The 56,418-nt window shown below is 65.1% G+C and carries 50 protein-coding genes; 25 read left to right on the top strand and 25 right to left on the bottom strand.

Annotated elements, in window-relative coordinates:
- Window positions 1-529 precede the first annotated feature (529 nt).
- Entirely contained in the window at window positions 530-1,393 is an 864-nt protein-coding gene (locus tag JQ632_RS23380) for a hypothetical protein (RefSeq protein WP_212404937.1), read from the top strand.
- Between the two features lie 42 nt (window positions 1,394-1,435).
- Here the strand turns inward: JQ632_RS23380 and JQ632_RS23375 are convergent, their stop codons facing one another.
- From JQ632_RS23375 to JQ632_RS23365, 3 genes are all read right to left on the bottom strand, one after another.
- Window positions 1,436-1,681: a DUF3551 domain-containing protein gene (locus JQ632_RS23375; protein WP_212404936.1), complete on the bottom strand. Its 246-nt coding sequence runs from the start codon at window positions 1,679-1,681 to the stop codon at window positions 1,436-1,438.
- Window positions 1,682-1,697: 16 nt separating this feature from the next.
- Complete coding sequence (locus JQ632_RS23370; RefSeq protein WP_212404935.1) at window positions 1,698-2,846, bottom strand: SGNH/GDSL hydrolase family protein; 1,149 nt, start codon at window positions 2,844-2,846, stop codon at window positions 1,698-1,700.
- A 173-nt stretch (window positions 2,847-3,019) separates the two neighbouring features.
- Window positions 3,020-5,116, bottom strand: a complete 2,097-nt coding sequence (locus JQ632_RS23365; protein ID WP_212404934.1) for an adenylate/guanylate cyclase domain-containing protein — start codon at window positions 5,114-5,116, stop codon at window positions 3,020-3,022.
- A gap of 301 nt (window positions 5,117-5,417) precedes the next feature.
- Here JQ632_RS23365 and JQ632_RS23360 point away from each other — a divergent pair, with 301 nt between their 5' ends.
- From JQ632_RS23360 to JQ632_RS23340, 5 genes are all read left to right on the top strand, one after another.
- Window positions 5,418-5,723 (top strand): DUF2282 domain-containing protein, encoded by a 306-nt coding sequence (locus JQ632_RS23360; protein ID WP_212404933.1) that lies wholly within the window; start codon window positions 5,418-5,420, stop codon window positions 5,721-5,723.
- Window positions 5,724-5,763: 40 nt separating this feature from the next.
- Window positions 5,764-6,669, top strand: a complete 906-nt coding sequence (locus JQ632_RS23355; protein ID WP_212404932.1) for a DUF692 domain-containing protein — start codon at window positions 5,764-5,766, stop codon at window positions 6,667-6,669.
- The gene (locus JQ632_RS23350; RefSeq protein ID WP_212404931.1) at window positions 6,659-7,441 is read left to right on the top strand and encodes a DNA-binding domain-containing protein; all 783 of its coding nucleotides are present in this window, start codon (window positions 6,659-6,661) and stop codon (window positions 7,439-7,441) included. The genes JQ632_RS23355 and JQ632_RS23350 overlap by 11 nt, the downstream gene beginning before the upstream one ends.
- Window positions 7,438-7,950 carry a DoxX family protein gene (locus JQ632_RS23345; RefSeq protein ID WP_212404930.1) on the top strand — a complete coding sequence of 171 codons (513 nt, stop codon included), beginning with the start codon at window positions 7,438-7,440 and terminating at the stop codon, window positions 7,948-7,950. Before JQ632_RS23350 ends, JQ632_RS23345 begins: the two co-directional genes overlap by 4 nt.
- Before the next feature lie 76 nt (window positions 7,951-8,026).
- Window positions 8,027-9,055 carry a methyltransferase gene (locus JQ632_RS23340; protein ID WP_212404929.1) on the top strand — a complete coding sequence of 343 codons (1,029 nt, stop codon included), beginning with the start codon at window positions 8,027-8,029 and terminating at the stop codon, window positions 9,053-9,055.
- A gap of 40 nt (window positions 9,056-9,095) precedes the next feature.
- Here the strand turns inward: JQ632_RS23340 and JQ632_RS23335 are convergent, their stop codons facing one another.
- The 3 genes from JQ632_RS23335 to JQ632_RS23325 form a co-directional block, all read right to left on the bottom strand.
- Complete coding sequence (locus tag JQ632_RS23335) at window positions 9,096-9,452, bottom strand: Mth938-like domain-containing protein (protein WP_212404928.1); 357 nt, start codon at window positions 9,450-9,452, stop codon at window positions 9,096-9,098.
- 127 nt (window positions 9,453-9,579) lie between these two features.
- Entirely contained in the window at window positions 9,580-9,873 is a 294-nt protein-coding gene (locus JQ632_RS23330; RefSeq protein WP_249152473.1) for a GYD domain-containing protein, read from the bottom strand.
- A 336-nt stretch (window positions 9,874-10,209) separates the two neighbouring features.
- On the bottom strand, window positions 10,210-10,545 hold the full coding sequence (locus JQ632_RS23325) for a hypothetical protein (RefSeq protein WP_249152472.1): 336 nt from the start codon (window positions 10,543-10,545) through the stop codon (window positions 10,210-10,212).
- A 66-nt stretch (window positions 10,546-10,611) separates the two neighbouring features.
- Here JQ632_RS23325 and pdhA point away from each other — a divergent pair, with 66 nt between their 5' ends.
- From pdhA to JQ632_RS23310, 3 genes are read left to right on the top strand one after another with little or no spacing between them, the layout of a single operon-like run.
- Window positions 10,612-11,712: a pyruvate dehydrogenase (acetyl-transferring) E1 component subunit alpha gene (gene pdhA, locus JQ632_RS23320; protein ID WP_212404926.1), complete on the top strand. Its 1,101-nt coding sequence runs from the start codon at window positions 10,612-10,614 to the stop codon at window positions 11,710-11,712.
- Window positions 11,705-12,685 carry an alpha-ketoacid dehydrogenase subunit beta gene (locus tag JQ632_RS23315; protein WP_212404925.1) on the top strand — a complete coding sequence of 327 codons (981 nt, stop codon included), beginning with the start codon at window positions 11,705-11,707 and terminating at the stop codon, window positions 12,683-12,685. The genes pdhA and JQ632_RS23315 overlap by 8 nt, the downstream gene beginning before the upstream one ends.
- 18 nt (window positions 12,686-12,703) lie before the next feature.
- Window positions 12,704-13,804 (top strand): dihydrolipoamide acetyltransferase family protein, encoded by a 1,101-nt coding sequence (locus JQ632_RS23310; protein WP_212404924.1) that lies wholly within the window; start codon window positions 12,704-12,706, stop codon window positions 13,802-13,804.
- A gap of 56 nt (window positions 13,805-13,860) precedes the next feature.
- On the opposite strand, the gene JQ632_RS23305 is transcribed toward JQ632_RS23310, so the two are convergent.
- The 5 genes from JQ632_RS23305 to JQ632_RS23285 all read right to left on the bottom strand — a co-directional run bounded on the left by JQ632_RS23305 (window position 13,861) and on the right by JQ632_RS23285 (window position 21,173).
- The gene (locus JQ632_RS23305; protein ID WP_212404923.1) at window positions 13,861-15,015 is read right to left on the bottom strand and encodes an ABC transporter substrate-binding protein; all 1,155 of its coding nucleotides are present in this window, start codon (window positions 15,013-15,015) and stop codon (window positions 13,861-13,863) included.
- Window positions 15,016-15,039: 24 nt separating this feature from the next.
- On the bottom strand, window positions 15,040-15,888 hold the full coding sequence (locus JQ632_RS23300) for an amidohydrolase (RefSeq protein WP_212404922.1): 849 nt from the start codon (window positions 15,886-15,888) through the stop codon (window positions 15,040-15,042).
- A 25-nt stretch (window positions 15,889-15,913) separates the two neighbouring features.
- Complete coding sequence (locus tag JQ632_RS23295) at window positions 15,914-16,756, bottom strand: shikimate dehydrogenase (protein WP_212404921.1); 843 nt, start codon at window positions 16,754-16,756, stop codon at window positions 15,914-15,916.
- 167 nt (window positions 16,757-16,923) lie between these two features.
- Complete coding sequence (locus tag JQ632_RS23290) at window positions 16,924-17,715, bottom strand: protein-L-isoaspartate O-methyltransferase (protein WP_212404920.1); 792 nt, start codon at window positions 17,713-17,715, stop codon at window positions 16,924-16,926.
- A complete protein-coding gene (locus JQ632_RS23285) occupies window positions 17,712-21,173 on the bottom strand; it encodes an AAA family ATPase (RefSeq protein ID WP_212404919.1) in 3,462 nt (1,153 codons plus the stop codon). Before JQ632_RS23285 ends, JQ632_RS23290 begins: the two co-directional genes overlap by 4 nt.
- Window positions 21,174-21,312: 139 nt before the next feature.
- Between JQ632_RS23285 and JQ632_RS23280 the strand changes: the two genes are divergently transcribed.
- The 4 genes from JQ632_RS23280 (at window position 21,313) to JQ632_RS23265 (ending at window position 29,966) form a co-directional block, all read left to right on the top strand.
- Window positions 21,313-27,768: an amino acid adenylation domain-containing protein gene (locus JQ632_RS23280; RefSeq protein ID WP_409363512.1), complete on the top strand. Its 6,456-nt coding sequence runs from the start codon at window positions 21,313-21,315 to the stop codon at window positions 27,766-27,768.
- 124 nt (window positions 27,769-27,892) lie between these two features.
- On the top strand, window positions 27,893-28,060 hold the full coding sequence (locus JQ632_RS23275) for a hypothetical protein (RefSeq protein ID WP_212404917.1): 168 nt from the start codon (window positions 27,893-27,895) through the stop codon (window positions 28,058-28,060).
- Between the two features lie 191 nt (window positions 28,061-28,251).
- Entirely contained in the window at window positions 28,252-28,989 is a 738-nt protein-coding gene (locus JQ632_RS23270; protein WP_212404916.1) for a 4'-phosphopantetheinyl transferase superfamily protein, read from the top strand.
- On the top strand, window positions 28,986-29,966 hold the full coding sequence (locus tag JQ632_RS23265; RefSeq protein WP_212404915.1) for an LLM class flavin-dependent oxidoreductase: 981 nt from the start codon (window positions 28,986-28,988) through the stop codon (window positions 29,964-29,966). The genes JQ632_RS23270 and JQ632_RS23265 overlap by 4 nt, the downstream gene beginning before the upstream one ends.
- A 19-nt stretch (window positions 29,967-29,985) precedes the next feature.
- Here the strand turns inward: JQ632_RS23265 and JQ632_RS23260 are convergent, their stop codons facing one another.
- The 3 genes from JQ632_RS23260 to JQ632_RS23250 form a co-directional block, all read right to left on the bottom strand.
- Window positions 29,986-31,011, bottom strand: a complete 1,026-nt coding sequence (locus JQ632_RS23260; protein WP_212404914.1) for a histone deacetylase family protein — start codon at window positions 31,009-31,011, stop codon at window positions 29,986-29,988.
- Between the two features lie 129 nt (window positions 31,012-31,140).
- Window positions 31,141-32,145, bottom strand: a complete 1,005-nt coding sequence (locus JQ632_RS23255; protein ID WP_212404913.1) for an SMP-30/gluconolactonase/LRE family protein — start codon at window positions 32,143-32,145, stop codon at window positions 31,141-31,143.
- The gene (locus tag JQ632_RS23250; protein ID WP_212404912.1) at window positions 32,102-34,111 is read right to left on the bottom strand and encodes a sorbosone dehydrogenase family protein; all 2,010 of its coding nucleotides are present in this window, start codon (window positions 34,109-34,111) and stop codon (window positions 32,102-32,104) included. The genes JQ632_RS23255 and JQ632_RS23250 overlap by 44 nt, the downstream gene beginning before the upstream one ends.
- 291 nt (window positions 34,112-34,402) lie before the next feature.
- Here JQ632_RS23250 and JQ632_RS23245 point away from each other — a divergent pair, with 291 nt between their 5' ends.
- The 3 genes from JQ632_RS23245 to JQ632_RS23235 all read left to right on the top strand — a co-directional run bounded on the left by JQ632_RS23245 (window position 34,403) and on the right by JQ632_RS23235 (window position 35,827).
- Window positions 34,403-34,636: a DUF6894 family protein gene (locus JQ632_RS23245; protein WP_140977511.1), complete on the top strand. Its 234-nt coding sequence runs from the start codon at window positions 34,403-34,405 to the stop codon at window positions 34,634-34,636.
- Between the two features lie 16 nt (window positions 34,637-34,652).
- On the top strand, window positions 34,653-34,814 hold the full coding sequence (locus tag JQ632_RS23240) for a hypothetical protein (RefSeq protein WP_212404968.1): 162 nt from the start codon (window positions 34,653-34,655) through the stop codon (window positions 34,812-34,814).
- 197 nt (window positions 34,815-35,011) lie between these two features.
- Window positions 35,012-35,827: an arylamine N-acetyltransferase gene (locus tag JQ632_RS23235; protein WP_212404911.1), complete on the top strand. Its 816-nt coding sequence runs from the start codon at window positions 35,012-35,014 to the stop codon at window positions 35,825-35,827.
- Here JQ632_RS23235 and JQ632_RS23230 read toward each other — a convergent pair.
- Complete coding sequence (locus JQ632_RS23230; RefSeq protein WP_212404910.1) at window positions 35,824-36,597, bottom strand: enoyl-CoA hydratase-related protein; 774 nt, start codon at window positions 36,595-36,597, stop codon at window positions 35,824-35,826. The two genes, JQ632_RS23235 and JQ632_RS23230, sit on opposite strands and share 4 nt — an antisense overlap.
- 109 nt (window positions 36,598-36,706) lie before the next feature.
- Between JQ632_RS23230 and JQ632_RS23225 the strand changes: the two genes are divergently transcribed.
- The 3 genes from JQ632_RS23225 (at window position 36,707) to JQ632_RS23215 (ending at window position 40,043) form a co-directional block, all read left to right on the top strand.
- On the top strand, window positions 36,707-38,296 hold the full coding sequence (locus tag JQ632_RS23225; protein WP_212404909.1) for a gamma-glutamyltransferase: 1,590 nt from the start codon (window positions 36,707-36,709) through the stop codon (window positions 38,294-38,296).
- A 99-nt stretch (window positions 38,297-38,395) separates the two neighbouring features.
- On the top strand, window positions 38,396-38,620 hold the full coding sequence (locus tag JQ632_RS23220) for a hypothetical protein (RefSeq protein ID WP_212404908.1): 225 nt from the start codon (window positions 38,396-38,398) through the stop codon (window positions 38,618-38,620).
- A gap of 412 nt (window positions 38,621-39,032) precedes the next feature.
- Window positions 39,033-40,043, top strand: a complete 1,011-nt coding sequence (locus JQ632_RS23215) for an SGNH/GDSL hydrolase family protein (protein ID WP_212404907.1) — start codon at window positions 39,033-39,035, stop codon at window positions 40,041-40,043.
- A 58-nt stretch (window positions 40,044-40,101) separates the two neighbouring features.
- Here the strand turns inward: JQ632_RS23215 and JQ632_RS23210 are convergent, their stop codons facing one another.
- From JQ632_RS23210 to JQ632_RS23195, 4 genes are read right to left on the bottom strand one after another with little or no spacing between them, the layout of a single operon-like run.
- The gene (locus JQ632_RS23210) at window positions 40,102-41,394 is read right to left on the bottom strand and encodes an FAD-binding oxidoreductase (protein WP_212404906.1); all 1,293 of its coding nucleotides are present in this window, start codon (window positions 41,392-41,394) and stop codon (window positions 40,102-40,104) included.
- Between the two features lie 10 nt (window positions 41,395-41,404).
- Window positions 41,405-42,136 carry an amino acid ABC transporter ATP-binding protein gene (locus JQ632_RS23205; protein ID WP_212404905.1) on the bottom strand — a complete coding sequence of 244 codons (732 nt, stop codon included), beginning with the start codon at window positions 42,134-42,136 and terminating at the stop codon, window positions 41,405-41,407.
- On the bottom strand, window positions 42,133-42,786 hold the full coding sequence (locus JQ632_RS23200; protein ID WP_212404904.1) for an amino acid ABC transporter permease: 654 nt from the start codon (window positions 42,784-42,786) through the stop codon (window positions 42,133-42,135). The genes JQ632_RS23205 and JQ632_RS23200 overlap by 4 nt, the downstream gene beginning before the upstream one ends.
- Before the next feature lie 3 nt (window positions 42,787-42,789).
- A complete protein-coding gene (locus JQ632_RS23195) occupies window positions 42,790-43,548 on the bottom strand; it encodes an ABC transporter substrate-binding protein (RefSeq protein WP_212404903.1) in 759 nt (252 codons plus the stop codon).
- A 180-nt stretch (window positions 43,549-43,728) separates the two neighbouring features.
- Between JQ632_RS23195 and JQ632_RS23190 the strand changes: the two genes are divergently transcribed.
- Window positions 43,729-44,391 (top strand): helix-turn-helix domain-containing protein, encoded by a 663-nt coding sequence (locus JQ632_RS23190; RefSeq protein ID WP_212404902.1) that lies wholly within the window; start codon window positions 43,729-43,731, stop codon window positions 44,389-44,391.
- Window positions 44,392-44,486: 95 nt separating this feature from the next.
- On the opposite strand, the gene JQ632_RS23185 is transcribed toward JQ632_RS23190, so the two are convergent.
- Together JQ632_RS23185 and JQ632_RS23180 are read right to left on the bottom strand one after the other, a co-directional pair.
- A complete protein-coding gene (locus tag JQ632_RS23185) occupies window positions 44,487-45,752 on the bottom strand; it encodes a D-amino acid dehydrogenase (RefSeq protein ID WP_212404901.1) in 1,266 nt (421 codons plus the stop codon).
- Between the two features lie 73 nt (window positions 45,753-45,825).
- Window positions 45,826-47,178, bottom strand: a complete 1,353-nt coding sequence (locus tag JQ632_RS23180) for an aspartate aminotransferase family protein (protein ID WP_212404900.1) — start codon at window positions 47,176-47,178, stop codon at window positions 45,826-45,828.
- Between the two features lie 123 nt (window positions 47,179-47,301).
- Here JQ632_RS23180 and JQ632_RS23175 point away from each other — a divergent pair, with 123 nt between their 5' ends.
- Both JQ632_RS23175 and JQ632_RS23170 read left to right on the top strand, forming a co-directional pair.
- Entirely contained in the window at window positions 47,302-47,850 is a 549-nt protein-coding gene (locus tag JQ632_RS23175; protein WP_140981540.1) for a cupin domain-containing protein, read from the top strand.
- Between the two features lie 79 nt (window positions 47,851-47,929).
- Complete coding sequence (locus JQ632_RS23170) at window positions 47,930-49,477, top strand: lysozyme inhibitor LprI family protein (RefSeq protein ID WP_212404899.1); 1,548 nt, start codon at window positions 47,930-47,932, stop codon at window positions 49,475-49,477.
- Window positions 49,478-49,644: 167 nt separating this feature from the next.
- On the opposite strand, the gene JQ632_RS23165 is transcribed toward JQ632_RS23170, so the two are convergent.
- From JQ632_RS23165 to JQ632_RS23155, 3 genes are read right to left on the bottom strand one after another with little or no spacing between them, the layout of a single operon-like run.
- A complete protein-coding gene (locus tag JQ632_RS23165; protein ID WP_212404898.1) occupies window positions 49,645-51,906 on the bottom strand; it encodes a xanthine dehydrogenase family protein molybdopterin-binding subunit in 2,262 nt (753 codons plus the stop codon).
- Window positions 51,899-52,954 carry a xanthine dehydrogenase family protein subunit M gene (locus JQ632_RS23160; protein WP_212404897.1) on the bottom strand — a complete coding sequence of 352 codons (1,056 nt, stop codon included), beginning with the start codon at window positions 52,952-52,954 and terminating at the stop codon, window positions 51,899-51,901. Before JQ632_RS23160 ends, JQ632_RS23165 begins: the two co-directional genes overlap by 8 nt.
- Window positions 52,951-53,448, bottom strand: coding sequence for a (2Fe-2S)-binding protein (locus tag JQ632_RS23155; protein WP_212404896.1), 498 nt, complete (start codon window positions 53,446-53,448; stop codon window positions 52,951-52,953). The genes JQ632_RS23160 and JQ632_RS23155 overlap by 4 nt, the downstream gene beginning before the upstream one ends.
- A 241-nt stretch (window positions 53,449-53,689) precedes the next feature.
- On the opposite strand from JQ632_RS23155, the gene JQ632_RS23150 reads away from it, so the two are divergent.
- The gene (locus JQ632_RS23150) at window positions 53,690-54,334 is read left to right on the top strand and encodes a TetR/AcrR family transcriptional regulator (protein WP_212404895.1); all 645 of its coding nucleotides are present in this window, start codon (window positions 53,690-53,692) and stop codon (window positions 54,332-54,334) included.
- A gap of 3 nt (window positions 54,335-54,337) precedes the next feature.
- Here the strand turns inward: JQ632_RS23150 and JQ632_RS23145 are convergent, their stop codons facing one another.
- Complete coding sequence (locus tag JQ632_RS23145; protein WP_212404894.1) at window positions 54,338-55,243, bottom strand: LysR family transcriptional regulator; 906 nt, start codon at window positions 55,241-55,243, stop codon at window positions 54,338-54,340.
- Between the two features lie 91 nt (window positions 55,244-55,334).
- On the opposite strand from JQ632_RS23145, the gene JQ632_RS23140 reads away from it, so the two are divergent.
- Together JQ632_RS23140 and JQ632_RS23135 are read left to right on the top strand one after the other, a co-directional pair.
- The gene (locus JQ632_RS23140; protein ID WP_212404893.1) at window positions 55,335-55,751 is read left to right on the top strand and encodes a cupin domain-containing protein; all 417 of its coding nucleotides are present in this window, start codon (window positions 55,335-55,337) and stop codon (window positions 55,749-55,751) included.
- A 64-nt stretch (window positions 55,752-55,815) separates the two neighbouring features.
- Complete coding sequence (locus JQ632_RS23135; protein ID WP_409363511.1) at window positions 55,816-56,226, top strand: DUF4864 domain-containing protein; 411 nt, start codon at window positions 55,816-55,818, stop codon at window positions 56,224-56,226.
- Window positions 56,227-56,418 lie beyond the last annotated feature (192 nt).

Below are 56,418 nucleotides of genomic sequence, written 5' to 3'. Positions count from 1 at the left end.
TCATCCGCGTCGGCAGTCGAGCGCGCCGCGCATCCGCGGCCAGAGCACGATCCGGAAAAGAGTGCAGCGGTTTTTCCTCGCGACAAACGCGGAACGCGTTTGCGCGGAGATCGCGCTCAAAACAAGGAGCTAAAGCGCGATGACGATTCAATCTAAATTCATCGCGCTTTAGCGGGTGCCGGGATTGCGCGGCATCTCATACCGTTCAAGCCGTTCTATCGCGGCCTCTTTCGTGTGCTGGGAAAACCAGATCAGAAAGAGGACGAACGTGCCGGTCAACGCGGCAAGGCCGATATAGAGGTGCCTGTTTCTCACGTCCTGAGAATGCAGAGCTACACCCGAGGTTCCTCTGTCAGCGCTACGCCTCTCGAGACCCCATCGATCGCTTCCCGCGTGCCAAGACTCCCCAAGCGTAAAGAGACGTGTTATCTTGCTTAGTTACAATTGGAGATTGTTGATGGGCGCTGGCGATCGTCGGTGCGGCAGAACGACGACAGCGCCCAAGCTCGCGGTAACCGCCGCAGTGGCATTGATCGCGCTCGCCGGATGCACGCTATCACATCTCGTCACTTTCCCGTTCCGGGCCACCCCCGACGCGAACGCCGGCGCTCCGCCCTCCCGCGGGTTGCTGCTGTGGCTCGAGGGCGACGATTCCCTGGAGCTCGACGGAGCCGGCCGCGTCGCGCGCTGGAACGACGCGCGCGGCCGCGATCGCGCTGCGGTGTCGCAACTCCGCTTCAGGGGCAGTCCGGTGACCACGACGATCGCGACCCCCTACGGCCCCCGCCGGCACACCGCCCTGCGCTGTGCAGCTGATAGCGGCAGGTGCGCCTACTGGGCGCGCGACTTTCGGCCCGGTGTGCCGCCCCTCACGCTCACCGGAACGCCATACTCGATCCTGGCCGTGGTGGTGCGGCGCCCCGGCCCGCGGTTCAACAATTATTTCCTGATGACGACGGGCACCGGATGTCAGAACCGCTTCGGCGGCACCGGATGTACCGCCGGCACGGTTCTTCACCTTGGCTGGGCGTGGGACAGCATGATCCGTCACAGCCATTATGACTTTGACGTCAACTCGTTCGTGCTGCTGCCTGCCGAAGGGCCCGTGTTGATCGTCGCGCAATCCGGTCCGCGCGGCGGCATGGATGTGGCGAGCCTCGGCGCGGCGTCTGCTCATACCGCCTTCAACAGCCGTCCCGATCCGGGGCCGCTGATCGCCAGCAACCAGCTCATGGTCGGCGGCACGCCTTTCTTCTATCCAGATGGCCCGGATGTGCCGGACTGGTTCTTCACCGGCGATATCTTCGCGCTCCTGGTCTACGATCGCGAACTGACACTCGCCGAGCGACAACAGGCTTCGGACTATCTTCGCAATAATTATGGACCGCGCTGAGGCTGCCGCGCTGTCGCATGGGACCGGGATCACCCGCGCGCATCAGCGCGCCTGCTGTCTGCTCTTCGCCGGAGGTGCGGCCTGCTGCCTGAACCTCACGCGCGGGTTGATATCACAATAGGTGTTCCACCGGCCGGACGCCGATGCCAGGCATTGCTCCCTGGTCGAGTACATGCAGTCGCCGGAAGCGCCGAGCTGCTCGCCAAAGACACACCAGGGATAATCGTATGCATTGGCGGAGGAAGCAGCTCCCAGCAGGATCAACCCAGCCATCAGTATCGTTCGCATCTCGGTGCTCCATTTTTCAGTCGTGCGGCTTGACCATCTCCGAAGCCATGAAGGCTGCGACGGCGTTGGAGTATTCCTCCAGTCCCTCGAAGCTGAAGTGCATGTCGCCAGGCCAATAATACTCCTCCGGCTTGCCGCCGAACCGCTGCTTCAATGTCGCAGTCGCATTGAAAAACAGAAAGCCGTTGTCGGCGCACATCGCACGTACCGTGGAGCTGACAAGATCGTTCCACACGCGACCGTCGGCGCCCGGTTGCAGATTCTCCAGATGCGGATGGAAGATGAACAACACCCGGCTGCCGTCGCCGCCGGCATAGCCCTTGAGCACATCAGCCAACTCCTGCAAGTTCTCCCGAAACGTCGCGAGCGGTGCTGCGTATTTCTGCTCGAGGTTTTCGCCCTGGTCGCGTGAATAGCCGAACAGGATGAGGTCGTCGTCCGACCGGTATTTTCTGGTCACCGCGGGCATGTGGACCAAAGAGAGCCAGGCCTTCGCCGCAAACCGCATCAGATACAGCGGATGCCGGCGCGCCTCCATCAGGCCGACGCTGCACGCGTGCCCGATGGGTGAGGCCTTGACGCCGACGTTCTGGCCGCGCTCGTTGCGGACGATCAGTTTGCGATAGCGCGCAAAATCGTCGTACAGGTCGGTCTCGTCCACATCAACCACGATATAGTCGGGGCGCACGATCGGCAGGAGCTTCTTGGCCTGCGGGATGAAGATGGACGGCGAATAGGAGGTGTATCCGGCGTTGTGGGTCTTCAGGCAGATGTCGCGCTCTTTCCTGAAATATTTTGCGACCTGGTAAGGCAAATTATTCTCGTCGTCGTAGCCTTCCATGAAGGAATCGCCGAGGAACAGGACCGACATCGGCTTGTGGCACCCGGTCAGCAACGCCTTGTCGTCGATGATCCTGATGCCATTTGCATCAAACTGTCTGTCATAGCTGAACCCGGTCAGATCGCCGTAGATGCACAGGTTCTGCTTTTCCGGGGCCGGCTTGTGATTGAGGACGTCGGATTCCCAGTTCAGGCTGACGCTCTCCATTTCGAGATCGTCCAGCGGACCGAAATACTGCTGCAGCCGCAGGCCGACCTCGAAGATCGCGCCCCATATTGCGAGCAAGAGCGCTCCCCGTCCAAGACGCCGAACCCATCGCTTCATGAAAAATCTCCGAAACGAACTCCAAGCGGCTCAAAAGAATATGACGGCAACTACAAGAGAATCATACCATCGATCGGCGCGCCCTGCTCGCCGAGCACGCCAACGGCGGCGACTTTGTCGGGAAATTCTGATAAACTATGCGCGAGCGTCGACGGGATCGCAATTCCCACGGCCTATTTCGAGGTGAGTGCCGCGACCGGTCGCCATGTGGCGTCGATGCCGAGCTGCAGCAGGCGACTGCAACGTTCCCGCGTGATGGCGGCCGGGCGGTCATCGGCGCGCGCGGCCAGCACGGCATCGAAGTCAGTGACAGCGCCGCTGAAATCGCGCGCGCGATACCGGGCCAAGCCCAGTTCATAGCGCGCAATCCAGCTCACGGCCTCGCGCTCGGCGTCGGCCTCGCCCGCAAGGCCGATCAATTCATGGACCGCGATGCCCTCCTCGCGGCCGTAGACCGCGATACTGTCGACCTCGCGCGCAACGATGGCACCGCGCGCGAGGCGCTCGGTTGCTTCGCCGATCAAGATTTGCGTGCCGTAGCTCTTGTTGGCGCTCTCCAGGCGGCTTGCCACGTTCACGGCGTCGCCGATCACGGTGTAGTTGAGGCGCAGCTCGGAGCCGATATTGCCGACCAGCATGCGCCCGGAGTTGATGCCGATGCGAATCTGGATGGCGTGGCCGAGATCGTCGGCCAGGCCTGACTCCGCGATGGCGCGCCGGATGCCGAGCGCCGCGCGGCAGCAGCGCTCCGCATGGTCGACTTGGGTCTGCGGCGCACCCCAAAACGCCATCACGGCATCGCCGATGAACTTGTCGATGGTGCCGCCATTGGCGACGACGACTTCGGAGGCGAGGTCGAGATAGCGTGACAACAGCGGCACGACACGGTCGCCCATGCGCTCGGAGAGGCCGGTGAAGCCGGCGATGTCGACGAACATCACGCTCAATTCCTGGATCGCGCCACCCGGCTTCGCCTCGACGCCCTGGCGCAGCAGCGCACGGACGAGGTCAGCCGGGATGAATTTTCGGAACGCGGAGAGGCCGGCGGCCATCTCGGCGATCGCGCCCGACAGGCTCGCGATCTCCTTCAGCCGCGACGGATGACGGCGCACCTGCTCCAGCGCAAAGGTCTCGACATGGCGGATCTCACCGACGACGCGGGAGAGCGGCGCTGCGATCACCGTGCGCGCCAGCAGGGCGGACGCGAGCGCCGCAAGCACGGCGCCGACGGCGAGGCCGATGATCAAACGCCGCAGCGTCGTCTCGACGGGACCGAGAAACTCGGCCTCGGGAATGACGGTTGCCAGCCGCCAGCCTGGAAACGGCAGCGGCGTGAGCGCAACCTCATAGGCCGCGCCGCCGGAGGTGAGCCGGTTGCGCCAGGCGTCATTGTCGGTGCCAGCCTTGGCCAACGCCATCTGCGCCAGCGGCAGCAACGTCTGGTCACCATGCGCCGGATGCAGCTCGTCGGCCTCCTTGTCGGGCGCGGCCACGAGCTCGCCGCTGCCGTCGAAGATGAATGCGGTTCCGGTGCGCCCGACCTCGAGCTGGGCGAGGAAGCGCGCAAGCCGGGTATATTCGATGATGATGGCAAGGACGCCCTGCCGCTCCTGATAGACGTCGATCGGACCGGCGAAGGCGATCGACGGGCGCGCCCCGATCGGATGGTCGGTCACCTTGAACCATTCGGGGTCCTCGGCCTTGATGCCGGTCTTGAACCAGGTGCGATCGGCGACGTGAAAATCGGTCGGCTCGAAACGGCGGTTGGCGAATTCGATGTCGCCAGGCACCACGTCATACTCGTCGACCCGGCGCTCCCCGGCGTGATCGGTGAGCGAGATCTCCATCATCTCGAGCCTGTTGTCGCCGAGCTTGTGAGCGGCAAAGAACGCACCGTCGGGCCAGCCGAATGCGACCCAGGAGATCGTCGCCTGCGACTGCAGTTGCGACAGGAACACGAATTCGCGCTTGTCGGCCTCGCGGGTATCGAGCACGTTTTGCAGGAACAGGGTGCGGATGGCGGTGTGCGCCGCACGCGCTTCGTCGACGATCGCGGCAACCTCCTTGCGGACGGCAGCGACGATCTGCTCGTTGATGGTCGAGGCCAGTTGCCGGCTGGTCGCCTCCGCCGTGCGCCACCACAGCAGGCTGGACAGCGCCGCGGTCAGGAGGATCGCGGTCAACACCAGCGCCGAGACCGCGAGACGGATGCTGACCGTCAGCCGTCGAGCGGCCGGGCCTGATGCTGGTCGTCTGGGGTTAGCGAGCATGGCTTGATCCGGCGGGTTCGCGAGGGGAGGCCGACTGATACCTCCTTACGCAGGCGCGCAGCCGTTCGTTACGTCTCGCAGGTGCCCAAGCGCCAGGCCAATACCCTCCGGCTAACGTCTCCATAGGGACTAGGCATTGGAGTTGCCGCCCGTTCTTCCCGCTAATCGGCCCCAAGCGCACGACGTCGTGCGCGTCACCCAACGGTCTCACGGGCTCGTGAGCGGCTCATCCAGTAACGGCGGTCGCGGTGGGAACGAATGAGACGAAGGGCCCATGGCCCAATCCAAGAGGAGAACTCTCATGTCTGCCAAGACCACCATCAGTTCGCTCGTCCTTGCCGGCGCCGTCTCGACCGCGCTCGCAACCCTTGCCGTCGCCGGCCCCCTGACCAAGGCCGAGGCTGAAGCTGCCGTCGCCGCCAAGAAGGAGAAATGCTTTGGCGTCGCGCTGAAGGGCCAGAACGATTGCGCGGCCGGACCCGGCACCACCTGCCAGGGCACCTCGACCGTCGATTTCCAGGGCAATGCGTGGAAGTTCGTCCAGGGCGGCACCTGCACCAGCATCGAGCTGCCCGGCGGCAAGAAGGGTTCGCTGAAGCCGGTCTGAGGCGAACGAAGCATCGCAACAGCAAGCGCGGAGGAGCGACATGGACGCAGCGATCAGGCCTCGGACGTCTGCGGCCATTCCCCTCCGCTTTTCGTTACCGGTCGGCGGCGTCGCCGGGACGAGTTTCAAGCCCGAGCATTTCGCAGCGGTCCTCGACGAGGGCCCGCAGCGCGGCTTCTTCGAGGTTCATGCCGAGAACTACATGTGCGCGGGCGGACCGCCACACCGCATGCTGGAACGGCTGCGCCGGGATCACCCGCTCTCGCTGCACGGCGTCTGCATGTCGATCGGCGGACCCGCCCCGCTCGACCGCGCGCATCTGGCGCGCTTCCGCGGCCTCGTCGCGCGCTACCAGCCGGCGCTGGTATCAGAGCATCTGGCCTGGTCGACGCACGAGACCAGCTTCTTCAACGATCTTCTGCCGCTGCCCTACACCAAAGCGACGCTCGCGCGCGTCTGCGACCACATCGACGAGGTGCAGGAGGCGATCCGGCGGCCGATCCTCTTGGAAAACCCCTCGACCTATGTGGCGTTCCGCGAGTCCACGATGTGCGAGACCGATTTAATCCGCACTGTTGCCGAGCGGACCGGCTGCGGCCTGTTGCTCGACGTCAACAATGTCTTCGTCTCCGCGGCCAATCACGGCTTCTCGGCGCTGCAATATCTCGCCGACTTCCCGCTGGAGCGCGTCGGCGAGATCCATCTCGCCGGCCATACCGAGCAGAGCGATGGCGACGGCGAGAAGCTGCTGATCGATAGCCATGACGGCCCGGTCGCGGACGCCGTGTGGAAACTGTTCGAGATCGTCATCGCGCGTCGCGGGCCCGTTCCGACGCTGATCGAATGGGACAGCAACATCCCGGACTGGCCGGTGCTGAAGGCGGAAGCCGCGGCGGCACAGATGATCCTCGATCGCCATATCAGGGGGGTGCGTCATGCAGCCTGAACCGCACGCCTCCTACGCGGCGGCGTTCGCGCCGGCATTGCTGGATCCTGTCAGCGAGGTTCCCGGCATCGTGACCGGGCCGCGCGGCAAGTCGGCCGCAAAATGCTACAATGTCTATCGCAACAACGTCACGGTCAGCCTGATCGACACGCTTGCAGCGATCTACCCGGCCGTGCAGCGGCTGACGGGTGCGGATTTCTTCCGCGCCATGGCGCGCTTCCATGTCCGCGAGACGCCGCCGACGTCGCCGCTGCTGTTCGAGTATGGCCGCGACTTTCCGGCGTTCATCGCGCGCTATGAGCATGCGCAATCGCTGCCGTGGCTCGCCGACGTCGCGCGGATCGAGCGGGCCTGGCTCGACGCCTATCACGCCGCAGATAGCGCGCCGCTTTTGCCGACCGCGCTCGCTTCGGTCGCGCCGGATCGTCTGGCGGGCCTTGTCTTCACCGTCCATCCCGCGACGCGCCTGGTGCGGTCGCAATTCGCCGCCGTGACCATCTTTGCTGCCAATCGCGGCACTGAGACCGCCAGCTCCATCGACGCATCTACGCCGGAGGATGCGTTGATCACGCGGCCGGACGCCGATGTCGTGGTGCAACTGCTGCCTCCGGGTGGAGCGGTTTTCCTGGCCTGCGTGATGTCGGGATGCATGCTGGCCGAGGCCGCCGCCGCGGCGTTGGAGGATTCGCCCGACTTCGACCTCGCCACCAACATCGCCGGCCTGTTCGAGGCGGGCGCATTCACCTCGCTGACGTCTGGAGACGCAAGATGATCACGGAGCAACGCATCATGGCTGCCGGCAATCTGCCCTCGCTCGGCGCTCTCGTCGACAGGGCCAATCATCTGGTCCAGGCGATCGCGACGCCGTCGATGGTGCAGCTCGTGCTGCGCGTGGCGCTTGCCGTGCCGTTCTGGCGCTCCGGCATCCTCAAATGGAACGGCTTTCTCAGGCTGAGCGACACCGCAGTGACACTGTTCAGCGAGGAGTTCATGCTGCATCTGCCGGGCGGCCCCTATCATTTTCCGGTGCCGACCGCGATGGCCTTCTTGTCCGGCTGCGGCGAGATCATGTTCCCGATCCTGCTGGTGCTCGGCCTCGGCACGCGCTTCGCCGCGCTGGGCCTGCTGTTCATGACCGTGATCGTCGAGCTCACCGTGCCCGACGGCTGGCCGGTCCATATCACCTGGGCCGCGATGGCGCTCGGCATCATGGCCTACGGACCCGGGCGGATCTCGGTTGATCACCTGCTCTGCAAGTTCGTCCTTCACCCGGAGAGATAGGGCAAGCTGCCCGATGTCCAGTGCTCACCCGTTAGGGTAGAGTGCGAATTGAGGGACTTGCTTGGGAGACTTGCCGATGGCTTCGAACCCACCACCCACCTCTCCGCCGCCGCCCTGGCTCGGCTTGCTCGGGCTGATCAACGGTTATCAGATCACGCAGGCCATTCACGTGGCGTCCGTACTGGGGATCGCGAGCCATCTAAAGGACGGTCCACGCACGATCGATGAATTGGCGTCAACCACGGGGACCCATCCGCAAACGCTCTATCGCCTGCTGCGCGCACTTGCCGCGGTCGGCGTCTTCCACGAGGAGGCGGGCCGCAGGTTTGCGCTCACGGCGATGGGCGATTGCCTGCGGCCGGACTCTGCTACTCCCATCGGTTCCTGGGCGGAGTATGTCGGAACGCCCTATGTCTGGCGTACCTGGTGCCACCTGCTGCACAGCGTCCGAACCGGCGAGAACACCTTTCACGCATTGAACGGCCAGGACGTCTGGCATTACCGCGCCGAACGCCCGGACGATCGCGCGACCTTCGATCGCGCGATGACGGAGATGTCGCGCGGGAGCGCCGAAGCCGTGGTCGCCGCCTATGATTTCTCCGCATTCCATCATGTCGTGGATGTCGGCGGCGGACGCGGCCTGATGCTGTCGGCAATCCTGTCCGCTCAGCCGCGAATGCAAGGCACATTGTTCGACCAGCCGGGCGTCGTCGCGGAGGCGGGAGCGGTCCTTGAAGCTCGCGGGGTCGCGGACCGCTGCCGTATTGTCGGCGGAAGCTTCTTCGACGCAGTGCCGGAGGGTGGTGATGCCTATGTGATGCGCGCCATCATTCACGACTGGGAGGACGACGAGGCTGTCGCCATTTTGAAGACCTGTCGTCGTGCCATGCGCGACGATGCGAAACTTCTGCTGATCGAGCGGCTGATCGCGCCGCCAAACGAAATGCCGTCGTCGAAGTTCAGCGATCTCAACATGCTGGTCATGCCGGGTGGGCTGGAGCGGACAAGCGAAGAGTTCTCACACCTTCTTGCCGCGGGCGGCTTCGAACTGACGTGTATTGCTCCGGCCGGCAATTTCAATGTGATCGAGGCCTGCCCAAGCTGATCCCTGCGCGATGCTGCGAAAGCGCCGCGGCCGGCCCGATTCAGCAAGTAACGTGAAAAAGACCAATCTTCTTCGCATGCGACTTGTTGAACGTATGAATCGCTTTAGGGGTCGGCTGCAGCAGGACCGCGCAACCCTTTTTTGCAAAGTACGCCTCAGCTTCCGGTGACAGATGCACATTACCCATCTGGCCCGAGCCAAGAATTAGTTGTTCGCATCCGTCCTCAAAAACGAACTTCGCTTCGTCCTTCGAGAGGACATGCGAGGTGCCGTAGTACTTCTTCGACAGCTCTTTTTTCCGCTTCGCCACTTCGCCGGACAGGCGAATGATCACATCATGTTCATAGGTCCTTCCGTCGATCGTGATAGTGCCGAATGTAGTGCCTTCGATCTCCATGGCTTGACCTCCTAATGATCTGCGAGCGCCCGGCGATCATGCCTCATTGAGGGCGCTGATCGCCGGGCGTCGGAATCGCGGCAGCGGCAATCAATCGGACTGCGCAAATGCCCGTCGGCCGAAGCCACTATGGAAGCTCGGATATCAGCTTGGTCCACTCGGGCTCGGGCCAGGCCCGCGAGGTGCAGGTGCGTACATTCCCCAGAGAACCGAGCGCAAGTGCGAATTTCGTGATGTGATCGCCGAGAGGCGCTTCAGCCATGACAAGGATGTCGTGCTCACCAGAGGTGAGATAGACTTCCTTGATCTCGACTCCGACTTTCTTGGCGAGCTCTTTAGCCGCCTGGCTGCGCTTTGGAGCATCCCTGACACTACGAATTCCCTGGTCGGTCCAGTCGATCGTCAATATGAATGTCGCCATGTCGTCCTCCATGGGTTACCCATGTCCATTGCCTGCCGCGCGCGGCAGGCAAGCGTGCTCTGTGTTGAAGTTGAGGGAGCGCCGCAAAGGTAGGCGCTGCTTTCAGCTACGATGCCTGCCGACGGCCTGATCGCTGCCCATTCCATCAAGCGGCGACGTCGGCCCGTCCCGAAGGGCAGCTCGTCAAAGACTACGCTATGTCATGTGCCCGAAAAAGAGGGCTTCCTGCATGCTCTCGTCCTGAGACGCGTCCCCTAGCCGCAACGCAGTTGATGATTGTCACCAAGGGCGTGATGGAAACGCACGATGGGTTTCGCAAGAGCGCAACCCATCCGGTTACCCGTGCGTGAAGTCACCGGGCTTCAATCCCAGCGCTTTGACGGCGGGTTCCGGAAGCGGTCCGCACGCCTCGACCTTTTCATTCGGGGCCATCACGGTCGCGATAATTGCCGCGGCCTTGGCCGGATCTCCTTCGGCCACGAAGAAGACCGAGCGGACCGGCGGGCCGCCGCCTAAAGGCTCCGTCGTTACCAGGACGACCTGACCATTTGCCATGCTCTCATATACCGCCGCCGCTGAGCCGTTTCCACAACCGAACCGATCGAGCCCTGCAAGCCTGCGCTGCAGCAAAAACCAGGCGCTTGGTAAGAGCCACCCGCCCTGCTCTTGCATCGTCTCGGCACCAACACCAACTGAATGAGTTGTAGAAGGGCGCAATCGCTCCGGGAGTGAGAGAGCGTGGCCAGCCGAAGGGTAAACCAGGATCTCCCCGTCATCGCGCGGTTCGAGGTGCGCCATCGCAACTACCTCGCGCCCGACGGGTCAATAGCCCGGCCGCTCCCCGCCTTCACTTCCGATGCCAAGCTCTTGATCGCACTCTACCGGTCCATGGTGTTCGTGCGCCTGTTTGACCGGAAGGCTGTTGCATTGCAGCGCACCGGCCGGCTCGGGACCTACGCCGTGTCCCTCGGCCAGGAGGCGGTCTCGGTCGGGATCGCCAGCGCGATGCGGGAGGAAGACGTGCTGCTGCCCTCCTATCGCGACAATGGCGCACTGCTCTGGCGCGGCGTCAAGCCCGAGGAGATCCTGCTGTTCTGGAGCGGGGACGAGCGGGGCAATCGCTTCTCCTCCGGACCGGCCCACGATTTTCCGTTCTGCGTTCCCGTTGGTTCTCAGGCGCCGCATGCCGCCGGTGTCGCCTATGCACTGAAGCTGCGCAAGGAGCCGCGTGTCGCCGTGTGCCTGTTCGGCGACGGCGCCACATCGAAGGGCGATGTCTATGAAGCGATGAATTTCGCCGGCGTGCACAAATTGCCTGCCGTCTTCATCGCCACCAACAATCAATGGGCCATATCAGTCCCGTTGCGGCTGCAGACCGCCTGCGAAACGCTGGCGCAGAAGGCGATCGCGGCAGGCTTCGCCGGAGAGCAGGTCGACGGGAGCGATGTCGTGGCAATGCACGCGGCGACCGAAGAAGCCATTGCCGCAGCGCGCGACGGCGAGGGCCCCCGCTTCATCGAGGCGGTCACTTACCGGCTCGGCGACCACACGACCTCAGATGACGCATCACGTTATCGATCGGTCGACGAAGTCCAGGCGCATTGGAAGGAAGAGCCGATCGCACGCCTGAGGGCCTATCTCGTCAGCCGGAAAATGTGGAGCAAGGCGGACGAAGAGCAACTGGCCGCCGAATGCCATGAGCGCGTCGAGCAGGCTGCCGAACGCTATCTGGCAACGGCGCCGCGCCGGCCGGAAACCATGTTCGATCACCTCTATGCCGAGCTGCCCGAGGCCTATGCATCGCAACGCCGCGAACTCGCGGGAGAGCACGATGCCTGAGGCAACATTGGTCGAAGCCATCAATCTGGCCCTCGGACGCGCGATGGAGGAGGATCCCGATGTCGTCGTGCTTGGCGAAGACGTTGGCATCAACGGAGGCGTCTTCCGTGTGACTGCAGGCCTGCAAAAGCGATTCGGCGCGGAGCGCGTCCTCGATACGCCGCTCGCCGAACTCCTGATCAGCGGACTCTGCGTCGGCATGGCCGCGCAAGGACTGAAACCGGTGGGCGAAATCCAATTCATGGGATTTATCTATCCCTGCCTGGATCAGCTCGTGAACCATGCTTCCCGGTTGCGCAACCGAACCCAGGGACGGCTCACCTGTCCGATGGTCCTGCGCACGCCACACGGGGCCGGCATTCGCGCACCCGAGCATCATTCCGAAAGCACCGAGGCGATGCTCGCCCATATTCCAGGCCTGCGCGTCGTCATCCCTTCGTCGCCGGCACGCGCCTATGGACTTCTCCTCGCCGCGATCCGCGATCCCGATCCGGTGGTGTTTCTGGAACCGACACGCCTGTACCGTGCGGCCAAGGGCGAGGTGGAGGACAATGGCGAATCGATGCCGCTCGATCGGGCCTTCGTGATGCGGGCGGGCCGCGACATCACGCTGGTCAGTTGGGGCGCGATGCTGAAGGAAACCACGGCCGCGGCTGACACGCTCGCTTCCGATGGGATCGCAGCGGAAGTCATCGATCTCGCAACCCTCAAGCCCTACGACGAAAGCACACTGCTCGGTTCGATCGCAAAGACCGGCCGTTGCGTCATCGTGCATGAAGCGGCGCGCACCAGCGGATTCGGAGCCGAGATCGCCGCTGATATCGCCGAGCGCAGCCTGCCTTCGCTGCTTGCACCCGTGACCCGCGTCACCGGCTATGACACCGTTATCCCGATGGCGCGCCTCGAGCAATATTATATGCCTTCGGTCGAGCGCATCGCGACCGCGGCCCGCAAGGTCTGCCAGTTCAGCTAGTGTTACCGGAAATGAGCCATGCGCCAGTTCACGCTGCCGGATCTTGGCGAAGGTCTTGAGGAGGCGGAGATCGTCAGCTGGTATGTCAGCGAAGGCGATCACGTCGTCACCGATCAGCCGCTCGTCTCCGTCGAGACCGACAAGGCGGTCGTCGAGATACCATCGCCGTCGAGTGGGCGTATCGCACATCTGTTCGGTACGAAGGGAGATATCGTGAAGGTCGGCGCGCCATTGGTCGAGTTTGCAGAGGGCGCCGAACAGGATACCGGCACAATCGTCGGCGAGCTCGCCGGTGGCGAAACCGAAGCCGCCCCAGCATTCCCTTCCGCGCAACGAGCTACGCAACAGCCTCAGGCGTTTCCAGCGGTGCGAGCGCTTGCGCAAAAGCTCGGCGTCGCTCTCGAGCTCGTCGAGGGCACGGGCCCCGCCGGCATCATCACGCGCGCAGACGTCGAGCGCGCTGCGCGGGGCAAGTCCCTGACAGGGCCCGCCGAACCCCTGCGCGGGATGCGGCGGGCGATGGCGCAACGCATGGCCCAATCCCATGCCGAAATCGTCCCTGCTTCAGTGACCGATGAGGCCGACATCGATGATTGGCCAACGGGAGAGGATGTGACGATCCGACTGACACGGGCAATTGCAGCTGCCTGCAAGGCCGAGCCCGCTCTCAATGCCTGGTATCATTCCGGCACGGGAGAACGGCGATTGATCGAGCGCATCGACCTCGGCATCGCCGTCGACACCGAGGGCGGCCTCATCGTTCCCGTGCTGCGCGACGTCGCGGCACGCGAGGTCTCGGACTTGCGGGCCGGACTGGACCGCCTGCGGGCGGATGCAATCGCGCGGTCGATCCCCCCGGAAGAGCTGCGCGGCGCCACCATTACGCTGTCGAATTTCGGAATGATCGGCGGCCGCTTCGCCAATCTGATCATCGTGCCGCCGCAGACGGCCATCGTCGGTGCCGGCCGGATTTACCAAGCGGTGGTCGCGCACCGCGGCCAGCCCGCGGTGCGACGCGTCCTGCCGCTGTCATTGACCTTTGACCATCGCGTCGTGACGGGCGGCGAAGCCGCACGCTTCCTGGTCGCGCTCAAGTCGGATCTTGAACGGTTTTCGTGAACCAGTGCGCGAGCTCATTCTCGACATGGCCAGCCGCACCCAGACCGTGCTCCCGCTCACTCCGTCTTCGCCGCCTTCAGCTTCGGCAGCATCTCGACGATCTTCTGCTTGCCGTCGACGATCTCGGCCAGAAAGCTGGCGCGGTCGATGTCGCCGTTCTGGTCCCAGCTTGCTTCCATCAGCATGCCAGGGGCCTTGTCCAGCATCAGCGTCAGGCCCTTCATCGTTGCACCGAAAGCCTTGCGGTCGAACTTGCCGAGCTTTTCGGTGACGTATTTGACGAGATAGACGGCGGTGTAGCCCTTGATGCCGTTGTGATCGGGCCAGTATTTGTAGCGCGCGGAAAACTTCTTCGCGAACTCCTGGATCGCCGGCACGGGTGCATCGGCGCTGAGCCCGACATGGCCGCGCACGCCGTTGGCCGCGGGGCCGGCGAGATCGACCACTTTCTGGCTGAGCAGCGTGGTCTCGCCGAACAACGGCGTCGACAACCCCTGCCGCTTCGCCTCGATCAGGAAGCGGGCGCTCTCCTCTTCATTGGTATAGACGAAGACGGCATCGGCCTTGGCGCCCTTCAGCTTGATGATGTCGGAGCCAAAATCGACCTGGCCCTGCTCGGTAGAGATGTCAGCCGCGATGTCGATGCCGCGCGCCTTCATCTCCTTCAAGAAGTTGTCGTGGCCCCCCTTGCCGAAATCGTTGTTGACCCAAACCAGCGCAACCGTCTTCACCTTGAGCTTGTCGTGGAGATAGCTGGCGATTTTCGGCATCGAGAATTGCTGGCCGAACGCGGTGCGGAACACCCAGGGATTGCCCTGCGTGGTGATGTCCGCGGCTTCTGCGCCGACGATCTGCGGCACCTCGGCGGCTTGTGTCAGCGCCATGTTGACCTTGACCGAACCGGAATAGATCGGGCCGAGGACGACGTAGGGCTCCTTGTCCAGGACCTTTTGCACCTGCGCGCGCGAGATGCCGGGATTGCTCTGGGTGTCGAGATGCTCGCTCTCGATCTTGCGGCCCAAAATGCCGCCGGCGGCGTTGATCTCGTCGATTGCAAGCACGACGCCGTCGCGCCAGTTGGTGCCGGAGACAGCGCCGGGGCCGGAGAGTTCGACGACGTCGGGGATGTAGACCGTGGTCTGCGCCTGCGCGAGCCCGGTCCACAGCGATGCGACGACGGCCGCGCCGATCAAGTAACGAGACTGCCTCATGACGTACTCCCTCCCTGGTATTTCTTATCTTGATTGATCGGCGTCGCTCGAAAAGCCGAGCAGTCGCGCCGGCGTCCGCCACAAGAGCCGGTGCTGATCGTCCGGATCCGGAAACAGCCGGCTCAGCACCGTGAGCAGCGGCCCGTAATCGAGCCGTTCGGGTGCGCGCAGGAACGGATAATCCGAGCCCCAGACGCAGCGATCGAGCGTGAAGGCCTCGACCAGCGCTGCGATGAAAGGCCAGGCGTCCTCGTAGGGGTAGGCCCGCTGCGAGAACTTGTAGTAGCCGGACAGCTTGACATGGGCATCGCGTTCTCGGCCGAGTGCGAGCAACGTCTGAAACGCCTTGCCCGCCACGCCCTGCGTGACCTGCGGCCGGCCGCAATGATCGATCACGAGGCGCACGCGGGATGCCTCGATTAGCGGCAGCAGCGCGAGCAACTGGTCGTTCTCGACCTGGATCTGCAGGAACAGGCCGAGGCTTTCGAGCTTGTCGAGAAGGCCAGCAGTGCGGCGATAATAGTCGGCGCCGTGGAATGGCACGTTGTAGGCGACGCCGATGACACCGGCCGCGTTGAGCCGCTCCAGCTCCCTGATATCGACGTCGTTATCTACGACCGCGACGCCCTTGAATCGGCCTCCTCCCTGCTCGAGCGTGTCGAGCAGGATGCGGCTGTCGCTGCCATAGCTGGTGTTGGTCGCAACGATCAGCGCGTGCCTGACGTCGAAGGCATCGAACACGCGCAGGAGCTGCGCGGCAGGCGCGATCTCCTGTCCGCTCGGACGATAGGGCGTGTCGTCGGCATAGGGAAAGCGAACAGGATCGATGGCGTGGATATGGCAATCGATTTTTGGGCACGCCGGCAGGGTCATGGTCGCTAGCTCCCCGACTGAGGCCTCAGAACGTCGCCTTGATCGCCGTGATGAGCTCGGGCGTCACATCGGGCATAACGCCAAACCAGGCCTTGAACGCGATCCGCGCCTGGTTCAGCAGCAGGCCGAGCCCGTTCACGGTCATGCATCCCCGCGCACGCGCCTCGGCCAGGAACGGCGTTTCGAGCGGCGTGTAGATGAGATCCGCAACCAGCGTTGCCGAATTCAGCCGCGACAGATCGATGTCGAGCGCGGGTTTGCCTACCATGCCGCGGTCCGTGCAGTTCACCACCAGCGCCTTGTCAGAAAGCGCCGCCGCGCGATCTGCCCAGTCGACGGTGCTGACGGCGGCACCGAATTCCTTGGCTAGCGCCTCGGCCTTCTCGGCCGTGCGGTTGGCGATCATGATCCGCGAGGCGCCGTTTTCCAGAAGCGCCACGACCACCGCACGCGAGGCGCCGCCGGCCCCTAACAGCAGGATCGGCCCCTCGTCCGCGCGCCAATCCGCTTTCGCGTCGCGCAGGCTCTGGACGAATCCATTGCCGTCATTGTTGAAGCCGGACAGCGTGCCGTCCTCCTCGACCACGATGGTGTTGACCGCACCGATGCGGCGCGCAGTGTCGTTGACGCGATGGAGGAGCGACATCGCCATCTGCTTGTGCGGCATGGTGACGTTGCAGCCGCGAAAGCCGAGCGCGGCGAGACCGGGCAACGCCTCCTTCAAGCGCTCCGGTGCAACCGCGAGCGGAACGTAGACGCCGCGGATGCCGTGTGCGTTCAGCCAGAAATTATGAATCGTCGGCGAGCGCGAATGAGCGACGGGCATTCCGATGATGCCGGCCAGGCCGAATCCATTTGCACGCGACATGCAGCGATCCCATCCTCAGAGCGTTCTTGGTCAACTGTCCAAGACTCTTAGTGGCAATGGTTTCGGCACGCAATCAGAATCTCACAATGAAGGAACTCACTTCACATTATGAGATGGATGCCCGCGCCCCAGACAACGCGGTCATTCCCCGCGAAAGCGCCGCTTCTTCAATCCGACGGCAGCCCCTGCTCGAGCCTGCGGAAGCGCAGCGGCGCGAGCGCGGAGGCGCGCTCCCACCAATCCGCGACTCGGTCGTCGAGCGCGGTTGCGCCGCGGCCCTGGCCGGGAAATATCCGGATCTGCCTGACGGCGTCGGCCTCGAAACCTTTGCCCCGGCGCACGATCTTCATCACGGTGCCTTCGCGGTCGCGCTGCGTCAGCGGCACCAGGAGGCGTCCCTTCGGGCGCAGCGCGTCGAGCCAGAGCGGATGCGGATGCGAGAAGCCGGCATGGACGATGATCGCGTCGGCGGGTCCGCCGATGTCGCCGACGCCGTCGCCGTTGATGACCTCGACATTGCCATAGGCCTGAAGATTGGCGGTCGCGCGCTTTGCGAGCTTGTCGTCGCATTCGATCGCGATGACCTTGCCCTTCGGCCCGACCATTTCTGACAGCACGGCGGAGAAATAACCGAGCCCGCAGCCGACCTGCACCACGCGCTGCTTCACACCGATGTCGAGGACGTCGATGAAATGCGCCCACAGGCTCGGCAATCCAGTGTCGAGCTTGCGGCGCGCGTCGATCGCCACCAGCACGTCGTCATAGAGATGGATCGGGTCGGCGTCCGGCGTGAGACGATAGTTCCGGGCCGTCTCGCGCTTGATCCGCCACGGGCCCTTGGCGAGAAAGATTTCCCGCGGGACCGCCGCCAGCGCTGCGAGCAGACGCGACGAAGAAATCCGCTCGCGCTTGCCGATCAGCTCGGCATAGCGCTGACGCGCGACGGCCAGTTCGCTCATTTCACGGGATCGACGTGCTGGCCGGCCTCGACGTCGCGCAGCAACTGCGCGGCCTGCTTCAGGTCCGGCGTGAGGAAACCTTCGCTGAATTGGGCCACGACCGGCACCAGCAGGCCCGCCGCCTGCTCGCGTTTGCCGCCATCGCGCCACAGCCGCGCCAGGCTGATCGCGGTCCGGAGCTCCCAGCTCAGCGCGCTCTGCTTGCGGGCGATGTCGAGCGAGAGCTCGAACAAATCCTCGGCGTCGCGCAGCGAGGCCGTGCCGCCCTCGGCGAGCGTGATCTCGCCCTGCAAGCGATAGACTTCGGCGAGATAAGAGTGATCGCCCGTACGCCTCGCGACCGCAAGCGCGCCGTCGAGTGCGCGCAAGGCGGCATCGCGCAGGCCCGCCTTGGCATAGGCTTCCGCCAGCAGGCACTTGAACCAGCAGCCGGCGAGCCAGGAATCCATCGCCTCGTATTCGTCGAGCCCGAGCCGCATCTGGCTCAGCCCCTCGTCGATCTCGCCGAGCTGCGTCAGCGCCCAGCCGCGCAGAATCGCCGCCTGCTGCTTCCAGTGCAGGAAGTTGTGCTCGGAGGCGATGATCATGGCGCGGTTGGCATGGTCCCGGGTGCCTTCGACGTCGCGTAAGTGCTGGCAGAGATAGGCGCCGAACACGAGCGCGAAGGCGAGCGTGAAGGGATGGCGGATCTTCTCCGCATTGGCGATGGCCTGCTCGCTGTGCTGGCGCGCGGCATCCGGACGGCCGAGGAACCACAGGAGATAGCCGAGATAGGACAGCGACACGACGCCGGGATCGGTGCCGTGGCGCTCCATCAGATCGCTGTGCAGGTCGGGGCTGTAGAGATTGATGCAGCGATGCAGATGGTGCTGCGAGGCCGCAAAGCGGCCGCGATAGAGCATGGTCATCGCGATCGCGCGGTGCGCCTCGATCAGATAGCCGGTCTGCTGCGCCGGCAGCGCCCGCTCGTTCGACCGCTCGCGCTTGGCGAACTTCAACAGCTCGACGCTGAGATCATGCGCGCGGGTGAGATCGGCGCGGATGAAATGGCAGACCCAGAGGCCGCGCGTCGCCGCAAAAGTCTTCTCCTCGTCGTCGAGCTGGTGGCCGAGCTCGAGCGCACGGATGTAGTTCTCCTCGACCTCCTGGACCGCGTAGCCCTTGGCGGCGATCAGCGAATTGCCGAGCGCGACGCGCAGCTCGAGCTCCATCTCGTCGGCGCCCTGCATGCGGGCATTGGCCTGGACCACGCCGAGCCCGCGCCTGAGATGACCGATCGCCTCCAGATTGGCACCGGCGCGGGCGGCATGCTTGCCGGCCTTGAGCCAGAAGCTCGCGGCCGGTTCGCTCTGGCCGGACTCGGTCAGATGATGGGCGAGCAGCTCGGGCTCGCGCTCGGTCTTCTCCGGATACATCTGCGCCAGCACCTGCGCGATCCGCGAATGCAGCTTGCGCCGCTCGCTGTGCAACAGGCTCGCATGCGCGGCATTCTGGATCATCACGTGCTTGAAGGAATAGAGCGCGTCGGGCGGATGGCCGCGGCGGATGATGAGGCCCGCCTCCTCCAGATGATTGAGCGCAGCCTCGATCTGGTCTGCCGGCGCGTCGGCGACGGTCTGCAGCGTCTCGTAGGAGAACTCGCGGCCGATGGTGGCGCCGATCTGCGCGATCTTCTTGAACGGACCCATGCGGTCGAGGCGCGCCATCAGCGAATCCGTCAGCGTGGCGGGGATCGCGAGCTGCCGCCACGGGCCCGACAGCACGTAGCGGCCGTGCCGTTCGGTCAACAGGTTGGATTCGAGCACGGTCTTGGTCAGTTCCTCCACGAACAGCGGCACGCCGTCGGTCTTGACGATGATCTCCTCGACGACCTCCTTGGGCAATTCGCGGCTGCCGGCGACGCGTTCAACGAGGGTGGCACGGAGCTGCCGGCTGAGGCGGTTCAGCATCAGTGTCGTGATGTGCGAATGCGCGTTCCAGCTCGGCTGGAATTCCGAGCGCGCCGTGATGATGACTAGGATCGGCTTGTTCTGGACTTTGTCGACGAGGAGGTCGATGACCTCCCGCGAGGTCGGGTCGATCCAGTGCAGATCCTCGAAGACGGCGACCAGCGGCTGGTCATTCGCAAGCCCGACAAGGTGATTGACCAGAGCGGAGACGGTCGCGTCCTTCTGCTGCTGCGGCGACAGTTCGAGCGGCTGGTAGCGGTCGCCGCTCGGGAGCGACAAGAGCGCTGCGAACAGCGGCGTCACCTGCTCGACCTCGACATTGGCCTGCGCGACCGCCGCTTCCAGGCTCGACAGCGACAGCGCGGACGCGTCCTCGCGATCGAGCCCGAGCGAGAATTTCAACTGTTCGATGAAGGGATAGAACGCGGTCGAGGTGTAGTAGGGCGAGCATTGGAACGAGACGTGCCCGTGACGATCGCCGCCGAGCCGCTCAAAAATCTCCTGGATGATGCGCGACTTCCCGATGCCGGGCTCGCCGAACAGCACGACGACCTGGCCGTCGCCGTCCTTGGCCTGCTGCCAGCGCGCCGTCAGGAGCGCGATCTCCTCCTCGCGATTGACGTGCGGCGTCAGCTTCGAGCCCATGGCCGCGGCAAAGCGGGTCTCGACCCGCGTCGCTCGCACCACGTGCCAGGCCTGTGCCTTCTCGGCAATCCCTTTCAGCGGATGGGCGCCGAGATTGCGGTAATCGAACTTCCCCTTCAACAGCGCCTGCGTCGACGAAGAGATGACGACGCCGTTCGGCGGTGCGAGGCCCTGCAGCCGCGCCGCGAGGTTCACGGTCTCTCCGACTGCGGAATCGCGCTCCTCGGTCCCGGGACCGACGAGGTCTCCGACCACGACGAGGCCGGTCGCAATCCCGATGCGCACCGCCGGCGCATGGCTGATCGCGCCGCGCGGCTCGATGGCGCGGGCGCTCGACAGCACCCGCACGATCTCGAGGCCGGCGCGCACCGCGCGCTCGGCGTCGTCCTCATGCGCGGTCGGATAGCCGAAATAGACCAAAATGCCATCGCCGACATAGCGGGCGGCAAAACCCTCATAGTGCTTGACCACCCGGACGCAGGTTTCGCGAAAGCTCGCGATCATGTCGCGCACGTCTTCGGGATCGAACTGGGCGGAGAGCCCGGTGGAATCGACCATGTCGCAGAACATGGTGGTGAGCTGCCGCCGTTCGGCGCCGACCTCAGGCCGCGGCTGGGCGTGCACCGGGGCAACCGGGAGCTCCGCCGCGGGGGCCTGAAACAGCGTCGCGATGCCGCGCTGCAGGCGTTTGCGATCGCCGAGCGGCAGGCCGAGCTCGACCAGATCGGCGTCGGTCAGGTCGGGAATGACGTCGAGATCGACGCGGTGCTCGGCGAAAAGTTCGGCATATTGGCCAAGACCGATGCTTTCGAGCCAATCCTTCAGGCTGCCTTCGGTCTTCGCCCTCGGCTCATTATCCAGCATGGTGATTCCGCCCGACTGCACTCCGTCGAAGGGGGTAAGCCCTCAACCACAGATTTTGAGGGCCAAGTGTTCACCTCGGACTGGACGCGTTCAATACAATTTTGGAAGAATACCTCAACCAAATCAAAAAGGCACGGCATTGTCTGACACAGCAAGCCCATCGCCGCAGGGATCGGCCGGTCAAACTGCCGGGACGGCCACTTTTGCGTGCATCGGGGAAATGCTGGAATTTCACGCCCGCACGACGCCACGCGCGCCCGCAATCCTGGCGCCCGGCCGGCCGCCGCTCGCCTATGCCGCATTGTCCGACCGCACGATGGCGGCGGTCCGGACCCTGCGCGGGCTCGGCATTGCCGCCGCCGACCGGGTCGCGGTGGCTTTGCCGCGCGGGGCCGATACCGCGTTGGCCCTGATCGCGGTCGCCGCCGCCGGTGCCTGCGTCCCCATCAACCCGGATCTCACGGCCGACGAGCTGCAGCGCTATTTCAGCGACTTGAAGCTGAAGGCGCTCGTCACCCGCGCCGACATCAATTCCGCGAGCCGCGAAGCCGCCAAAGCGTTGGGCATCGCCGTGATCGATTTCGTCCCGGGGCCGGATGACGATCTCGCCGGTTATCTGCTCAACGGGCCGTCGATCGGCCCTTCCGTGAGCGGCGGTGCGGCGCGCGCCGAAGACGACGCGTTCATCCTGCTGACATCAGGCACTGCGGCGCGACCGAAGATGGTGCCGCTGACACAGGCAGCCGTGTGCCGATCCGCCCACAATGCTGGTCATGTGCTGTCGCTCGGACCGCGTGACCGTTTGCTGAACGTTCTGCCCCTGTTCCATGCCCACGGCCTGATCTCCGGCCTCCTGACTGCACTGGCGGCCGGATCAAGCGTGATCTGCACAGGCGGATTCGACGCGATCTCGTTCTTCGAGTGGATGAAGGCGTTGCAGCCGAGCTGGTACACGGCGGTGCCGACCATTCATCGCGCGCTACTGACGGCGGCCGAACAGGACCCGCAACGCGCGGAGCGATCGCCGTTCCGCATCATCCGCTCGGCCTCGTCCTCGCTCGCGCCCGCGATCCTCGAGGGGCTGGAAGCGATGTTCGGTGTCCCCGTCATCGAAACCTACGGCATGACGGAGGCGGCCTCGCAGATCGCGGCCAATCCGGTCGCGCGGCGCAAGGTCGGATCGGTCGGCCGCGCGGCGGGGCCCGCGATCGCGATCATGGATGCCAATGGGACTATGCTGCCGAGCGGCCAGCATGGCGAGATCACACTGCGCGGGCCGACGATGACCCGCGGTTACTATAATGACGAGGAGACGACCAGGGCCTCGTTCCGCGGCGACTGGTTTCGCACCGGCGATCTCGGCTATCTCGACGAGGACGGCTATCTCTTCATCGTCGGCCGCATCAAGGACGTCATCAACCGCGGCGGCCAGAAGATATCGCCGCTGGAAGTGGAAGAGGTCCTGCTCGCCCATCCCGACGTGCTGGAGGCCGGCGTGTTCGCCGTTCCGCACAAGAAGCTCGGTGAGAACGTCGCCGCCGTCGTGGTGCTGCGGCCGGAGGCCAAGGCGACGTCGGAAGCCTTGCGGCAGTTCGCGCGAAAACGGCTGGCCGCCTACAAGGTGCCGAGCCTCGTTCGCGCCGTGGCCGCGCTCCCCAAGGGCGCCAGCGGCAAGGTCAAGCGCAATGCGCTGGCCGAGCTGATCGCCGCGTCTCCTGCGCACGAGGACGAGGACGAGCCGCTGCCACGCTCGGCGCTCGAGAGCCAGCTTGCCGAGCTGTGGGCACAGTTGCTGGAGCTGCCGCAGGTCGGGATCGACCAGGACGTGTTTGCGCTTGGCGCGGATTCGCTCGCGGCGACGCAGATGCGGTCGCGGCTGCGCGAGCGGTTCAATGTCGATTTCTCCTTCGAGGACATTTTTGACTGCCCGACCGTCGCCGCCCTCGCCGCGCGTGTGGAGATGGCAGCACATCGCGGCGATGCCGCAGCTCCGGAATGGCGTCGCGCCGATGCGACGGAAGCGCCGCTGTCGTTCCAGCAGCAGCGCATGTACGTGCTCTCGCGGCTCGACAAGACCCGCTACAATTATAATGTGGTCGAGGTCGCGCTGCTCTCGGGCCAGCTCGACGTCGAGGCGCTTCGGGCCAGCGTCTCCGCGGTCTGCGCGCGCCACGACGTCCTGCGCTCGACCTTCACCGAGCGTCACGGCGAGCCCGTGCAGCGCCTGCGCCGGATGACGCCGCGCTTCGAACGGATCAAGCTCAGGCCGGCACCAGCGGACAAGGGGCCCGCGATCGTCAGGCGCGAGGCGCAGAAGCTGGCGCAACACCGCTTCGACCTCGAACGCGAGCCGCCGCTGAAGGTGACGCTACTGGCCTTCGACAGCAACAATCACGCGCTGGTGGTCAACATCCACCACATCGTCACCGACGGCTGGTCGCAAAAGCTGTTCTGGGAGGAGCTCGCCGCGCACTATGCCGCAGCGCGTGGCACAGGCGCGGCCGCCCTGCCCGCGCAAAACTTCCACTACCGCGATTTTGCGCTCTGGCAGCAGCGCTGGGCGGAGACGCCGGCCGCAAAAGAGCAACTCGACTATTGGCGGCGCCAGCTCAGTGGGGTGACTACGCTGCCGCTGCACACCGACCGGCCGCGCCCGAAGGCATGGAGCGGCCAGGGCGCGCGGCATTACCTCGATTTCACCAAGGCGATGTCCGCTGTCATCCGCAAGCTGAGCCAGGACCAGGGCGTGACGCCCTTCATGACGCTGCTCACGGCGTTCCAGTGCCTGCTGTTCCGCCATACCGGGCATGAGGACGTCGCCACCGGCTCGCTGATCGCCAACCGCAACCAGATCGAGACCGAGCGTCTGATCGGGCTGTTCGCGAACACGCTGATCCTGCGCAACGATTTCTCCGGCGATCCGAGCTTCGGCGAGATGCTGCGACGGGTGCGGCAGGTCACGCTGGATGCCTATCGCAACCAGGACCTGCCGATCGAGGAGGTGCTGCGCGCGCTCCAGGTCGGGCGCAGCCGCGACGGCAATCCGCTGTTCCAGGTGATGTTCATCCTCCAGAACGCCTCGATCGAGGCCGCGCACTTTCTGGGCCTGTCGACGCGACGGCTGGAGATCGATCCGCTTGTTGCGCGCTTCGACATCACGCTGGAGCTGGTCGAGGCCGACGGACGCTTTTCGGGCTTCTTCGAATACGCGACCGATTTGTTCGACGCCGCGACGATGGCGCGGATGGCGGCGCAGTTCAAAACCCTGATCAAGGCCGCGATCGCCGATCCCGGCCAGCCGATCTCGCGCCTGCCGCTGTTGTCACCCGGCGAGCAGCGCCAGCTTCGGAGTGAAGGCAGTGGCGCGATCGCCGATTTCACCCGCCGCGGCAATTTTGCAGAGAGGTTCGCGCGGCAGGCTAGGCAAACGCCGGACGCGGTGGCGATGTCGGGCGCGGGCGTAGCCGTGACCTATCGCGAGCTGGCGCGACGCAGCCAGTCGATCGCGCGATGGCTCGCACAAGAGGGCGTCGGGGCCGAGGACGTCGTCGCGCTGCTCGCCGATCGCGGTCCGGGCCTGCTCGCCGCGATGATCGCCGTGCAGCAGGTCGGCGCGGCCTTCGTCAGCCTCGATCCAGACCAACCGCCGGGGCGGCTCGCGACCATCCTTGGTTCGAGCTGCGCCCGCGTGCTGCTGGCGTCGCGCGCGCGGACCACACTGCTCGACGAGCTCCTCGCGCCGCTGGCGACCCGCATCGAGGTGGCGACGCTCGACGAGCTCATCGAGGCCAAAGCGGGCAAGCCCGCCAAACCGGCGCGGCGCGCGTCGTCCAGTCTCGCCTACGTCATCTATACGTCCGGCTCGTCGGGGATGCCGAAGGGCGTGATGATCGAGCAGCGCGGCCTGTCAAATCATCTGGCGTCGCTGATCTCCGAACTCGGCCTCTCAGCCAAGGATGTCATTGCGCAAAGTGCGCCACAGAGCTTTGTCATCTCGGTCTGGCAGTTCTTGGCCGGTCCCATGGTCGGCGCCCGCATCCATGTCTGCGCCAACGAGACGGTGCAGGATCCGCTGCTCCTCGCCGCCGAGATCGAACGCGAAGGCATCACGGTCCTCGAGATCGTGCCCTCGCTGTTGCGCGTCGTGCTCGAGCGGATGAACGAGGCGCCGATCCGCCGCGCCTTTGCAAGACTGCGGCTCCTGATCTCGACCGGCGAGCCGCTCAGCGTCGATCTCTGCCGCGCCTGGTTCCGGCACTGCCCCAGGGTGCCGCTGATCAACGCCTATGGCGCCTCGGAATGCTCTGACGACGTCTCGCTGCATCGCCTGACATCGGCGCCTGACGCTGCGACCACCGTGCCGGTCGGCGCGCCGCTGCCCAATACCCAGCTCCACGTGCTCGATGCGCATTTGCAGGCGCAGCCGGTCGGCGTGGTCGGCGAGCTCTGCATCGGCGGCGCCGGCGTCGGCCGCGGCTATATCAACGATCCCGCCCAGACGCGGCAGCGTTTCCTGCCCGATCCGTTCGCGCGTCAGGCCGGTGCGCGGCTGTATCGGACCGGCGATCTCGCGCGCAGGCGTGCGGACGGAACCATCGAATGCCTCGGCCGCATCGACCACCAGGTCAAGGTCCGCGGCTATCGCATCGAGATCAAGGAGATCGAGCACGCGCTCGCCGATCATCCCGACGTGCGCGCCGGCATCGTCGAGCCGCGCCGCGACGGCAATGGCGACGTCAAGCTGATCGCTCACATCGTCGCCAAGGCCGGCAGCCGGATAAGCGCCAGCGCACTGCGCGACGCGCTGAAAGCACGGCTGCCCGGCCATGCCATCCCCTCGGCGTTCCTGTTTCGGGACGACGTTCCGCTCAATGCCCATGGCAAGATCGACCGTGCCGCGCTGCTCGCGCCGACGCAGATGGAGGCGGAGGCCGCCGAGGCCGCGGTGCCGGCGCGCCGCTTCACCGAGAAGGTGCTGTCCGACATCTGGATCGACCTGCTGAAGGTCGACCGCCTCGGCGTCACCGAAAACTTCTTCGATCTCGGCGGCCATTCGCTGCTGGCAGGCCAGGCCATGGCCCGCGTGGCGCGGGCGCTCGGCGTCTCGCTGCCGATCAAGACGATCTTCGAGGCACCGACGGTCGAGCAACTGGCGCGGCGAGTGGACGAGGCCCTGGCGACGCAGACGCAAAAGCCGCTGGCCGAAATCCCGCGCCTTGCCCAGAGCGGCCCGCCGCCGCTGTCGATCGCGCAGGCCGAGATGGTGACGTTGGAGCGGGACCTGCCCGGGCTGCCGTTGTTCAACCTGCCCTTCACCCTGCGCCTCCAGGGGCCGCTCGACGTCGCCGCGCTGAGGCGCGCGCTCGACGACGTCGTCGCCCGCCACGATTGCCTGCGGACCGCATTCGACTTTAGCGGCGATAGGCCCACGCTCCGGACGTCCGCCCCCAAAAAAATCGGCGAGCTCCTGATCGTCGAACCGATCGGGGGCGGCAGACGCACGACCGACAAGCGGCTAAAGGCCTTGCAACTGAAGAAGATCAAGCTTTTGGCCGAGCAGGATGCCTGGGAGCCGATCGACACCAGCCGCGCTCCCCTCTTGCGCGCGCGCCTGCTGCGGATGCAGGCCGACGACCACGTGCTGCTGCTGACGATCCATCACGCCGTCGCCGACGGTTGGTCGCTCGGTATCCTCTTTGACGAAATTTCCAGGCGATACGCCGCGCTGGTCGGCCGACCCGTGGAGCCCCTGCAAAAAGTTCCGCTGTCCTTTGCCGACGTCGCCCGCTGGGAGCGCTGGTGGTGCGGCACCGAGGCTGCGAAACGGCAGACTGCCGAGTGGACGGACGCCTTGCGCGGTGCCACGCCGGTCTTCGCTCCCAAAACCGATGGCGAAACGATACCAGCGGGCCTGGCGGCCGGTTACCACCCGCTGCGCCTGACCGGCGAGTTGATCGCCGGGCTCGGCGCGTTCGCGGGTAGCCGGAACGGCACACTGTTCATGGGTCTGATGACCGGATTGAAGGCCTTGCTCGCGTTGCGCACCGGCCGTCACGACATCTGCATCGCGACCGCCATGGCCAATCGCACGCTGCCCGACACCGATCGTGTAATCGGCCCGTTCGAGAATACCGTGATCGTCCGCACCCGGATCGAGCCGGAACTGTCCTTTGCGCAGGCCTTTGCCCGGGTGCGCGAGAGCGTACTGGAGGCCCATGCGCGGCAGGAACTGCCGTTCGAACTCTTGGCCGAGCGGCTGGAAGAGGCCGGCATCGATCCGGCAGCCCTGACCCAGGTCTACTTCACGCTGCAAAATCCGCTGCGTCGGCCGATCGATCTGCCCGATATTGCGGTGCGCTCGTTCGGCAACGTCGCGCGCGAAGGCCAGCCGGTGCTGCCGGTCGACGAGACCTGGCTGTCGCTCATGCTGAAGGAACGACCAACCGGGATCACCGGTTCGTGCAACTACAAGCGCGACCTGCTCGGCAGCGGAACGATCGGCGCATGGATGGACGACTTTTTCGCGCTCCTGGCGAGCGGAGCCGCGCAGCCCGACATCCCTCTCGCGCTTCTGCTCAAGCGCAAGGCCGCCTAGAGCCGATTACTCGCCGAAGCTGTGACTTCTCAAGTTACAGCTTGATTATTGGACGGACGCGCGCAAGAGTGCTGATGTGTTAAACTTGCCACCGCATATTTCATTTCAAACCGGGGGAATTATTATGGGTAAGCGCAGACCGCCCAAAGGACTGAACGATAAGGACAAGAAGGCGCTGCAAAAATTGCTGACCGCCGAGAGGAAGAAGCTGGCATCCGCGCTGAAGGACGTCGACGCCAGCCTCGCGGTGCTGAAGCCGAAGAAGAAGAAGGCGAAGAAGGGCAAGGGCTAGTCTGCCCACGCAAGGTCGTTCGGGTAATGACCGCTCGTATCTCTCGCGCGGGTCCGGACGGGACCCGTGCGAGAGCTGAGCGGTGTGTTGGCAAGAACCCAACCGGGTCGGTCGCCGCAGCGATCCGCCCGGTTGAATGTTTTGGCGCAGACGGGCACATCGTCTCGCGTCTCACACCGCTGATACGGCCGATGACAGCCGATACGCTCGACCTTTATGTGTGGCTGATCGAGGCCATCGACTCTGGCCCGGCGCGCGAGGCCTGTCGGGAGGTCATGTCGGCCGACGAACGGCAGCGCGCCGACCGGTTCGTGTTCGAACGGCACCGGCACCAATTCATCTACGCGCACGGGATGCTGCGGCTGGCCCTGTCCGAAGCCGCACCCGACGTTGCGCCCTCCGACTGGACATTTGCGACCGGCCCGCATGGCCGGCCCTTCATCGCGGCGCCCGCGCGCCCCAGAGCACTGTATTTCAACCTGTCCCACACCGAGGGCTGCGTCGCCTGCGTCGTATCGGGCCACGAGGCCGTCGGCGTCGACGTCGAGGAGCTCTCGCCGCGCCGTGCCCGGATGGAAACCGCGGAAGGCGTGTTTTCGCGCGACGAGATTGCCTCCCTGCAAGGTCTCCTGCCGGACGAATTCGTCCGCGGCTTTTTCGACTATTGGACGCTGAAGGAGGCTTATCTGAAGGCTCGCGGCGTCGGCCTGCACCTGCCGCTCGACCGCTTCTCGATGCAGATCTCCCCTGACGGCATCGGCGTCAGTTTCGATCCCGAAATCGACGACGATGCCGGGAAATGGCGCTTCACCCAGACTTCGCCGTCATCGCTCCATCGCCTTTCGATCGCCGACGGCTCGGGCGTCAGCGGCGGCCTTGCGATCAGAACGCGCGCGCTTCGCCATCCCTGGCAGGGGGCAAACGGATGACGACACCACGGCTTCGGATCTTTCCGGCGATTTCGCGCAACCGCGATCCCTCGAAATACATCGCCGAGCTGATGCGGGTCGCAGAGTTCGCCGACCGCAACGGTTTTGAGGGCATCTTGCTGTTCGAAGGCAACGACGTGTTCGTCGAGCCGTGGGCGATGGCCCAGCATATCATGGCGCAGACGGCGCGAAGCTCGCCTTTGATTGCGGTCAACCCGGTCTACATGCATCCGTTCACGGCGGCAAAATTCGTCTCCTCCTTTGCACAGCTCTACGGCCGCAAGGTCTATCTCAACATGATCACGGGAACGGCCGTGAGCGATCTGCAGGGGCTCGGCGACGACCAGTCCCACGGCGATCGCTACGTCCGCCTCGGCGAGTTCGTCGCGCTGGTGCGGCAGTTGCTGTCGAGCCCGCGGCCGGTCAATGTCCATGGCAGATTCTACACGGCCTCCAATCTTCAGCTCCGCCCGCGGCTCGCGACCGACCTGATGCCGGAATTCCTGATCGCCGGCCAATCGGAAGCGGCGCAGCGCGTGGCGAAGGAGACCGGCTGCATCAAAATGCAGATGCTGCCGCCCGATCTCGAGAACGGCTTCAACGCGCCAGGCATGAACTTCGGGATCTTTGCGCGCGAGGGACGCGACGAGGCGCGGCGGGCAGCCGTGCAGCGCTTTCGCGACGATCCGGACAATCGCGAGCTTCTGACCCTGACGATGGACAACACCGACTCGGTGTGGAAGCGAAAGCTCTACGAAGGCCAGACCGCCGAGCTTCACGACAACGGCTATTGGCTGCTTCCCTTCCTGATCTTCCAGGCCGACTGCCCCTATCTGGTCGGCAGCTATGCCGAGATCGGTGCGAAGCTGAAGAGCTTTGCCGGCAAGGGCCTGACGACGATCATGCTCGACATGGTGTCCGACGAGGCCGAGATGCAGCACGTTTGCAAGGCGCTCGCGGCGAGCGGGATGTTTTGAAACACCAGGCCGGTTTGCCTCAGCGCGCCTCCTCGAAGCCCGCCAGCACCGACGTGAGATTCTGCCCGAGAATATCTGAGAGGTAGCCGCCCTCCTGCACCAGCACGGTGGGGAGACCGATGCGCGCGAGCGCCTGGCCGATGCGGCGGAAGCCGGGCGTCGTCACCGCAAGTCCCTTGAGCGGATCGTGCTCGGAGGCATCGAGGCCGAGCGCCACCACCAGCGCCGTCGGCGCGAATGCGTCGATCGCCTTCTTCGCCAGATCCATCGCCTGCATGTAGCCGTCGTCGTCCGTCCCGATCGGCAGCGGAATGTTGAGATTGGTGCCGAGGCCCGCGCCAGCGCCGCGTTCGTGGGCGTAACCCCACACGAACGGATAATAGGCGACGGGATCGGCGTGGATCGACACGGTGAAGACGTCGGGGCGTTCGTAGAAGATACCTTGTGTACCGTTGCCGTGATGGACGTCGACGTCGAGGATCGCGACGCGCTCGTGCCTGGTGCGCAGATGTGCCGCCGCGATCGCGCTGTTGTTGAGGAAGCAGAAGCCGCCGGCCATGTCACGATAGGCGTGATGACCGGGCGGACGGCACAAAGCATAGACGGCGCTCTCGCCGTCCATGACGAGTTGCGCCGCCGTCGTTGCGACGTCGGTCGCCGCGCAGGCCGCTGCCCACGTGCCCGGTCCGATCGGGGCCGCCGTGTCGGCGGTGTGCCAGCCGAGTTTGCCGACGATATGGGTCGGATAGGTCGCTGCGTTCCGAACGGGATGGATGTTGCCGATCATCTCGGGACCGGAATCGCCGAGCGCGGTCCAGGCATCCCAGGCCTCGGCGAGAAAGGAAAGGTATTCCGGACTGTGGACGCGCGCCCGCGGTCCCCCGCCGAACTTGGTCGGCTCGATCAGCTGGTGCTTGCCCGCCTTGAGACCTGACAGCAGCCGGTCCGCTCGCTCGGGCTGCTCAGTGGTGCGCTTGACGACGCCGCGCACCAGGAAGAATTGCGGATCGTGGCTGCGGTGCAGTTCGGTATGGACGGCTTTCACGGAGAGCTCCGACGTGGATCATAACTTGGCAGGGACCAGCCAATGTCTTGATCCTCGCGGCCCCCCGATGCAAGCAAGAAGAATGCCGCACCCGACGCGCCTGCCCTGCGTGGGCGACAGGCTTTTCGCTCAGCAACGCCCGCGCTGCAGGCAATGCTCGCGGCCTTCCTGATCGGTGCGGAAGGATTCGATGAAGCCGCCCTGGCGCTGCGTGATGAAGACGGTCTTGCCGTCCTTGCCCCCGAACGCGAGATTGGTCGGCTCCTTGGCCTTCAGGGCGATTTCCCGCTCGACCATGCCGTTCGGCCTCAGGAGCGCGATCGTGCCTTTGAGGATGCGCGCAACGAAGAGTCTGCCGCTGACGTCGGTGCGCAGGCCGTCGATGGTATTGGGCTCAAAGCTCTTGACGAGCTTTGCATCGACAAGCGCGTTGGCGCGGATAGTGTAGGACCAGACCTGGCCGCTCGAGGACTCCCCAACATAGAGCGTCTTGCCGTCGGGACTGAGGTCGATGCCGTTGGTGGTGCCCATGGCGCGCGGTGCCGCCATGATCTCGCCCTGCACCGAACCATCGGCCGCTTTCGCGATGCGCCAGATGTGGCCTTCCCGCCCCTTCCAGTTCGGGTCGCTCGCATAGATCGTGCCGTCGCGGGCAATGGTGATGTCGTTGGGCTGGCTCATCTGATCGGAGTGAAACCAGACCATGGGCTCGACACCGTCGCGTCCGATCGCAAAGATGTTGTGCTTCTTGTAGTCGGCAACGAACATCGTGCCTTCGCGGTCGAAGCGGATCGCATTGCCAACGCTGCCCTCGGGCAGATCGACGAAATGTTCGGACGCGGCCCCCGCCGCGGGCAGCCGGCCGATCGTGCCGGGCTTTGCGAAATTGACGACATAGAGATTGCCGGCGAGATCGGCGGCGGGGCCTTCAATGCCGAAGGTGTATTCGCCTGATGGCGTCACCTGCGCGCTCTCGAACAATCCTTGTTCAGCCCGCGTCGACGACGCCGCGATCGCGACAGATGACGCGGCGATCACAAGCGGTGACGCAGCGATCACAAGCGGTGACGCAGCGATCGCGACAAGGACACTACTGCACAGGCACCAGAAATTCCTGCCGGATGTAATAGCCATCGTCGTCCGTGCAGTCGCCATTGAGGAAGGTGTCGGCCGGCCGATAGAATCGGCTGAAGCCGGGTCTGTCTACAGCGTTCCTTTGTGTCACCACGACGACCTTGCTCGCCGGGATTTCGCCGCATTTTTTGTTGGTTCTGGAGAAGAAATCGCGGTCGGGCGGGCCGGGCTTGATGCGCATCCGCGTTCCCGGAACCATCTTTGCAACCAGCGTATCAGCGACATCGAGCAGCCCCTTATAGCCGGGCTCGGTCTTCGGCAGATTCTCGCCGCCGGGCGGCATCAGCTTTTCCGCGCCGATGCCGCGCAGGCGCGTGCGCAGCCGGCCGGACTCGGGATCGCCGGGATAGATCCAGCCATCCTGCGCCAGCATGAAGCGCAACGCAGCCTGGTCCTTGTCGGCGTCGGACTGACCCGGCTTGAGGCCAAAGTCCGAGTGACAGCCCATGCAATGCTTTTCGACGATGCCCTTGCGGATGCTCGTCAGCCGGTCGCGGTTTTGCGCGTCCCTGGCGACGAAGAGCGCCAACTGGTCGATCAGCGCGGGGCTGCGCGTGTCGCAGGGCAGCGGCACGGGCGGATCGCCGGCGGCGCGATCGATCCGGATCACGGTCTTGTTCTTGTCCTCGACGAGCCAGATCGCGCCGTCCTCCGCAACCGTCATGCCGACCGGGGCTCCTTGCGGACGCGCGCCGTTGACGCGGTGCCAGCCGGCGATCAGCTCGTCGAAGGGCGCGGCCGCAGCCTCTCCGGCGTCGGTCTGAAAACTGCGCGACGTCTGCGCGTCGCAACTGACGTGGTAGCGCACCGACGGCGGGCTCGGCTTGGGAAAGCCGCGCTCATCGACGTCGTAGATCAGGAGCCGGCTGCCGGTCGGGCGATAGCCGTGCAGGCCGACCAGCAGCTTGCCCTCGAGCTCGGGGAATTTGCCGCCGTGATAATAGAGCATGCCGAGCGGCGCGCCGTGCGGCGGCAGCAGCGAGAATGGCTGCTTGTAGAGCGGATTGGCGGTGCAGAGATTCTTGTAGACCCCGGATTGCAGCACGATGCGGAACTCAGGGCTTGGCGTCGTGAGATCGTAGCAATAGGGCCAGCCGTAATGCTTGCCCGGCTCGATGGCGTTGATCTCCTCGTTCGGCTTGAAGACATCGGGGAGATCGCGGCCGTTCTCGCCTTGCAGGAAGGCGTAGCCGGGATCAGGGAAATTCGGATGCAGCGCGAGCGCCATCGAGTTGCGCAGGCCGCGGGCATAGACCTCGTGCGGCGGATTCGGATCGTTCGGCTTCAGGGCGGGGAAGATGCCGCCGGCCGGCGGGGTGAACAGCCAGATCGACGCGAGCGCGGAAGCGCCTTCGGCCGCGGCACAGGGTTTTGTGATCGGCGCCGGCGTGATGCAATCGTCGCTGTGCGAGCCGACATTGACGAACAGGCGGCCGTTCCGATCGAAGACGAATTGCTTCATCGGATGGGCGCTCTCCTGGAGCTTCGTGCCGTCAGGCAGCGTGATGCGGACACCGGGCAGACGGCGGATGATGGTCTCGACCGTGCCGCGCGGATTGTCGGCCAGGGGATCGAACCTGAAGATCGTCTCCGCAGTGGACGCGTAAAGCTTCTTGTCCGGACCGATCGCAAGGCCAAAGGGATATTCGAGGCCGGTCAGGAGCTCCTTGAAGCGGCTGCCGGCGGCGGCGCGCGGATCAAGCAGCAAAAGCTTGCCGTCCATGTGACCCCAGCCGGCCATGTCGGCGACCACGAACAGCTCGCGGCCGGGGATCTGGACGATCGAGCGTGGAAACCTCAGATGGTCCTCCTCGCTCGCAACGAGGCCCGCGCAGAATCCCTGCTTCATGTCGATCTGGAGTCGGGGGAAGGCGAGATCGCCGCTGCCGCATGTTTCGGCGCCGATCGCATAGTCGCTCTTGCGCACGGGCTGCGCGGCCGCGGGCGATACCAGGCTCACGGCCATTGCAACCAAGACCAGCGCTAGGGAAAGCCGGCCGAGGCGATCACTGAGACCTGGATCACGGAAGAGTGTCGGACAATTCACGGCGGCCCCCAAATTCCCTTGCGAAACCGAGAGTTCCACGTCGCCGCGGCGCCGTCCAGCCGGGCTTCACCTGCCTGTGATAGAACCCCTCGCTCCGAGGACCCGACGGAACTTCCGTAGATTCCCTTACCGGGTTGGCCCGAATATTTTTCGAAGCCTCCGGATGGTATCGGTTCGGTGTGCCCGAATCGCTCTCTACAGGAGGCGGATATGGTCCAAGTGTTTTTCCATTGTTCCAATACTGAAGGCATGTTGATCGATCGCTACGGCGCAGCCGTATCGAACCTCACCGAGGCGCGCGACCGTGCCGCTCAGATCATGCAATCGATGATCCGCACGCCCGGCGCCGAGGACTGGCGCGACTGGGTGCTGCATGTCAGCGACGACGACGGCGAGGAAATTTTCGACCTCCCGTTCACGTCCATGCTTGGCAAGCCCCACTGAGGAGCCTGCAGTGCTGATGTCCCAACTCCGCCGGCACCTGAACGTCATCGTGGCCAAGTGGCACACGCTGATCAGGGTCGCCGGCGATCCCTACCGGCCCGAGCTCCATTACATGCGCGGCCCCGGCCCGAAATGGCACGCCAAGCGTCAAGCCTGCCTGCAGGCCGGCGCGCTCTAAAGCGCGTATCGCGCTTTCGCTCCTTGTTTGAGCACAATCTTTTCGGAAAACCGCTGCACACTTTTCCGGATCGTGCTCTAGGCAACGAGACCCAAATCAACTTCCGCTTCTCGCGGCGTCCTCGAAAGGCTATCTCCCTTCTGGAACGGGCGGCCTTCATCACCTTGCCGGCCGGCTGGCAGCAGGGGGAAGAGGCCATGTCGAATGAATTCCGGCTGGACGATTATCTGACCCGGATCGGCTATCGCGGTGTGCTGACGCCGGATCTGCTGACTCTCACGGCGCTCCATGCGGCGCATACCAATGCGATTCCGTTCGAAGGCATGAATCCGCTGCTGGGACGGCCGGTGCTGCTCGACCTGCCGTCGGTGCAGGCCAAGCTCGTCGACAGCAGGCGCGGCGGCTATTGCTTCGAGCAGAACGCGCTGTTCAGGGCTGCGCTCGAGAAGATCGGTTTTGCCGTCACCGGGCTTGCGGGACGCGTGCGCTGGATGGCGCCGCCCGAAAGCCCGCTGGGGCCAAAGACCCACATGCTGCTCAAGGTCGACCTTCCCGAAGGTCCCTATATCGCCGATGTCGGTTTCGGCGCCTGCCTGCTCGATGCGCCGCTCCGACTCGCAACCGATGTGGAGCAGCGGACCGCGATGGGCACGTTCCGCTTCGAGGACAGGGATGGCCGGTTCTGGCTCTATGTCAAACAGCCTTCCGGCTGGCGCACGATGTATGTCTTCGACCTCGTCCCGCAGATCCAGTCCGACTACGAGCTCAGCAGCTACTTTACGGCGACGAGCTCGGTCACACCCTTTACCAGCACGCTGATCCTGGAACGCGTCACGGCCGATGCCCGCTACAAGCTGGTCAACCGCCGCCTGATTGTCGAGGGCAGCGGAGGTGAGTTGCGAAGTGAGCGCGCGATCAACAGTGCCGACGAACTGCGCCAGGTGTTGCACGAGGTCTTCAACGTGCAGGCTCCGGTGCCGGTCGAGGAAGTGTTCGCCAGGATCGGAGGCTAACGCCCCGAAAACTGCGCCTTGCGCTTCTCGACGAAGGCGTTGCGGCCTTCGATTGCGTCGGCACTTTTCCGGACGACGGCCTGCGTCTCGATCTCGCGGCGGAATTGCTGCTCGTAGCCCGCGTGCTCGCTCTCCTCGATCAGCTCACGGGTCGCGACCAGGGCCCGGGTCGGTCCCAGTGCCAGGCGCTGCGCGAGCTTGAGCGCTTCTTCCATCAGGTTCGCATCGTCGACGACCTGCCGCACCAGGCCGATCGCGTGGGCGCGCTCGGCCGAAAGCGGCTCGTTGAACAGCATCAGCTCGAGCGCCCGCTGCCGCCCGATCAGCCGCGGCAACAGCCAGGTCGAGCCGAGATCGGGCACCAGGCCAATGCGGCTGAACACCTGGATGAAGCTTGCCGAGCGCGCCGCGACGATCATGTCGCCGGCCATGGCGAGGCTGAAGCCGCCGCCGGCCGCAACGCCGTTGACGGCGACCACGACAGGCACGCGGCATTCGCGCAGCGCCTTAAAGGTCGGCCAATAGAATCGCATCACGCCCGCCGCGATGTCTTCGCCGAGCGCCTCGGATGCTTTCAGATTCTGGCCGGAGCAGAAGCCGCGCCCCTCGCCTGTCAGCACCAGTGCACGAATCCCCTCGTCCGCCGTCATCTCGGCGATCGCCTTTGCGAGCGCGCCGAGCAGATCCGGCGTCATCGCGTTGAGGCTGTCCGGCTCGTTCAGCGTCAGGATGCCGACCGCCCCATCCCGCGCCTGTTTCACACCAGCCATGTTCGCTTCCCGTCAGGATGTTCTGGTTGGGAGCAATGTGCCATGCTCGACGAGCTTCGCCAACGCGATGCAATTCCATCCAGCGCAATAAGAACGGCTCGAAGACCACATGCCCCACCAATTCAGCCTCGCCCAAAGTATCCGCAAACCCGCCCGCCGAGCCAAAGGTGGCATCGTCGCCGCGCAATCGCGCAGGGCGGCCGAGGTCGGTGCGGAGGTGCTGGCGGCAGGCGGCGATTGCATCGATGCCGTCATCGCGACGACCTTTGCGCTCAACGTGCTGGAGCCGTGGATGAGCGGCATGGGTGGCGGTGGCGCGATGGTGCTCTATCGCGCCAGCGACAACCGTTACGAGGTGATCGACTACGGCATGCGCGCGCCGCAAAGTCTGCGCATCGAGGACTATCCGGTGACTGGCCAAGGTGCCGCCTCCGATCTCTTCCCCTGGGCGCGGGTGAAGGACGATCGCAATTTGCATGGTCCCGGCTCGATCGCGGTGCCCGGCGTCGTCGCCGGCATGGAAGAAGCGCATCGCCGCCACGCAAAACTGCCGTGGAAGGATCTGGTGGCGCCGGCCGCGAAGATCGCCGGCGAAGGCCTGCTGGTGGACTGGTGGACGACATTGATGATCGCGAGCACCGCCGTCGACCTGAGGCGATATCCCGCAAGCGCCGAGACGTTTTTGAGAGACGGCCTGCCGCCGAATGCGCCCTGGGGTATCAAGGCCGAGACGCGGCTGCCGCAGCCGAGATTGCAGGCGACGCTGGCGCATCTCGCCGCCGCCGGCCCGCGCGACTTCTACCAGGGCGACCTCGCCCGCAGCATCGCATCCGACATCAAGGCGGATGGTGGTTCGCTGTCGGTCGAGGATCTGGCCGCCTTTCGCGCGCATCTGCGCGAGCCGCTCGCGATCCCCTATCGCGGCGGCAAGGTCTTTGCGACGCCTGAGCTCACGGCCGGTCCGACCATGGCGCATGCGCTGCGCCTGTTGCAGGACAGGCTGAAGCCCGGCAGCGCGCCCGATGCAGCCGCTTATGTGGAATATGCGAGCGCGCTGCAATCGGCCTATCGCGAACGGCTCAACGACATGGGCGACGCCGACGGCAAGCGCTCGCTCGGCGCCGAGCATCTGGCCCCGAGCTGCACCACGCATTTCTCCGTCGTCGACCGCCACGGCAACATGGCCGCGGTGACGCAGACCCTGCTCTCGACCTTCGGCTCGAAATATGTGACGCCGCATTCCGGCATCCCCATGAACAACGGCATCATGTGGTTCGACCCGGCGCCGGGCACGACCAACTCGCTCGCACCGGGCAAGCGCTGCCTCACCAACTACACGCCCGTCGTCGCCGAGACCAAGGACGGCAAACGGCTCGCGGTCGGCGCCTCCGGTGGCCGGCGCATTCTGCCGGCGGTGATGCAGCTCGTCTCCTTCGCGATGGATTTTGGCATGGACCTCGATGCGGCGATTCACCAGCCGCGCATCGACGCCAGCGAGGGCGCGGTCGTGATCGGGGACGCGCGCCTGCCGGCGGAGGCACGCAAAGTCCTCGCCGCGCGCTTCGACTATGAGGAGGCGCAGGTGCAGACCCTGCCGATGAAGTTCGCCTGCCCGAGCGTGGTGATGCGCGAAGGCGACACCAACAGCGGCGCTGTCGAAATCTTTCAACCTTGGAGCGATGCAATCGTCGAAGGCTGAGCGTCGAGCGTCATGACTCCTCCACATTTGCAGGGAACTAAGCCGCACCACGTCGGTTCATTTGAACGGACAAGTGCGCTCGCCCAAACGGAGGACTTGATGAAGAAACTTGCGCTCGCTGCGTCGCTGATTGTCGCGGCCGGCCTCACGGTGGCCAACCCTGCATTCGCCAAGGGCGGACATGGCCACGGACACGGTCGCGGTCATGGCCACGCGATGGGCCATCATCACCACGGCACTCCGCCGGGATGGTCCCATGGGCGCAAGGTCGGCTGGCGCGGCATGGGCTGTCCGCCCGGCCTGTGGAAGCAGGGCCGCTGCTGAATTCTCTGACGATTGCTGTGAGAGCGCTGTCCGCAAGCGGGCAGCGCTTTCTTTTTTAGATCCCCAGCCGGTCCGCACGCGGCCCGTGATCGCGGCGCCGATGTTCGCGGCCAAGCGGATGTTCGGATGGCCGCAGCGAGCGCGCTCGTCCCCAACTGACGGCGACCGGCGTTTCCGATCATCCGCCCTTCCGGCTGCCGGGCGGCGTTCGCGGAACCCCAATTCACGCTGATTTCACGGTGACGTTGCGTCATCCATGCGCGCTCGATCTTGGCCGCAACCTCGCGGCGTCGGGCGCGATGGGGGAACAGGGACGAGCATGGCGCAGAGGACGCTTTGTCACATCCCCCGGGGCCGATTCTCAACAGTGCTTCCCACCTCTTTTTCAAAAACAATGATTTCGGAGACGCAAATGGCAAAGCGGATTTCTCTGTCGCAACTGGTTGACCGCATCCAGACAGGCAAGCTCTCGCCGCAGGAGGCGCGAACCTATTTCATGGTCGAACCGAACGCCCACCGGCCGTTCGATTTCAACACCTACATCAATACCGACTATGTCGACGTAACGAATGCCGAATCCCTGGCGCACGACGCCAACCTGCTCGTTCGGCACGTGCCCAAGGCCCCGGTGGGCAAGAAGGTTGCGAAGCCGAAGGCGGCGGTGGCCGGTCACCAGATCGTGGCCGAAGGTGATTCCTGGTTCCGCCTGCCGCAGATCTTTCCGTTTCCCAAGACCTGCATCGACTTTCTCCAGCAGGCCGGCTATCCTACCACCAATCTCGCTCATTGGGGCGACACGCTCGACGAAATCCTGCTCGCAGGCCAGTTCTGGCCCTACATCGACAGCGGCGCCGACTTGCTGCTGTTCTCGGCCGGCGGAAACGACGTGCTCGGCAATGGCGCCCTGGCGAGCTTCCTCAATCTGTTCGACCCCGACATGACCAAGCCGTCCGACGCTCCGTACTACGTGAAGCCCGAGTTCTACGACAATTTGACCGACATCATCGGCAACCTCGAGAACGGCCTGATCAAGCCGATGGCGGCCCGGCACGCCAACAAGAAGATCATCATGCACGGCTACGACTACGTCATCCCGCGTCCGCAAGGGCCGTGGCTGGGCTCGCCGATGGCGTTTCAGGGCCTCGATCCCGCGTTCAACGCGAGTCTCTGCCAGGCGATCATCCGCATCATGATCGACGCCTACAATTCGCGGCTCAAGGCACTCGCGGCCAAGTACAGCGGCGTCTTCATCCACCTCGACCTGCGCGGCACGGTTAAGAAGACGGAATGGTACGACGAGCTCCACCCCAAGGAAGTCGCCGCCAGGAAGATCGCCGCCAAATTCGCCAAGGCGATCGACAGCGTGCACGTCACCGTCCAGGAGCAGGCCATCGCCAAGATGCACCTTCCTCGCGCCGCCTGAGCAGACACGCGCGAGGGCAGTCGCCGTGCCGGGCAGGGGCTGGTCGGCACGGCGAAGCTCAGATCCCCAGCCGGTCCCTCACGCGGCCGGCGATCACGGCCGTGGTTACACCGACCGGCCAGAAGGCATGCATCGGGATCGGCTTGATGCCGGTGATGGGCATGTCGAGCTCGGCCTTGGCGCCGCCGATCAGGCGACGTGCGAGCTGGGCACCCATCGCGGTCGAGAGCGCGACGCCGCGGCCGTTGCAGCCGAGCGAGATCAGGATGTTTTCCGCGGGCTCGTGCACATGCGGATAATGGTCCTTGGTGATCGCGAGCCGGCTGTTCCAGCCGTGGGTCCAGCTGACGCCCCTAAGCTGCGGCCACAGCCGCTCGGCATAGCGCACGAGATAGGCCACATCGGACGGCGAGCTGATCCAGCGCATCGGGCCGCGGCCACCCATCAACAGGCGGTTCTGCTGGTCGATACGATAGTAGACCGTGATGTGCCCGCTCTCGTAGAGCACCGAGCGCGTCGGCATGATCGCGCGGACAACCTCGTCCGACAGCGGCGCGGTGGCGGCAATCGACGAAAACACCGGCACAATGGTGCGGCGAAGCGCGGGCCAGAGATCGTCGGTAAAGCCGTTGGTCGCGAGCAGCACCTTTTCCGCGCGCACGACCGCGCGCGGCGTCTCGATGCGCCAGCGCGTGCCCTCGCGGCGCAAGGACAGCGCCGGTGTCTCGCCACGCACTGTCGCGCCCGCCGATATCGCGGCACGCGCGAGACCGCGCGCGTAGCTGAGGGGATGCAGGTCGCCGCCGCGCACATCGTGCATGGCGCAGAGATAGCGGTCGGTGCCGGTCATCTCGCGCAGCTGGTCGCCCTTCAGCAGCGTCACCGGCATGCCGCGACGGATGCACTGCTCCGCCGTCTTCTCGATTCCCGCGACGCTTGCCTCGTTGTAGGCGGCGCGCAAGGTGCCGTTCTGCCGCGCCTCGCAGGGGATCTGGTAGCGGCGGATCAGATCGTGGGTGAAGTTGGTCGTGCCGTAGGAGAATTCGATCATGCGGCGGCCGAGATCAGTGCCGAAATCGGCCTCGATCTGATCGGGGTCGTGCTTCAACCCGGGATTGGTGTGGCCGCCATTGTTACCGGAGGCGCCCCAGCCCGGCTCCTGTGCCTCCAGCACGAGGGCTTCGACACCCTGCTCCGCCAGATGCAGCGCGGTGGACAGCCCGGTGTAGCCGCCGCCGATGATCGCGACGGAGACGTTCTTGTCCGTATCGAGCGGCGGCGTCGGCACGGGAGCTACGGCCGTGTCGGCATAGAGCGAAGGCGGCAGCGGAAGGCGGGCGGGCGCGGTCATGGCAGAACCATCAGAGCGGATGCAGCACGCGGCGCAAAAAGTCCTGCGTGCGCGGATGCTGGGGTTGGTTGAGCACGGTCTTCGCCGGCCCCTGCTCGACAATGACGCCGCCGTCGATGAACAGCACGCGATCGGCGACGTCGCGGGCAAAGCCCATCTCGTGAGTGACGACGACCATGGTCATGCCGTCGTCGGCGAGCTTGCGCATCACACTGAGGACGTCGCCGACCAGTTCGGGATCGAGCGCCGAGGTCGGCTCGTCGAACAGGATCGCCTTCGGCTGCATCGCGAGCGCCCGCGCGATCGCCACGCGCTGCTGCTGGCCGCCGGACAGCTGCGGCGGATGGGCGTCGGCCTTCTCAGCCAGGCCCACCTGCGCGAGCAGCGCACGGCCACGCTCCAGCGCTTGCGCGCGCGGCTCCTGCTTCACGTAGAGCGGCCCCTCGACCACGTTCTCGAGTGCGGTCCGATGCGGGAACAGGTTGAAGCGCTGAAACACCATCGACACTTGCGTGCGGATAGCCACGATCGACGGCGCGTCGCGGTTGACCCGAAGGCCTTCGACGCTGATCTCGCCGCGGTCATAGCTTTCGAGCCCGTTGATACAGCGCAAAATCGTCGACTTGCCGGAGCCGGAGGGACCGACGATGCAGACCACCTCGCCCTTCTCGACAGACGCCGTGATGCCCTTGAGCACCTCGACCTTGCCAAAGCTCTTGTGGACGTCTGACAGTTCGATCATCGCTTGCCCGCCCGCTTCTCGAAGTGACGGACCAGCAGGATCAGCGGAATGCTCATGGTGAGATACATCAGCGCCACCAGCGTGAAGACGCTGGTGTTCTTGAAGGTCGAGGAGGCGATCAGCTTGCCCTGAAGTGCGAGCTCGGCGACCGTGATGGTGGACGCTTGCGACGAGTCCTTCAGCATCATGATCATGACGTTGCCGTAGGGCGGCAGCGCGATGCGCACGGCCTGCGGCAGCACCACGCGGCGCATGGTGAGCCACCAGCCCATGCCAATCGACTGCGCAGCCTCGATCTGCCCCCTGTCGATCGCCTCGATGCCGGCGCGAAAATTTTCCGCCTGATAGGCCGAGTACGCAATGCCGAGCCCGAGGATGGCGGCCTGCAAGGCGGAGAGCGTGACGCCGAGATCGGGCATCACGAAGTAGAGATAGAACAAGAGCACGATAATCGGGATGCCGCGGATCACGTTGATCAGGCTGGCGCTGACGCCTGAGAGAACGCCGATGCCGGACACCCGCATCAGCGCCCATAGCAGGCCCAGCACGGTCGAGAGCAGCAGCGATCCGATGGTGACGATGATCGTGAGCGCGACGCCGTTCAGCAGGATCGGGAAGAACTCGACGGTGTCGCGCCAGAAGCTCTGCATCGATCAGCCCTTCAGGCCCCATTTCTCCAAGATCTTGTCGACGGTACCGTTCGCCTTCAGCCTGGCGAGCGAGCCGTTGATCTTGGCGAGCAGTTCCTGGTCGGTTTTGCGCACGCCGATGCCGACCGAGCCGACGGTCACGGGCTTGTAGCTGGCGACCAGGCGCACCTCGGGGAAGCCGCCCTGCTTCAGATTGTAGGCAAGGATCGGATAGTCGGCGAAGCCGGCCTTGAGGCGGCCGGTGTTTACGTCACGCAGGATGTCCGGAATGGTGTCGTACGCCTTGACCTCGGAGAACAGGCCGGTCTTCTTCAAGGCGTCGACGAAGGCCGTGCCGACCTGGGCGCCGACGGTTTCGCCCTTGAGATCCTCTTGCGAGGCGTAGGCCTTGGCGTCGCCCTTCGGCACGATGAGGCCTTCGCCGTAGGTGTAGATCGGATCGGAGAAGTCGATCACCTCCTTGCGCGGCGCGGTGATGAACATCGCGGCCGCGATGATGTCGATCTTGTTCGAGGTCAGCGAGGGGATCAGCGCTGAGAATTGCATCGGCTCGATCTGCACGGCCAGGCCCGCATCCTTGCCGACCTCGCTGATGAGATCGACCATCACGCCCTGAATGGTGTTGGTCTTGGTGTCGAGAAAGGTGAAGGGAATGCCCGTTGGCGTCGAGCCGACCTTGAGGACCTGCTGCGCGGACACCGGCAGGCTGGCGGCAATGGCGAGCGCCGCGACCGCGACATGGACAATACGCTTCAACGGCATCGCATCCCCCTTTTTGGGTTCGGCCGATGACGGGGCGCACGCAGTTTGCGACAGACGTTGCGGGCCAAGCCGTTTCGGCCTATTTTCACCAATATGAAATTGTGGTCACACTTTCGCAGGCTTGGCAAGCGGTTTTCATGCACATGAAGGAAGCGGTTTGACGTGAGCGGTGGCAAGAGAATGCGCAGACCGGCCGCCTCCAAGCCGGTGAAGAAGGCCAAAACACCCGGCAAGGCATCCGCCAAATTGGCTGCGAAGCCCGCCGAGCCTGCGATGGACGTCGCGGTGGGCCGCCGCATCCGCGATCTCAGGCGGACCCGGCAACTCTCGCTGGAGACGATCGCGGCGCGCACGTCACTGTCGATCGGTTTCCTCAGCCAGATCGAGCGCGGCCTGTCGTCGCCGTCGCTGCGCGTGCTCGCGACACTCGCCGACGTGCTCGGCGTCGGCATCGCCGCGCTGTTCGGCGCGAGCCCCAGCGCGGATGGCGCCTCCGATCACGTCGTGACGCGGGGCCTGCAGCGACCCGAGTTGAAACTCTGGCGCACGGGGATCTCAAAACAACTGCTGAGCCCGGCGGGCGCGGAGAACAAGCTCAATCTGTTCCTCGTGCATCTCGAGCCCGGCGGCTCCACTGGCGACGAGCTCTACACCCATGACGGCGAAGAGGCAGGTCTCGTGCTCGAAGGCGAGATGATGCTCACGGTGGATACGGAGACCTGGTCGCTCAGGGAAGGCGACAGCTTTCGCTTCGCGAGCCGAAGGCCGCACCGGTTCTCAAATCCGGCCGACGACGCGAAGGCCGTCGTGCTGTGGGTGAATTGCGTGACGGGGGCCAGTTAGTCTCAGTGTCATTCCGGGGCGATGCGAAGCATCGAACCCGGAATCTCGAGATTCCGGGTTCGCCTCTTCGAGGCGCCCCGGGATGACGGAGCAAACTACCCAAACCGATGCGCGTACCGCTCGACCGTCAGCTCGCTGGTGTCGATCTCGGGCTTCTTGCCCGACAGCATGTCCGCGAGCACGCGCCCCGAGCCGCAGGCCATGGTCCAGCCGAGCGTGCCGTGGCCGGTGTTGAGATGGAGATTGCCGTAGCGCGTGGCACCGATCACGGGCGGGCCGTCCGGCGTCATCGGGCGTAGGCCACTCCAGAAGGTGGCCTTCGAGAGATCACCGCCGCGCGGGAAGAGATCGGTCAGCGAATGATCGAGCGTGTCGCGGCGCGCAGGATAGAGCTTGCTCGAATAGCCCGAGATTTCAGCGGTACCGCCGACCCGGATGCGATCCCCGAGCCGCGTGATCGCGACCTTGTAACTCTCATCCATCACGGTCGATTCCGGCGCGCCGCTGGCGTCCTTGATCGGGACCGTGATCGAATAGCCTTTGACCGGATAGACCGGCAGCGAGATGCCGAGCGGGGCGACGAGCCGCGACGACCAGCTCCCGAGCGCAACGACATAGGCATCGGCCTGCAACGTACCGGCGCCAGTCGAAACGCCGGTGATCCTTGATGCGTCCGCGATCAGGCCGTTGATGGCGGTGTCGAACATGAAGCGCACGCCGAGTTTTTCGGCCTGCACGGCGAGCGCCTGTGTGAACATGTGGCAGTCGCCGGTCTCGTCCTGCGGCAATCGCAGACCGCCGGCGAACTTCTCCTTCACACCGGCAAGCGCAGGCTCGGCCGCGATGCAGCCTTCGCGGTTCAGTACTTCGTAGGGTACGCCATACTGCTTGAGTACGGCGATATCTTCAGCCGTGCCGTCGAGCTGCGCCTGGTAGCGGAAGAGCTGGAGCGTGCCCTTGGATCGCTCGTCATACTGAATGCCGATCTCACTGCGTAAGCTTCGCAGGCAGTCGCGGCTGTATTCCGCGATCGGGATCATCCGGCTCTTGTTGACTGCGTAGCGCGCGGACGTGCAGTTGCGCAGCATCTTCAGCAGCCACAGCCACATCACGGGATCGACCTTGGGCCGGATCACCAGCGGACCGTGCTTCATCAGCAGCCATTTGACCGCCTTGACCGGCACGCCGGGGCCGGCCCAGGGCGATGAATAGCCGGGCGACACTTCGCCGGCATTGGCAAAGGAGGTCTCGAGCGCCGGCTGCGGCTGACGGTCGACGACGGTCACCTCATGGCCGGCGCGCGCGAGGTAGTAGGCAGAGGTGACACCGATGACACCGCTGCCGAGGATGACGACTTTCACGATTTGTTACGCTCCCGCGGCGTCGCTGCGCCGCCTCAAGATATCAGAACTCCGCGAGAGCGCGGAGCAATTATCAGGCCACGCGCTTGATGGCGTCGCCGAGGATCGAGACCATCTGGTCGATGTGGCTCTTCTCGACGATCAGGGGCGGCGACATCGCGAAGGAATCGCCGCTCATGCGCAGGTAAAGGCCGGTGTTGAAGCAGTCGACCATCACGTCATAGCCGCGCGCACCGGCCACGCCATCACGCGGCGACAGCTCGACGGCGCCCATCAGGCCGCAATTTCTGATATCGATGACGTTCGGCAGACCCTTCAGCGAATGCAGCGCATCCTGCCAATATTGGGCGATCGAGGCACCGCGCGTCAGCAGGGCCTCGTCCTTGTAGATGTCGAGCGTCGCAAGACCGGCGGCGCAGGCAACGGGGTGCGCCGAGTAGGTGTAGCCGTGGAACAGCTCGATCTGCGCTTCCGGGCCGGTCATCAGGCCGTCGTAAATCTTGCGCGCGGCGAACACTGCGCCGCAGGGCACGGTGCCGTTGGTGATGCCCTTGGCCGTGGTCATCAGATCGGGCGTGACGCCAAAATAGTTCGCGGCGAACGGCGTACCGAGGCGGCCGAAACCGGTGATGACCTCGTCGAAGATCAGGAGGATGCCGTGCTTGTCGCAGATCTCGCGCAGGCGCTTGAGGTAGCCCTGCGGCGGCGGCAACACCGCGGTCGAGCCCGGCACCGGCTCGACGATGACGGCGGCGATCGTCTCGGCGCCGTGCAGCGCGACAAGACGCTCGAGATCGTCAGCAAGCTCGGCGCCATGCGCCGGCTGGTCCTTGGCAAAGGCGTTGCGGGTGAGATCGTGGGTATGGCGGATGTGATCGACGCCAGGGAGATGGGTCGCGAAGGCACGGCGGTTGGCGACCATGCCGCCGACCGACATGCCGCCGAACCCGACGCCGTGATAGCCGCGCTCGCGGCCGATCAGGCGGGTGCGGGACGCCTGCCCGATCGAACGCTGATAGGCCAGCGCGATCTTCAGCGCGGTGTCGACCGACTCGGAGCCGGAATTGGTGAAGAAGATGCGGTCGAGCCCCTTCGGCGCGATCTCGGCGAGCCGCTCGGCAAAATCGAAGGCCAGCGGATGGCCCATCTGGAACGAGGGCGCAAAATCCAACGTCATGAGCTGCTTCTCGACCGCCGCCGCAATCTGCTTGCGACCGTGGCCGGCATTGACGCACCAGAGACCGGCGGAGCCGTCGATCACCTGGCGGCCATCGACCGTCGTGTAGTGCATGCCCTCGGCGGAGGAGAACAGCCGCGGCGCCTTCTTGAACTGGCGGTTGGCCGTGAACGGCATCCAGTACGAATCGGTCTTGATGGTGTTCGGGATCTGGTGAAGGGTCACGGCCGCGCTCCTGTGCTGACCCATTAGCAGAGCCACGGCTTCAAAAGCGCAACAAGTCCTTTTCTGTGCGGCCACAACCCATTGATTCGATTGGGGGCGCCGGTCCATATTTGCGCGATCCGCAACACCTGCAACAGGGATTGGACCATGAGCGTCGACATCGGTGGACGGCTGCGATTCATCCGGGCGCGCCAGAAGCTGTCGCAGCGGGAACTCGCCAAGCGCTCCGGCGTCACCAATTCGACGATCTCGCTGATCGAGTCCAACCAGATGAACCCGTCGGTCGGCGCGCTCAAGCGCATCCTCGACGGCATCCCGATGGGGCTCGCCGAGTTTTTTGCGCTGGAGCCGGAGAGCCGGCGCAAGATCTTCTACCGCGCCGAGGAGCTCACGGAAGTCGGCAAGAAACCGATCTCCTACCGCCAGGTCGGGGACAATCTGTTCGGCCGCGCGTTGCAGATTTTGAAAGAGCGCTACGAGCCCGGCAGCGATACCGGCCGGGTGCACCTGGTGCATGACGGCGAGGAAGGCGGCGTAGTGATCTCGGGCAAGCTCGAGGTCACCGTCGAGGACGAGCGGCGCATTCTCAACCCGGGCGACGCCTATTATTTCGAGAGCCGCCGCCCGCACCGCTTCCGCTGCGTCGGCGGCAAGGCCTGCGAGGTGATCTCCGCCTGCACGCCGCCGACATTCTAGGCCGATGGGCCTGAACCCGGAATACGAGATGGGCGACCAATGGGAACGGCAAATCCGCCCTTCGACCGCGAGCCGGCCCATGTCAGTTTCATTTCGTTTCGCGCTGCTTGGTGCGGCGGCTCTGCTCGCGCCGGCGACCTGCCACGCGATGGACGATTTCGTCCGGGCCAGCAGCAAGGCGCCAACGGAGATCACGCTGTGCGGCGAGTCCGATGCCGAGCGGACGCGCATCAAGACGGCGGCCTGCAAGGAAGCCGGCTATGACAAGCTCGTCGCCGCGATCGACAAGTCGTTCGTCGCTGCGCTGGCCAAAACGCCAGTGAACGTGCGGCCCCTGTTCAAGCGCGACCAGGCCTGGTTCAACGACATGATTCTCGAGGCAGCCGACACCGTGCAGGAAACGGACTTCGCCGAACTCCGCGAGAAGTTCATCGAGACGCTTCGCAAGCGCGCCGCCGCGCTCGCGCTCGGCTTTGGACGTGCGGGACTTGGCGGCAAATGGGCCAACGCATTCGGCAGCGTGACGATGACGCCGGGCGGAAACGGCGCCTATGGCGTCGCCGTGGACATGAGCGTCGACTACGGCAGCGACAAGCATCGCCAATGCAAGCTGAACGTCACGGTGGCACCAACCACGGGCGGGTGGCTCAGCGCCATTATCCCGCCCGAGCCCGTCAAGACGACTGGCGACGCCGATCAGGCGAAGGTGTCCGCGGGCGACAAGGACGCCAAGCCGGTCAAGCCGCCGTCGATCAAGCTCCGTCGCCAGGGCGACACGCTGCGCGTCGTCATGATCGCGGGCGACGACACCTGGAGCAACGGCCGGGACGATTGCGACTCCATTTGGCAAATCACCGGAACATATTTTGCGAGCGGCAGGTCGGACGCGACCGACAAGGCCGAGACCGGCTTCGTGACGCCGACCTTCGACTGCACCCGGCCGGAGACCGCAACCGACGAAGAGATCTGCTCGGATCCCGACCTCGCCGAAAACGACCAGCGACTGAACCGCGCCTGGAAGGCGCTGCTGCCGAGGCTCGACGAGACGACGCGGCGCGCATTGATGGACGACCAGCGCCATTGGGTGCGCTCGCAGACGGAAGAGTTTCCCGAATTCCTGCATCCCGCCTGGGAGAAGCGAACTTCGCAGATGCATTCCACCGTCGATGCGCGCGACCGCGTCAATGCGCTCCAGCGCGAGCGGATCGCGCTGCTGGAAGGTTTTGACGACAAGCGCACCGGACTCGCCGGCGTCTGGCTCGCCTACAATGCCATCATCAGGATCACGGTGGACAAGGACGGCAGCCTGAAGGCCGAGGGCTGGAAATGGGACCAGGGCGACTGGAAGGCCGGCTGCGAGTACGAGATGCGCGGAAAGATCGTCGGCGGCGTGTTCGACTCGGACGAGAAGCGCGAGAAGAACCCGGACACGCTCGAGCGCGACCACGCCATGCTGATCGTCAACCGGCTCGACGATGTCTTCGCCGCGAAGCGCGAGCGCAAGGGCGACGACTATGGCGGCGACGAGCAGAAATGCCGACGCATGATCTCGGCCTCCTCGACCGCGCGCCTGTTTCCGGCGCGCCCCTCGCCCGACATCAACGATTTCGGCCACTCGATCCGCTGAGACAGCGGCGGCGGGACGAGGCTCCCGCCGCGGCTAAAGCGCGAAGGCGTTAGGTCGAATCGTCATCGCGCTTTAGGTCTTTGTTTGAGCATGATCTCCGCGCAAACACGTTCCGCGTTTGTCGCGAGGGAAAACCGCTGCGCACTTTTCCGGATCATGCTCTAGCATCAGAGCTCCATCAACAGCTCCTCGATCCGGATCGGGAAGCGGCGGACGCGCACGCCGGTCGCGTGCCACACGGCGTTGGCGACCGCGCCGGCGCTGCCGGTGATGCCGATCTCGCCGACGCCCTTGATGCCGAGCGCGTTCACATGCGGATCGTGCTCCTCGACCGTCAGCACGTCGAGCGAGGGCACGTCGGCGTTCACGGGGATATGGTACTCGCCGAGATTCGCGTTCATGATCCGGCCGGTGCGCCGGTCCGTGATCGCTTCCTCGTGCAGCGCAAAGGACGCGCCCCAGATCATGCCGCCAAAGAGCTGGCTCTTCACCAGATGCGGATTGACGATGCGCCCGGCTGCGAAGGCGCCGACCATGCGCGTGACACGGACCTGACCGAGCTCGGGATCGACCTTCACTTCGGCAAACACCGCGCCATGCGCATGCATCGCGTAATCCGCCTGCGCCGTGGGGTTGGGCGTGCCCATGCCACGCGCCTCGACCTCGGCGAGACCAGCGCGCGCGAGGATGTCGGCATAGCTTTCGCCGCGGCTCTCGTCGTCGCGCCGGAACAGTTTTCCGTCACGCGCGACGACGCCGGTGTTGCCGGCGCCGAATAGCGGCGAGCGCTGGTCACGGGTCGCGAGATCGGCGAGCTTTGCGATGACGGCAGCGCCTGCATTGTGGATCGCCGCGCCCGCAGTCGCGGTGTGCGCCGAGCCGCCGGCGATGCCGGCATCGGGCAGGCCGGAATGGCCGGACCTGAACTCGACGCGGTCGACGTCGAGCCCGAGACCGTCGGCCGCGATCTGCGCAAACGCCGTCCAGGCACCCTGCCCCATGTCATGCGCGCCGATCTCCATCACGCCGGAGCCGTCGCTGCGGATCGCCGCGCGCGCTTCGGCCTGGAACATCATCGCCGGGAAGGTCGCGGTGCCGACGCCCCAACCGACCAGCAGACCCGCCTCGTCACGCATGTCGCGGGGTGCGAGCTTTCGCTTCGACCAGCCGAAGCGTGCGGCGCCCTGCTCGTAGCAGGCGCGCAGCGCCTTGGAGGAGAACGGCTTGCCGGTGATCGGCTCGACCTCGGCATAGTTCTTCAGGCGAAAGGCGAGCGGATCCATCCCGCAGGCAAAGGCCATCTCGTCAATCGCGCTTTCCAGCGCAATCGATCCGGTCGCCTCGCCCGGTGCACGCATGAACAGCGGCGTGCCGGTATCGACGCGCACCGCATCATGCGTGGTCCGGATTGCCGGGCTGGCATAGAGCGTGTGGGAAGCGCCGGCGGCCGGCTCGTAAAAGTCATCGTAGCTGCTCGAAACGGTCCGCGCGTGATGGTCGATCGCGGTCAGATGTCCTTCGCCGTCGGCACCGAGGCGCAGGCGCTGGCGCGTCGGCGCGCGATGGCCGACCGGGCCATACATCTGCTCGCGGCGGAGCACGAGCTTGACCGGCTTGCCGACCAGCTTTGCCGCCATGATGCCGAGCACCGGCGGCCCGCCCATCAGTCCCTTGGAGCCGAATCCGCCGCCGAGGAACGGGCTGCGAATATGGATGTTCTCATGCGGAAGCCCGAACAATTCGGCGATGCGGGCGCGCGACAGGATGAGGCCCTGGGTCGGCATGTCGATCGACAACCGGTCCCCGTCCCAGGCCACAACGATCGCGTGCGGCTCCATCGCGTTGTGATATTGCGGCGGCGTCTCGTAGGTCGCATCGATCTGCTGCGAAGCCGATGCGAGGCCCGCCTCGACGTCGCCATGCTCGTTGACGGTCGGGCTGCCGACGCCGACCACGGGCGGCACATAAGCTTCGCCGGCATCGAGACCGACGCGCGCCGGCAGCGTCTCATAGCGCGGCGCGAGCAGCGCGGCGCCTTCGGTCGCGGCCTCCAGCGATTGCGCGATCACGACGGCGATCGGCTGGTTGGCGTAGCGCACCTCGTCGTTTTGCAAGCACTCCATCCGGAACACGAACGGGTTGGTCTTGATCTCCGGGTCGATCGCGAGTGGCGGTTTGTTGCTCGACGTCATCACCTCGACAACGCCGGGATGGCGCTTCGCCGCAGCGACATCCAGCGACGTCACGCGGCCCCGCGCGATGCTGGAGGCTGCGATCACCGCGAACAGCATGCCGGACGGATGATTGTCCGCGGCATAGGTCGCCTGCCCCTTGACCTTCAAGACGCCGTCGCGACGGGTCAACGGCTGGCCGATGTTCGAACCATGCCTGACATGGGCGGGCGCGGTGGTGAGATTGAGCTCAGACATGCAGGGCTCCGGAAACCGATGCGAAGGGAGAGGCCGGCAGCGCAGGAATGCGCTCTGGTGTTCCGGCCGCGGCTGATGTCAGCCCGCGCACGACGATGCGGCGGGCCAGTTCGATCTTGAAGGCATTTTCACCGGACGGCTTTGCGCCAGACAGCGCGAGCTGAGCGGATTCGAGGAAGCCCGCGGCGGTCGGCGCAGCGCCCGTCAACACCTGCTCGGCCGCGCGAACGCGCCACGGTTTGGCCGCGACGCCACCCAGCGCAAGCCGGGCCTCGGCGATCTTGCCGTTCTCGAGCCTGAGCGCGGCTGCCGCCGACACGACGGCAAAAGCATAGGACGTGCGCTCGCGGACCTTCAGATAGCGCGCATGCGCGGCGAATCCACGCGCCGCGGCCGGCAGGCGCAGGGCAACGATGAGATCGCCGGGCGAGAGCGCGCTGTCGCGCTCCGGTGCGTCGCCCGGCAGGCGGTGCAGCTCTTCGAGCGGCAATTCACGCCGGCCGCCTTTGCCCTCGATCTCGACGATCGCATCGAGCGCAACGAGCGGCACGCAGAAGTCGGACGGATGCGTGGCGATACAGCCTTCGCTCCTCCCGAGCACGGCATGCAGCCGGTTCTCGCCGCCGCGGGCATCGCAGCCGCTGCCGGCCTCGCGCTTGTTGCAGCGGCTGGCGGTGTCGTAGAAATAGGCGCAGCGCGTTCGCTGCAGGAGATTGCCACCGACCGTCGCAGCATTGCGCAATTGCGCTGATGCGCCCGATAGCAGCGCTTCGGCCACGGCCGGATAGGCACGCGCGAAATCGGCGTCATGGGCGAGATCGGCATTGCGCACGAGGGCGCCGATGCGCACGCCGCCATCGGCGGGATATTCGACGCGGTCGAGCCCGGGCAGACGCGTGACGTCAACCAGGCGATCCGGGCGACTGATCCCGCCCTTCATGAGGTCGAGCAGGTTGGTGCCTGCGGCGAGATAGGCCGAACCCGGCTGCGCGGCTGCGGCAACGGCCTCGGCGATCGTCGCGGGCCTGACGTAATCGAACTGTTTCATGCTGACAGCCTCTGCTTGGCTTCGTCCTGGCCCGCCTGCACCTCGAGCACGGCATCGACGATGCCGGCATAGGCGCCGCAACGGCAGAGATTGCCGCTCATGCATTCGCGGATGCGCTCGGGATCATCGCCCGCCTGGGCTTCCCTGATCATGCCGATCGCGCTCATGATCTGGCCGGGCGTGCAGAAGCCGCACTGAAAACCGTCATGTGTGATGAAGGCGGCCTGCACCGGGTGAAGCTGGTCGCCGCGCGCGATGCCTTCGATGGTGAGGATGTCGGCGCCGTCATGACTGATCGCGAGCGCAAGGCAGGAGTTGATCCGCTTGCCGTCGACGAGAACGGTGCAAGCGCCGCACTGGCCGCGGTCGCATCCCTTCTTGGTTCCGGTGAGTTGGAGGCGCTCACGCAGGAGATCGAGCAGCGTGACGCGCGGATCGTCCAGGACGAATTCGCGCCGCGCACCGTTCACGGTGAGGCTGATGGAGTTAGTCATACAAGGCTCCGATCAGATATGGACATGAATCATCGTGCGGCGCGCCGTTGCGAGACGCCCGTCGATCCGCGCCGCCCGGACATTTTCCGGGCCGACGTTGCCCGGGAAGATACGGAGGCACCCTCCGTTTAACAAGGGGCACCGAAAAATATTTGGAATCCGTCAAAAGCCCGTGCGCAGACAACGCGATGCAGCCCTGCAAGGGTTCAATCTAACCAATTCGTGATCTACATTGGCGCCCATGGACGATCACACCGACCCGACCCGAAAGCCCCGTGCCGATGCCGTGCGCAATCGCGAGCGCGTGCTCGAAGCGGCGAAGGCCGTGTTCAACGCGGGCGGGCCGGACGCGAGCCTGGAAGCCGTCGCGAAACGCGCCGGTGTCGGCATCGGCACGCTCTACCGGCACTTTCCGACGCGCGAGGACCTGTTCGAGGCGGTGTACCGGCGCGAGGTCGAGCAGCTCAGCGAGCTTGCCGAGCAATTGAAGAATGCCAAGGACCCCGTCGATGCGCTGCGACGCTGGCTGCGGTCCAATGTCGAGTTCGTTGCCACCAAGAAGGGTATGTCGGCAGCACTTGCCCTGACGTTCCAGAGCTCGTCCGAACTCGCCGCCTTCTCGTTCGATCGCCTGACCAAAGCCATCGGCTCGCTGCTCGACCGCGCGGTCGCCGCCGGCCAGATGCGCGCCGACATCGGCCCGGAGGATCTGCTGCGCGCGCTGATCGGCATGTGCTACATGCACGACCAGCCCGGCTGGCAATCGTCGGTGCTGCGGATGCTCGACGTGTTCGTCGATGGCCTGCGCGTGCAGCCCGCAGCGAAGCCGCAGTCAGCGCGCACCGCTGCCAAGCCGGCGAAACCGGCCGCGAAGCGGAAGCGCTAATCCTCAGCCCGTCAAAATCGGCCTCAAGGCCTCGCGCTGAAGCACGATGTAGTCGAAGAACGCAGCGATCCGCGGCACGCGCCGGAGATCGGGATGCGTCAGGATGCGCCAGCTCCGCGTCAGTTCCGGGATCGGGCCGAGCACGCGCACGAGATCGGCCTCCGCATCGCCGAGCGCGATCGGAAGCGGGCCGATGCCGACGCCGGACTTGATCGCGGAAACCAGGCCAAGCACGCTGTTGATGCGCGCCGCCATTTTTGCGCCCGGCGCGACCTCCTTCAGCCATTTGACCGTGCGGTGATTGGCAAGCGACTCGTCGAGCCCGACCAGCAGATGCCCCACGAGATCCTCGACGCGCTCCGGCCTGCCATGCCGTTCGAGATAGTCACGGCTGGCGTAAACCGCCCAGATCGACTCGGCGATCTTGCGCCCGACCAGTTCATCGTCGGTGTCGCCGGAGCGGAAGGCGACGTCGACCTCGCCCTTCGACAGGTCGAGGTAGCGGTCGCTCATCACGAACTCGACGCGCAGCGAGGGATGCATGGCATGAAAACTGTCGATCAGCCCGGATTGAATCAGCCGGGCGACGATCGGCTCCGGGCAGGTGACGCGGATCACGCCTTTCATGTCCTGCGCGACGTCGGTCGTCCGCCGCTGGAAGTCGTCAATGCTGGCTTCGATCCGCTCGGCATAGGGCAGCATGATGTGGCCGAATTCGGTGAGGCGATAGCCACTCGGCTGGCGCGTCACCAGCGCGCGGCCGAGATGTCGCTCCAGCTCCTCGAGCCTGCGATGAACGGTTGACTGGCTGAGGCCGAGCGCCTTGCCGGCGGCAATGGTGCTGCCGTGCCGCGCGACCGCCAGAAAATATTTGAGGTCGTTCCAGTCGAACATTTGGGGATTATGCACTTCTGCGGCCGCCGCCCGCAATGTTGCGGCTCCCAAGCGCAAATGACGGCTCCTAGGCTGATGTCCCAGCGACTTGCAATGGAGACGTCAGATGCGCCCTCACCTCGCCCTCAGCGCCGCAATCGTCCTGGGATGGTCCGCCGCGGCAACTGCGCAAGACCATGCGGCGCACGGCATCGCCAGGCCGAATCTGGTGCTCCAGCAAGTGGTTGAGGGTCTGCCGAAGGACGAGAGGCAGTCGATGCGGGTCATGACCGCGTCGTTCAAGCCGGGCGACAAGACGGTCTATCACACCCACCGCTTCCCGGTGACCGTCTACGTGCTCGAAGGCGCCTTCACCCTCGAGCTCGCAGGCAAGCCGCCACTCACGGTGAAGGCCGGCGAGGCGCTGGTGGAACCGCCTGATGTGGCGATGACCGGTTACAATCGGACCGACGGGGAAACCAAGGTCGTGATCTTCTATGTCAGCACGGTCGATACACCGTTCCTTGATCTCCTTTCGCATTAGGCGGTTTGCCTGAGCGTCCGTGTGGCGATAACCTTGCCGGGCCGGGATGACCTGAGCCGAGGCCTTGCCCATGCGCGCGCTCCTTGTCCTGATCTTCGTGCTGCTCGGCGGCGCATCTGCGCTCGCGGCTGACGACATCGCGGCTGCGCAGGGCGTGATCCGGGCGCAGGAGCAGGCGTTCGGGCGCGACGATGCCGCGGCCGCCTATTCCCACGCAGCACCGGCGATCAAAGAGATCTTCCCGGCGGCCGAGATCTTCATGTTCATGGTGCAAAACTCCTACGCGCCGGTCTACCGTCACCGGAGTTTTGAGTTCGGCGAGACCAAGGTGGACGGCACCTGGATCGCGCAGCGCGTCAACATCGTCGACGACAAGGGCGAGGCATGGGTCGCGCTCTACACGCTCGAGCTTCAGGGCGACGGCAGCTACAAGATCACGGGCTGCTCGCTGCTGAAGGCCGGGCAGTCGGTTTAGGGCGTGTACTCATTGATCAGCTGGCCGCCCGATGTCCGCTGTACCCCAACAGCGGCGGAAAAAGCGGGCCATCTCCCGAGGTCGCCGAAGGGCCGATTTTGTTGCAGAAGTCGGTAGGATCGACGCTCTCAGCCGGGGCAGAGATCTGAAAATTTGGGCTCGCGATCTCTCGGCCGCCTGCCCGGCATGGGC

This window comes from Bradyrhizobium liaoningense (genome assembly GCF_018130955.1).
GTDB lineage: Bacteria > Pseudomonadota > Alphaproteobacteria > Rhizobiales > Xanthobacteraceae > Bradyrhizobium > Bradyrhizobium liaoningense_C.
This window is presented reverse-complemented; position numbering and strand designations above follow the sequence as displayed.

Bases quoted from the DNA above. Each gene is read 5' to 3' on its own strand.
- JQ632_RS23360 (WP_212404933.1), top strand. From the start codon at position 5,418: ATGTCTGCCAAGACCACCATCAGTTCGCTCGTCCTTGCCGGCGCCGTC.
- JQ632_RS23195 (WP_212404903.1), bottom strand. From the start codon at position 43,548: ATGCCGTTGAAGCGTATTGTCCATGTCGCGGTCGCGGCGCTCGCCATT.
- JQ632_RS23250 (WP_212404912.1), bottom strand. From the start codon at position 34,111: ATGGCCGTGAGCCTGGTATCGCCCGCGGCCGCGCAGCCCGTGCGCAAG.
- JQ632_RS23295 (WP_212404921.1), bottom strand. From the start codon at position 16,756: ATGTCGCGTGCAAATGGATTCGGCCTGGCCGGCATCATCGGAATGCCC.
- JQ632_RS23165 (WP_212404898.1), bottom strand. From the start codon at position 51,906: ATGTCTGAGCTCAATCTCACCACCGCGCCCGCCCATGTCAGGCATGGT.
- JQ632_RS23335 (WP_212404928.1), bottom strand. From the start codon at position 9,452: ATGGAGATCGAAGGCACTACATTCGGCACTATCACGATCGACGGAAGG.
- JQ632_RS23175 (WP_140981540.1), top strand. From the start codon at position 47,302: ATGAGCGTCGACATCGGTGGACGGCTGCGATTCATCCGGGCGCGCCAG.
- JQ632_RS23370 (WP_212404935.1), bottom strand. From the start codon at position 2,846: ATGAAGCGATGGGTTCGGCGTCTTGGACGGGGAGCGCTCTTGCTCGCA.
- JQ632_RS23155 (WP_212404896.1), bottom strand. From the start codon at position 53,448: ATGACTAACTCCATCAGCCTCACCGTGAACGGTGCGCGGCGCGAATTC.
- JQ632_RS23350 (WP_212404931.1), top strand. From the start codon at position 6,659: ATGCAGCCTGAACCGCACGCCTCCTACGCGGCGGCGTTCGCGCCGGCA.
- JQ632_RS23190 (WP_212404902.1), top strand. From the start codon at position 43,729: ATGCGCAGACCGGCCGCCTCCAAGCCGGTGAAGAAGGCCAAAACACCC.
- JQ632_RS23215 (WP_212404907.1), top strand. From the start codon at position 39,033: ATGGCAAAGCGGATTTCTCTGTCGCAACTGGTTGACCGCATCCAGACA.
- JQ632_RS23330 (WP_249152473.1), bottom strand. From the start codon at position 9,873: ATGGCGACATTCATATTGACGATCGACTGGACCGACCAGGGAATTCGT.
- JQ632_RS23340 (WP_212404929.1), top strand. From the start codon at position 8,027: ATGGCTTCGAACCCACCACCCACCTCTCCGCCGCCGCCCTGGCTCGGC.
- JQ632_RS23310 (WP_212404924.1), top strand. From the start codon at position 12,704: ATGCGCCAGTTCACGCTGCCGGATCTTGGCGAAGGTCTTGAGGAGGCG.
- JQ632_RS23305 (WP_212404923.1), bottom strand. From the start codon at position 15,015: ATGAGGCAGTCTCGTTACTTGATCGGCGCGGCCGTCGTCGCATCGCTG.
- JQ632_RS23230 (WP_212404910.1), bottom strand. From the start codon at position 36,597: ATGGCTGGTGTGAAACAGGCGCGGGATGGGGCGGTCGGCATCCTGACG.
- JQ632_RS23325 (WP_249152472.1), bottom strand. From the start codon at position 10,545: ATGCAAGAGCAGGGCGGGTGGCTCTTACCAAGCGCCTGGTTTTTGCTG.
- JQ632_RS23225 (WP_212404909.1), top strand. From the start codon at position 36,707: ATGCCCCACCAATTCAGCCTCGCCCAAAGTATCCGCAAACCCGCCCGC.
- JQ632_RS23170 (WP_212404899.1), top strand. From the start codon at position 47,930: ATGTCAGTTTCATTTCGTTTCGCGCTGCTTGGTGCGGCGGCTCTGCTC.
- JQ632_RS23270 (WP_212404916.1), top strand. From the start codon at position 28,252: ATGACAGCCGATACGCTCGACCTTTATGTGTGGCTGATCGAGGCCATC.
- JQ632_RS23285 (WP_212404919.1), bottom strand. From the start codon at position 21,173: ATGCTGGATAATGAGCCGAGGGCGAAGACCGAAGGCAGCCTGAAGGAT.
- JQ632_RS23160 (WP_212404897.1), bottom strand. From the start codon at position 52,954: ATGAAACAGTTCGATTACGTCAGGCCCGCGACGATCGCCGAGGCCGTT.
- JQ632_RS23290 (WP_212404920.1), bottom strand. From the start codon at position 17,715: ATGAGCGAACTGGCCGTCGCGCGTCAGCGCTATGCCGAGCTGATCGGC.
- JQ632_RS23150 (WP_212404895.1), top strand. From the start codon at position 53,690: ATGGACGATCACACCGACCCGACCCGAAAGCCCCGTGCCGATGCCGTG.
- JQ632_RS23345 (WP_212404930.1), top strand. From the start codon at position 7,438: ATGATCACGGAGCAACGCATCATGGCTGCCGGCAATCTGCCCTCGCTC.
- JQ632_RS23365 (WP_212404934.1), bottom strand. From the start codon at position 5,116: ATGCTCGCTAACCCCAGACGACCAGCATCAGGCCCGGCCGCTCGACGG.
- JQ632_RS23245 (WP_140977511.1), top strand. From the start codon at position 34,403: ATGGTCCAAGTGTTTTTCCATTGTTCCAATACTGAAGGCATGTTGATC.
- JQ632_RS23315 (WP_212404925.1), top strand. From the start codon at position 11,705: ATGCCTGAGGCAACATTGGTCGAAGCCATCAATCTGGCCCTCGGACGC.
- JQ632_RS23375 (WP_212404936.1), bottom strand. From the start codon at position 1,681: ATGCGAACGATACTGATGGCTGGGTTGATCCTGCTGGGAGCTGCTTCC.
- JQ632_RS23255 (WP_212404913.1), bottom strand. From the start codon at position 32,145: ATGGCTATTACATCCGGCAGGAATTTCTGGTGCCTGTGCAGTAGTGTC.
- JQ632_RS23300 (WP_212404922.1), bottom strand. From the start codon at position 15,888: ATGACCCTGCCGGCGTGCCCAAAAATCGATTGCCATATCCACGCCATC.
- JQ632_RS23240 (WP_212404968.1), top strand. From the start codon at position 34,653: ATGTCCCAACTCCGCCGGCACCTGAACGTCATCGTGGCCAAGTGGCAC.
- JQ632_RS23205 (WP_212404905.1), bottom strand. From the start codon at position 42,136: ATGATCGAACTGTCAGACGTCCACAAGAGCTTTGGCAAGGTCGAGGTG.
- JQ632_RS23235 (WP_212404911.1), top strand. From the start codon at position 35,012: ATGTCGAATGAATTCCGGCTGGACGATTATCTGACCCGGATCGGCTAT.
- JQ632_RS23265 (WP_212404915.1), top strand. From the start codon at position 28,986: ATGACGACACCACGGCTTCGGATCTTTCCGGCGATTTCGCGCAACCGC.
- JQ632_RS23220 (WP_212404908.1), top strand. From the start codon at position 38,396: ATGAAGAAACTTGCGCTCGCTGCGTCGCTGATTGTCGCGGCCGGCCTC.
- JQ632_RS23210 (WP_212404906.1), bottom strand. From the start codon at position 41,394: ATGACCGCGCCCGCCCGCCTTCCGCTGCCGCCTTCGCTCTATGCCGAC.
- JQ632_RS23180 (WP_212404900.1), bottom strand. From the start codon at position 47,178: ATGGGTCAGCACAGGAGCGCGGCCGTGACCCTTCACCAGATCCCGAAC.
- JQ632_RS23355 (WP_212404932.1), top strand. From the start codon at position 5,764: ATGGACGCAGCGATCAGGCCTCGGACGTCTGCGGCCATTCCCCTCCGC.
- JQ632_RS23200 (WP_212404904.1), bottom strand. From the start codon at position 42,786: ATGCAGAGCTTCTGGCGCGACACCGTCGAGTTCTTCCCGATCCTGCTG.
- JQ632_RS23140 (WP_212404893.1), top strand. From the start codon at position 55,335: ATGCGCCCTCACCTCGCCCTCAGCGCCGCAATCGTCCTGGGATGGTCC.
- JQ632_RS23275 (WP_212404917.1), top strand. From the start codon at position 27,893: ATGGGTAAGCGCAGACCGCCCAAAGGACTGAACGATAAGGACAAGAAG.